A 57,671-nucleotide genomic window follows, 5' to 3' on the forward strand; every position below is an offset into this window, starting at 1 on the left:
CATCCAGCGCCACCCGGAACTCATCGACGGCTGCCTCACCGAAACCGGCCTGACCCTCAACCCCGGCACCCGAAGCTAATCCGACAAGGTCAGTAACCGGCACCGACCCGACCGCACAAGCAAGAAGAGCACCCCGCGCCGTGGCGTGCTCTTCTTGCTGTTCGGCGGCGACGCCGCCCTGCGATGGACGCGCCGCGCAGCGGCCCCTTCTTCACGACCTGAGCCGCACCACACCACCACAGACACCCCACTCTCTTTTCCTAAGTAGGGGAACGCTGCGTCACAGCGTCACAGGGCGCCCGGTAAACAGCGGGTGACCTGCACATACAGCCCGTGACGCAGACGGCTTCGGCTGCGTCACGCCGCGTCATCTGCGTCACCGGTGACGCACGGCCTGCGTCACGGATGACGCACCCCCAACCTTCTGCGTCACCACAAACCCACAGGTCAGAGGCCCTGAATGACGCAGGTGACGCCGTGACGCAGAAATTCGAACCTCGGACACACGCGCCCCCGGCGCATGACCCTTCGCACGCGCACGGAGGACACGCCATGAGCACCGCACGTGAACAGCCGGACCCGCGCGCCACGCTCCGCGCCGGGTTGCCGGACCGCTACCTCACCACCGACGACATCGCCGTGATCTTCAAGGTGCCCAAAGAGACCGTCTATCAGTGGCGAAAGAAGCGCACCGGCCCGCCCAGCTTCCGTATCGGCAAGTACGTCCGCTACGACCCCGCCGACGTGCACGCCTACGTCACCGGCCGCAAACACTCCGACCGCAACGCCGCCTGACACAGCCACACAGCACCCCATGACCCCCAGGGAGGGGCGCGCCGCGCCCCTCCCTTCCCCTGTGCCCAGAAGGGACCTCGCCTACATGGCAGGCCACATCCAAGACCGCTGGTTCAAGACCGAGACGAACACCAGCGGCAAGACCGTCCGCGTCAAGACCGACCGCCACGGCACCGGCATGCGCTACCGGGCCCGGTACATCGGCCCCGACGGCACCGAGAAGTCAAGGAGCTTCCCCGACCGACAGAAGCGACTCGCTGAGCAGTGGCTCGCTCAGACTGAGGCGGACATGGCACGCGGGGAGTACATCGACCCGCGCACGGCACGGACCACGTTCCGGCAGTACGCGGAACGTTGGGTCAACTCCCACACGGGCGAGATCAATAGCCGTGAGGCTGCCGAGCGTCGGCTTCGACTGCACGCCTATCCCCACATCGGGACGCGCCCGCTCGGCTCGTTCAAGCCTGAACACATCCGGGCCTGGATCGCGGCCCTCGAAGACACCGTGCCGGCCGAATCGCACCGCCGCATCATCGTCGGCACCGTCTCGGCTGCGCTCAGTGCGGCGGTCGACGATGGGCTGCTCAGCAAGAACCCCTGTCGGGCCCGCACGGTGCAGCTCCCGAAGCCGGGCAAGCCCCGTGTGGTCCCGTGGACAACCGCACATGTCTTCGGCGTACGGGCCGCCCTCCCGCCGCGCTTCCGGGCCACCGTGGACCCCGGCGCGGGATGTGGTCTGCGTCAGGGCGAGATCTTCGGCCTGTCGGTCGATGAACTCAACTACGAGGGAGGGTGGTTGACCGTCGATCACCAGCTCAAGCGCATTCGCGGGAAGTACGTCTTCGCCCTTCCGAAAGGCGGCAAGGTCCGTGATGTGCCTCTTCCGAAGGCCGTGGCCACCGCTCTGCGGGACCACTCCAAGGAGTTCGCCCCGGTGGACGTGACGCTTCCCTGGCGTACGCCAGACGGCCCGCTCGTCACGAAGCGGCTCCTGTTCAGTGGGATCGGGGGCAATCATCTCCGCGTGAGCAGCTTCAACGCTCACCACTGGAAACCCGCTCTGGCGACCGCAGGACTCATCCCAGAGCCCGAGCGCGGTGAAGGCTACGCGTCGGCCCCCGAGGACGGCATGCACGCCCTCAGGCACTTCTACGCGTCGGTCCTGCTGGACGCGGGCGAGAACATCCGCGCCCTGAGTCAGTACCTGGGGCACAGCGATCCGGGGTTCACGCTGCGCACGTACACGCACCTCATGCCGAGCAGCGAGGGGCGCACCCGGAAAGCCGTTGATTCTCTTTACCTGGCGCCCATCTGAACTGACTCGCGCATCCAGCGGACGAACTGCGGCAACTCGCAGACAATGGCGGGATGGATCAAGGAGTTGCCGCAGCGTTCGCGGGCGTAGCCGGGCTGGTCGGAGCTGCCATCGGCGGAATGGCTAGCGCGTACGGGGCTCGTACGGGCGCAGACAAGTCGATCGAGGCTGTACAGCTCCAAGTGCAACAGCAATCCCAAGCTGAACATCGGCACTGGTTGAGGGAGCAACGCAGACAAGCGTGCGTCAGCTTCATCGACGCCTTCACGGCGTTTACTCAATCGGTATCTATGTGCGGCGCGCATATAGATGCATCCCAGGGCATCGCTTCCGATCTGTGGGACAGCCTCAGGAGCGATGGCCAGGACTTGGTCATACGCAGGGAACACCTGGCCCTTTGGGGACCGCCTGAACTCATCAACTCGGCACATGTCGTGACACGGGCGGCAAAAGCCCTGCGCGAGGCAGTACGTGAGTGGCCCGAGATGCGCGCAAGCGCAGACACGGGCACTCTGAGCGCGTATCACGACCGCCTTGGTAACTTGCGGCGAGACTTGGGCGAGGCCCGGTTGGGGTTCATGAACGCGGCTCACCGAACCCTGGGAAAGCTTGATCACGGCCCAGAGACGGCCCACGGGGCCTAGGGCAGGCTCTGGCAACAGCAAGCGTGCTGGTCAGCGCCCCTTTTCTGCCTACACGCATGGACTTCATCTACTTCTGGCCCCTCTACACCGGCCAGCCCATCCCGATCGACAGCTGGCGATCGCGGATGTGGCTGGATACCTGGGTGTGATGGCCGAACCCCGTTCGCCGGGCTCTGGCGGGCTAACAATCAAGGCACGCACAGGAGTCATTTTCCCCACGCGTTACCGCGGCGTGCTTACAGTGAACCCCGGCAAGCGGTTTCTGAACGCGTTCAAGGGGGGAGTCGCGTCATGCGCAAGGGGGTCAAGGGCGCCATAGTCGGCGGGGTGCTCGCTGCGATGGTGGGCGGTGCCGGGTACGGCGGGTACAACTTCGTGACGGCGCTCGACGGGGACGGCGGGGGCCCGCAGAAGCGGACCGGGCCGCCGAACGCGGACGAGGTCCGGGAGACGACGGAGAAGTTCTTCGCGGCGTGGGAGAAGGGTGACCCGTCGGCGGCCGCGTCGTACACGAACGACGCGCTGGACGCGGGGAAGGTCTTCGACAGCTTCACCGGCGTCGCACGGATCGACGACGTGAAGATCGAGCCGGGCGAGCCCACCGGCAGCGGCGACCGGACCGTTCCGTTCTCCGTCCGGGCGACCGTCTCGTACAAGGGCAAGAGCAAGGAACTCGCCTACAAGAGCCGGCTGACCGTCGTGCGCGGCAAGACGACCGGGCGGGCCCTGGTCGACTGGCGGCCCTCCGTCGTGCACCCCGAGCTGAAGAAGGGGGACACGCTGTTCACCGGGGAGGCGGCGGCGCCGCCCATCGAGGCCGTGGACCGCGACGGCAAGGTGCTCACGAAGGAGAAGTACCCCTCCCTCGGGCCGATCCTCGACACCCTGCGCGACCGGTACGGCGCCGAGGCGGGCGGCACCCCCGGCATCGAGCTGGGCATCCACCACGCGGCCGCGGAGGCCGCCGACACCACTCTGCTGACCCTGACCAAGGGCAGGGTGGGCAAGCTGCGGACCACGATCGGCGCGGGGACCCAGGCGGCGGCCGAGCGGGCGGTCACGAAGCATCCCGAGTCGTCCGTGGTCGCCGTGCAGCCCAGCACCGGACAAGTGCTGGCCGTCGCCAACCACCGCGACGACGACTTCAACGCGGCCTTCCAGGGTGAACTCCCGCCCGGCTCCACGATGAAGATCATCACCGCCGCGATGCTCATCGACAACGGCGTGACCTCGATGAACGGCCCCGCGCCCTGCCCCGACACGGCGACCTGGATGAGCCAGACCTTCAAGAACCTGCCCGGTCTGAAGGCGAACGAGACGTCGAGCGCGACGCTCGCCGACAGCTTCGAGCGGTCCTGCAACACGGCCTTCATCAAGCTGATCGACGAGAAGCCGCTGTCCGACGAGTCGTTGACCCTGGAGGCTCAGGAACGGTTCGGGATCGGCCGGGACGACTGGAAGACGGGCATCGTCTCCATGGACGGCAAGGTGCCGCCCTCCGGCGGGCCGAACCGGGCCGCCAACGCCATCGGTCAGGGCGACGTCCTGATGAACCCGCTGAACATGGCGTCGGTGACGTCCACGGCGATCACGGGCACCTTCCGGCAGCCGTATCTGGTGTCCCCGAAGCTGGACGACCGGCAGCTGGCCACCGCCAAGGGGCTGTCGGCCGGCACGTCCGCGCAGTTGAAGCAGATGATGAAGCAGACCGCGGCCCGGGGGACGGCGGCGACCGTCATGTCCGGGCTCGGCGGTGACATCGGGGCGAAGACCGGCTCCGCGGAGATCGACGGGCAGGCCGTGGCGGACAGTTGGTTCACCGGGTTCCGCGGGGACGTGGCGGCGGCGGCGATGTCGGAGGGCGGTGGCCGCGGCGGCGAGGCGGCCGGTCCGATCGTGGTGGAGGTGCTGAAGGCCGGGGGGTGAGGTTCGCCGCGGTCGCGCCGTAGGGGGTGCCGGTCCGTCGCGGGGTGCGCGCTCCTGAAAGGCGCACTCCTGAAAGGCCCGCTCCTGAAAGGAAGGGGCGCAGGCCCCGCATTGCGGGGGCGCGGGGAACTGCGCGACCAGCCCCCACCCACCCGCGGAGAACAGTGGCCGAACCCACGGAGTGACCCGCGGGACTCTAGTGTGGTGGTTCTCGTTGAGGGACGAGAGGGCAGTCGGGGGCAGCGGAAGGTCGGAGCGTGGGTAAGAGAAGGCGTGTCGACGAGCGGAAGGCCGCGACATCGGGGAGGTCGCGGCGGCATCTCGTGCTGGGCGGAGCGGCGGTCGTGGCCCTCGGCGGCGGTGCGTTCGCCGTGTACACGGTGTTCGGCGCCGGCGCGTCGGCCGACGACGGCTCGGCCGACGCCAAGGCCGTGAAGAGCGGGCCCCTGTCCGCCGGTGAGGTCCGTACGGCCGCGACCGCGTTCCTGACGGCCTGGCAGAAGGGCACCGTCACCAAGGCCGCCGCCGCCACGGACGACGCGGTGGCCGCGAAGGCCGCGCTGACCGGCTTCACCAAGGACGCCCACGTCAAGGACGTCACCCTCACCCGGGGCAAACGGGCGGGCGACAGGGTGCCGTTCACGGTGAAGGGCACGGTCTCCTACAAGGGCGCGAAGAAGCCGCTCACCTACGAGACCGCCCTCACCGTCGTACGGGCGAAGAAGGACGGCGAACCCGTCGTCGACTGGCGGCCGTCCGTCGTCCACCCCGAACTGGCCGAGGGCGACCGCCTGGTGACCGGAGAGGCGGGCACGCCCCCGGTGAAGGCCCTCGACCGGGACGGCGGTGAGCTGACGACGAAGAAGTACCCGTCGCTGGGCTCGGTGCTGGACGGTCTGCGGGAGAAGTACGGCAAGAAGGCCGGCGGCAAGGCGGGCGTCGAACTGCGGATCGTCCGCGCGGATCCGGAGAAGGCCGGGTCGCACGGCGGGTCCTCCGCCGAGCCCACCGGCTCCGCCAAGTCGGCCGACTCCACCAAGTCCGCGAAGGAGAAGGCCGCCGACAAGACGCTGCTGGAGCTGAGCGAGGGCACCCCGGGGGAGCTGCGGACGACACTCAGCCCGACGCTGCAGGCCCTCGCCGAGGCGAAGGTGGCGGCCACGAAGCGGGCGTCGGTGGTCGTGATGCGCCCCTCGACCGGCGAGATCCTGGCCGCGGCCAACTCCAGCAGCTTCAACGTGGCGTTCCAGGGATCCCTGGCTCCCGGCTCCACGATGAAGATCGTGTCGTCGGCGCTGCTCATCGACAAGGGTCTCGCGTCGGCGGAGAAGGTCCACCCCTGCCCCAAGTTCTCGTCGTACGGCGGCTGGAAGTTCCAGAACGACGACAAGTTCCAGATCAAGAACGGCACGTTCAAGGCCAGCTTCGCGCGCTCCTGCAACACCGCCTTCATCTCCCAGGCGAAGAAGCTGGACGACAACTCCCTGACCCTGGAGGCCCAGCAGGTCTTCGGGCTCGGCCTGAACAACTGGGCCATCGGCGTGTCCAGCTTCGACGGCGCGGTGCCGGTGCAGCGCGACGCCCCGATGGCGGCCTCGCTGATCGGCCAGGGCGGTGTGCGGATGAATCCGCTGAACATGGCGTCGGTGGTGTCGACGGCCAAGACGGGGGTCTTCATACAGCCCTACCTGGTGGCCCCGTCCGTGGACGGCCGCACCCTCGCCACCGCCGCGCGGCCCCTGTCCGCCTCGGCCCGCACACAGCTGCGCGAACTCCTCCGGTACACCGCCGCGGCCGGTACGGCGGCCGAGGCGATGTCGGGTCTCGGCCCGGACTTCGGGGCCAAGACCGGCTCCGCCGAGGTCGACGGCCAGAAGGAGCCCAACGGCTGGTTCACCGCCTGGAAGGGCGACCTGGCCTCCGCCGGGGTCGTCCAGGAGGGCGGCCACGGCAGCGAGTCGGCGGGCCCGATCGTGGCGGCGCTGCTGAAGGCGGGCAGCGGGGGCTGAGCCTCGGTGACCGGCGGCAGGCGGTCGCGTCCGGTGTCGGTATCGGCGTCGGTGTCGGCGTCGGTCACGTACGGGCGTGCACGGGTGCCTTCTCGTACGACCCGGGCGACGCGTCCAGGCACCAGTCGAAGACCGACGGCCAGGGGCCGTAACCCGCGTCCAGGTCCAGGTGGGCCTGGCCCGGGAGCACGTCGGCGTCCAGGCCCAGCGGTCCGGCGTAGACCGTGGCCGCGCCGCCGGGGCAGTACGGGTCGTCGTCGCCGCCCACGACCCGGGTGTACGAGGCTGCCGCGGCCATCCGGGCGGGGTCGGGCCGCGGCGGGGCGAACTCGGCTATCTCCGGGTGGTCCAGGGCGACTTCGGGGGCGGGCGGGGCGACGAGCAGGACGCGGTCGACGGGGCCGGACAGGACGTCGTCCCGCGCCACCGCGTGCAGCCACAGCAGACAGGCCAGGCTGTGGCAGACCACCGTGATCCGCCGGCCCGCCAACTCACCCAGCAGCGCGTCCAGTTCGGCCAGCCACCGCTCCAGGTCCGGGTCGTCCGCCTCGGGCAGCTGCGGGTACGCCACCTCGTGGCCCAGGTCGGTGAGGCGGTCGGCCAGCCAGTGCTGCCAGTGCGCGGCCGGGCGGTGGTTCTGCCACCCGTGCAGGATCAGGAAGGCGCGGGTGCCGTCGGCGGTCGGGGTCTGTGTCATCCCCAGATCGTCAGCGAAACGGCCCTGCCGGTCCAGTGCCGTCTCTGTGACTGGATGAGCGGTTCGCCGCGGGCCGGTGGGGCTGCCGGCGAGGACCGCGCGACCGGCCCCGCCGGACCCGCGCCCGCCGGCCCGCCTCGACAACCCGCTCGCATGGCCCGTACACGCACCGCTAGCGTGCCCGCATGACCAACCCGACGCAGGACACCGAGGGCTCCGCGGCCCACCCCCGTTTCGCCGAGGCGCTCACCGCCCTGGGGCTGGGCGAACTGCGCACCCGGATCCGCCGGTTCCCGGAGGCGACGAGGACCGCGGCGGAGGCGGCCGCCGCCCTCGGCTGCGAGCTGAGCGAGATCTGCAAGTCGCTGATCTTCGCGGCGGACGGCGTCCCGGTGCTGGTGCTCATGGACGGCGCGTCGAGGGTCGATCTGGAGCTGGTCCGGCGGGAACTCGGCGCCACGAAGGTCACCCGGGCCCGCGCGGACGTCGTACGGGAGACGACCGGCTACGCGATCGGCGGGGTCCCGCCCTTCGGGCACCGGACGAGGACCCGTGTCCTCGCGGACCGCTCGCTCCTGGACCACCCGACGGTGTGGGCGGCGGCCGGCACCCCGTACACCGTCTTCCCCATGGACCCCGGAGCGCTGATCGCCCACGCGGGCGCCACCCTGGTGGACGTCCGCGAGCCGAACGCGTGACGCCGGCCGTCACCGCGGCGGTGCTGCTCGCCGCGGTCACCCACGCCAGCTGGAACGCCATCGCGCACAGGATCACGGACAAGCTGGTCGGGTTCACGCTGATAGCCGGCGGCGGGGCGCTGATCGGGTTCGCGATGGTGCCGTTCGTGCCGCTCCCGGCGCCCGGCGCGTGGCCGTACCTGATCGCCTCCGCGATCGTGCACCTGATCTACTACGTGCTGCTGATGACGTCCTTCCGGCTGGGCGACTTCGGTCAGGCGTACCCCATCGCCCGCGGCTCCGCGCCCCTCGTCGTCACCGTCCTCGCCGCCGTCTTCGCGCACGAGGTCCCGGACGGCTGGGCGGCGGCCGGCATCCTGCTGAGCTGCGCCGGGCTGACCGGGGTCGCGCTGTGGGGCCTGCGCGGCGACCGTCCGCACTGGGCGGCGATCGGGGCCGCGCTGGCCACGGGCCTGTCGATCGCCTCGTACACGGTCGTGGACGGCCTGGGCGTACGGGCCTCCGGGTCCGCCCTGAGCTACATCGCCTGGCTGATGGCCCTGGAGGGACTGGCGATCCCCGCGTACGCGCTCTGGCGCTGGCGCGGCACGACAGCCGCCCGGCTCCGCCCGTTCGCCGCCGTGGGCCTGCTCGGCGCCGCGCTGTCGGTGCTGGCGTACGGCCTGGTCCTGTGGGCCCAGACGAAGGCGGAACTGGCCCCCATCGCGGCCCTGCGGGAGTCGTCGATCATAGTCGGCGCGGCCATCGGGGCGGTCTTCTTCAAGGAACGGTTCGGGGCACCGAGACTCGTGGCGGCGGGGCTGCTGGTGGTGGGCATCGGGCTGATGCTGCGGGCGGGGTAGGCGGGCTGCGGGGTGGACGGGCTGCGGGCGGTGGGCTTGGGGTGTGTGGGCCGGTCGTGCGGGCGCGGGTGGGGAGGCGCACTCTGGAGGGAGTGGTTCCGGAGGTGATCGTCATGATGAAGTCCACGGTCGGATGGCACGTCGAGCTGGAGTTCCAGGAGGACGACCAACGCACACGGGCGGCGGCGCTCGTGCGGCTCCCCGACGGGCAGGAAGTACGTGCGAACGGCTACGCCAGCCGGCACCGCACCGACGCCTCGCAGCCCCGGGTCGGTGAGGAGATAGCCGGGGCGCGGGCCTTGAACGAGCTGGCCATGAAGCTCCTCACCAAGGCCCACGACGAGATAGACGCGGCATCGGGGCGGACGTCCCACCCGATAGCTCTCTGACCGCCGAACAGGGGTCTGGTACGACCGGGTACGGCCGCACGGCAGCACGCCACCCCGGCCGGTGGCGAAGAGTGGACGCGTTGCCAAGTGACAGTGGACCGTCAGCCAACGACACGGGTGGATTTTCGGCGCATCCTGGTGATCGCCGCCGCGGAGTGCGGCCGTCCGGATCACCGGGACCGGGCCAGGACACCAGCGGGGGAGCCCTGGGCCGGTCCGGCCGCTCACCCGTGACGGTCCCTCCGCGGCGGATCGTGCTGGGCGGACCGCGCGCGGCCGACCCCGCTCAGCCCCGCGGCAGGGCTTCCCGCACCGCCCGTACCAGCGACTGCGCCCGGGGGTCCGCCGTCACCGTCTTGCGGTAGCCGTTCGTGACGTAGCCGAAGGCGATGCCGCTCTCCGGGTCGGCGAAGCCCAGGGGGCCGCCTCGGCCGGGGTGACCGAAGGAGCCGGGGCCGAGCAGCGGGGAAGCGGTGCCGTGGAGCATGTAGCCGAGGCCGAAGCGGGTGTTGATGACGAGGACGCGGTCGGGGCCGGCGGATTCCTCGGCGCGGGCCGCCTCCATCGTCGCCGGGCCGAACATCCGTACGCCGTCGACCTCTCCGACGAGCGCCGCGTAGAAGCGGGCCAGGCCCTCGGCCGTGGCGATGCCGTTGGTCGCGGGGAGGGCGGACGCGCGGTACGCCGGGTCGTTCTGGTCCGGGAACGGGGTGATCGCGGCGAAGGCCCGGCGGGTGAGGGAGTCCGGGTCGTCGTACGCCTCGGTGACCGTCCGCTTGGCGCGCACCCGCAGGCCGCCCGTGGGCTCGGGCGCCGACTCCAGACGGCCCGCGCGGCCGACGCGGCCGGCCGCCGCGACCGCGTCCGGCAGTCCCAGCCACAGGTCGCCGTCCAGGCCCAGCGGGGCGGCGATGTCGGACGCGATCCACTCGCCCGTACCCCGCCCGGTCGCGCGCCGGACCAGTTCGTCGAGCATCCAGCCGTACGTCAGCGGGTGGTAGCCGTGGTCGGTGCCGGGCTCCCAGGCGGGTGCCTGCGCGGCCACGGCCGCCGGTCCCCGGCGCGGGTCGAGGGCCTCGGCGGGGGTGAGGGGCCGGTCCAGGACGGGGAGCCCGACCCGGTGGCCGAGCACGTGCCGCACCAGTGTGCGGTCCTTGCCGTGCGCCTTGAACTCCGGCCAGTAGCGGCCCACCGGCGCGTCGAGGTCCAGTTCCCCGCGCTCGGCCAGCATCAGCGCCACCGCGGCGGCGACACCCTTCGTCGCCGAGCGCATGATCTGGGCGGTGCCGTGCTGCCAGGGTTCGTCGCCGTCGACGTCACGGGTGCCGGCCCACAGATCGACGACCTTGCGCCCGTGGAGGTACACGACGACCGCCGCGCCCCGCTCGCCGAGTGCCTCGAAGTTGCGTACGAAGGCCGTCCTGACCGGTTCGAAGCCCTCGGCGACCGTACCGTTCACGTCCACGCCGGTGCTCCTGTCCGTTCGCCCACCGCGGCCACGCTCCACGGCCGCGTGTCCCCTCCGCCCGCCACGACCGCTCGTCGCGACGACGGATGCAACGTACAGGCACGGCTCTCGTTCCCTGCCGCCCGGGGCCTCCCCCACCGCCCCGCCGCACTCAGCCCAGCAGGATCGTGACCTCGATGTTGTCGCGGGTGGCGTTCGAGTACGGGCAGACCTGGTGGGCCGCGTCGACGAGCCTGGCCGCGATCTCCTGGTCGATGACCGGGAGGGAGACGCTGAGGGCGACGGCGAGGCCGTAGCCGCGCTGCCTGTTGGGGCCGATGCCGACCTTCGCGGCGACGGTGGAGCCGGTCAGGTCGTAGCCCTCGCGGCGGCCGACGAGGACCAGCGCGTTGTGGAAGCAGGAGCTGTATCCGGCCGCGAACAGCTGCTCGGGGTTGGTGCCGTCGCCGTCGCCGCCCATCGCCGGCGGCATCGCGACCTTGAGGTCGATCTGGCCGTCCTGGCTGGTGATGTAGCCGTTGCGGCCGCCGTGCGCGGTGGCCTCGGCGACGTACATGATCTTCGTCGGACGGGCGTCCGAACGGCTGCCGGGACGGGTGTCCGCACCGGTCTCCACCGCGGCGTGGTCAGTCACTTCCTTGGCCTCCCCCAGGACGAGCGCGTGGCCTCCCCAGGACAGGCGCGCACGAATACATCGTGCACAAGGTACCGGTCGGTAGGGGAGAGCGGTTACCAGGGGGTAGTAACCATCGGTAACACAAGGTCACCGACGGTCGGCGCTCAGCGGCCCGCCGCCTTCGTCGCGCGGGCCGTCACCTGCCACAGTTCCTCGCGCAGCCGGGCCACCTCGGGTCCCTGCAGTCCGGTGGCGGCGGCGAGGGTGGCGGGGACGGCGGCCGCGCGGTCGCGCAGCTGTTCGCCGCGGCCGGTGAGCGCGATCCGCACCGAACGCTCGTCCCGCAGCGACCGCTCCCGGCGCAGCAGTCCGGCCGACTCCAGCCGCTTGAGCAGCGGTGAGACCGTGCCGTAGTCGAGCCGCAGGGCGCCCGTCAGTTCCTTGACGGTGGTCTCGCCGTGCTCCCAGAGGGAGAGCATGACCAGGTACTGCGGGTAGGTGAGGCCGAGTTCGTCGAGCAGCGGGCGGTAGGCGGCGGTCACGGCCCGCTGGGCCGCGTACAGCGCGAAACAGAGTTGCTCGTCGAGGAGCAGCGATCCGTGCCGTTGCGCATCCGCTTCGTTCGTCACGGGTTCCATTGTCGCGGATGCGGGGGGTGGGGCGGCGGGGGGTTGTGGGGGGCGGCCGATTGTTCGGGTGCGGGCCCGGTGGGGCTTCTCGCGCAGTTCCCCGCGCCCCTAGAAGCACCAGGCCCTGCGGGCCCTGAAAAGCTCGGGGCGCAGCCGCTGCTTTTCAGGGGCGCGGGGAACTGCGCGAGAAGCCCCCACTCATCCGCACCCGACAACGCACCCCTCCCGCCCCTACCCGCCCCCTACCCCGCCCGTACCGACCGTGGATCGAAGCCGAACGGCAGTTCAAGGCGGTGGGCCCGCATCAGGGCGTCGTCGACGAGGAGTTCGCTCGTCGCCCCGTCCGCCGCGATCACCCCCTCGCTGAGGATCAGCGAACGCGGGCAGAGTTCGAGCGCGTACGGCAGATCGTGCGTCACCATGAGGACGGTGACGTCCAACGTCCGCAGGATGTCCGCGAGTTCACGGCGCGATGCCGGATCGAGGTTGGAGGACGGCTCGTCGAGGACGAGGATCTCCGGCTCCATGGCGAGGACGGTGGCGACGGCCACCCGTCGCCGCTGCCCGAACGAGAGGTGGTGCGGCGGCCGTTCCTTGAACTCCGCCATGCCGACCTGCGCCAGGGCCCGGTCCACCCGGGCCTCCAGCTCGGGGCCCGCCATCCCCGCCGCCGCGGGCCCGAATGCCACGTCCTCCCGCACGGTCGGCATGAACAACTGGTCGTCCGGGTCCTGGAAGACGATGCCGACCTTCCGCCGGATCTCCGCCATGTGCCGCTTGCCGACGGGCATCCCGGCGACCGTCACCGTGCCCGCGCCCCCGGTGAGGATGCCGTTGAGGTGCAGGACGAGCGTGGTCTTGCCGGCCCCGTTCGGCCCGAGCAGCGCGACCCGCTCGCCCCGCCGGACGGTGAAGTCGACGCCGAAGAGGGCCTGATGGCCGTCGGGGTAGGCGAAGGCGAGCCCGGCGACTTCGAGGGACGGGGGCACGGGGTTCTCGGACACGGTCACAGGCTCCATCCCAGCAGACACACGACGAGGGCGGCGACGGGGAGGGTGAACGCGTAGGACCACTGCGCCCGGGAGGCGGTCACCTCGTCGATCACGGGCATGGTCCCCGCGTACCCCCGGCTGATCATGGCCAGATGAACCCGCTCCCCCCGTTCGTACGAGCGGATGAACAGCGCCCCGGCCGTCTTGGCCAGGACCCCCCAGTGCCGTACGCCGCTCGCCTCGAACCCGCGTGACTCGCGCGCGATCCGCATGCGTCGCATCTCGTCGGTGATCACGTCCCCGTAGCGGATCATGAAGGACGCGATCTGGACGAGGAGCGGCGGGAGTCGGAGCCGCTGGAGTCCGAGGAGGAGGGCGCGGAGTTCGGTGGTGGACGCGAGGAGGACGGAGGCGGCGACGCCCAGGGTCCCCTTGGCGAGGACGTTCCAGGCACCCCACAGCCCGTTGACGCTCAGCGACATCCCGAGGACCTCGACGCGCTCGCCCTGCGCCACGAACGGCATGAGCACGGCGAACGCGACGAACGGGATCTCGATCAGCAGCCTCCGGAGCAGGAACCCCGCGGGCACCCGGGCCGTGTGCGCGACCACGCCCAGCAGCACGGCGTACAGTCCGAACGCCCACATGGCCTCCCGCGGCGTCGACACCACGACGACGACGAAGGCGAAGACGGCCGCGAGCTTGGTGTGCGGCGGCAGCGCGTGCACGGGCGAGTGCGCGTGCCGGTACAGCTTGTGGGCGTGGCCGGCTCCCATGTCAGCCGACGTTTCCGGGTACGGCGGAGGGGGACACGTCCTCGCCGGCGCGCCGCCTGCGTACGGCCCAGAAGACGCCCGTGCCGGCGACGACGGTGACACCGACTCCGATCACGCCCGCGAGACCGCCCGCGATCCGGGTGTTGTCGAGGCCCTCGACGCCGTAGTCGGCGAGCGGGGAGCCGGCGGCGGCGTGGTCCTCGACCTTGGCGTCGATGCCCTTGTCGGCGGCGACCTTCTCCAGTCCGTCGGGGCTGGCCGACGCGTAGAAGCTGACGACCCCGGCGAGGAGGAGGGAGGCGCCGAGGCCGGCGAGGAGGACCTTGCGCGTGGAGCGGGCGGCGACGGGGGCGGGCGAGGCCGCCGGCCCGGCGACGGGGGCGTCGACCAGTTCGCCGTCGATCCGCAGCTTGAGCGGTGCGGTCAGGCCGCGGGCGCCGTACACGAGGTCCGGGCGTACGGCGATGACGGCGCCGACCGTGGCGGCGGTGATCGCGGCCTCGCCGATGCCGATGAGGACGTGGACGCCGACCATGGCGGTGAGGACCGAGCCGATCGGCACGTCCGTGGTGCCGCCGACCGCGTAGACGAGCGTGAAGGCGGCGGCCGCGGCGGGCACGGAGATCAGAGCGGCGACGAAGGCGGAGACGGTGACCGAGCGGCGCTTCCCGGGGAGGATCCTGACCAGCCCGCGGAAGACGGCGTAGGCGACGACGGACGTGACGACCGCCATGACGCTGATGTTCACGCCGAGCGCGGTGAGGCCGCCGTCGGCGAAGAGGATGCCCTGCATCAGGAGCACCACGGACACGCACAGGACCCCGGTGTAGGGGCCCACGAGTATCGCGGCCAGGGCGCCACCGAGCAGATGTCCGCTGGTACCGGCCGCGACCGGGAAGTTCAGCATCTGCACCGCGAAGATGAACGCGGCGACGAGTCCGGCGAGCGGCGCCGTCCTCTCGTCCAGTTCACGGCGGGCCCCGCGCAGGCTCACGGCGACCGCACCGGCGGCGACGACTCCGGCTGCCGCCGAGACGGGGGCGTTGATGAATCCGTCGGGCACGTGCATACGAGGGCTCGCTCTCCTGGTAGCCGCAGTGGCTTGAACCTGACGATGATAGAGCCCTCTTGCGACTCTCTTGCAAGAGCGCGTCATTACCGAACTGCGAACAGCTCGCCAGAGCCTTCCGGCGGTCTTCGGACGCCCCGACAGGACCTCCGGGGGCGCCGGGCGGAAAATATGCGACATTGGAGAGGCAGTGGACAGCGGATTCACAGCTTCTGCTTGGGTCACTCAGCGTGAGGAGCAGCCCGATGTCTGTCACCGTCGAGCAGTACGCCCGGGCCCATGTCGTCACGGACGCCCCCGACGACCGGGACACCGTCCCGGTCGTCCTGCGCTACGACCCCGACGCCGATGCCTCCGCCGTCCGTGTGCGCCTGCCCGGTCCCGACGAGTGGACCTTCCCCCGCGAGCTGCTCGAACGCGGCCTCCGCACCCCCACCACCTCCGGCCCCGTGAGCATCTGGCCCTGCGGTCGCGTCCAGGCGGTCATGGAGTTCCACTCCGCGCAGGGTGTGGCGGTGATGCAGTTCGACACGAAGGCGCTGATCCGCTTCCTGCGGCGGACCTACACGACCGTGCCGGTGGCGCACTGACCGGGGTGGCCGGGGATGGGTGGGCGCCCGCCCCCGAGGAGGGGCTCGCGCCGCCGTACGCCCTCGCGTCGCTGTGGGTGGTCCGGCACGGGCAGAGCACCGCGAACGTGGCGTACGCCGAGGCCGAGCGGACGGGGTCGACCGTGCCGTTGCCGGGCCGGGACGCGGATGTCCCACTGTCCGGGCCGGGCCGTGCGCAGGCCGGGGCGCTGGGCGGGTGGCTGGCGGGGATCGCCGGGACCGGCGGCGAGGAGGCCGCCGCCGGCGGACCGGGGCCGGATCTGGTGGTCTGCTCGCCGTACCTGCGGGCCCGGCAGACCTGGGAGTCGATGGCCGGGCACCCGCGCGTGGTCCCGCCCCCGCTTCTCGTCGACGAGCGGCTGCGGGACCGGGAGACGGGGATCTTCGAGTTGCACCCGCCGGGCGCGCAGCGGGCCCGTTCGCCCGAGGAGGCGGCCCGGCGGGCCCTGGTCGGCGACTGGTTCTACCGTCCGCCGGGCGGGGAGGCACTGACCGATGTGGTGCTGCGCGTGCGGGACTTCGTCGACGAGCTGGACCGGGTCGCCGGGGGCCGGCGGGTGCTGCTGGTCGCCCATGACGCGATCGCCGTCGCCGTCCGTCTGGTCTGCGCGGGCCTCGGCGCGGCGTCCCCCGGCGCGCTGCCACCCGTCCCCAACGCCTCGGTCTCGCAGTGGGAGGGTGACGGGGGGCGGCTGCGGCTGACTCGGTGGGGGGAGACGGCGCACCTCGACCCGGGCCGAGCGAGCCCCGAGGGGGTCACACCGGCACGGTGAGGGCCGCCGTGTACCCCTTGTCGGTGCCGCCCTTCATGGTGGCGAGCTGCTGGTCGTGGCCGTCGCTGAAGATGTTGTCGGTCTCCAGGGAGAGCTGGGCGAGGTTCTGCACGCTCTCGCTGTACCCGTCGGTCGCGTACACGGCGTCGCAGACGTCCTTGGGGAAGGCGAGCTGCGAGGTGGCGGCGATGTTCTGGGCGGCGGTGGCGTCCTCCAGGCTGTCGTAGACCTCGAAGTGGATGTGCGGCCAGCGGCCCGGGTAGCAGCCGGGGAAGACCGATGTGAAGGTGACCCGGCCCTTGTCGTCGGCCTCCTGGACGCCGCGCAGGTAGTTCTCGTCGGTGACGCCGTCGGTGTAGAGGGAGTACCTGCCCTCCCGGTCGCAGTGCCAGAGGTAGACGGCGGCGCCCTTCTTCGGGGTGTCGCAGCCGGATGCCTGGTCGACGACGGTCAGGGTGATCGTCAGGGGGATGCCTTCGGCGACGCCGTCCGCCGAACCGAAGCTCTTGGTGATGTCCTGCCGGACGACACCGCTCTCCTTGAGGACGTTCGGGCCGTTCGAGCCGTCACCGGGGTACGGGCCTGCCGACTCCGTGGGGATGATCTCGCAGTCCGAGCCGGAGCTGCCGGACGAGGACGAACCGGAGGAGGACGAACCGGAGGAGGAGGCGTCCGACGCGGAGCCGCTGCCGGAGTCGTCCGTGGAACAGGCCGCCATCAGCGGGGCCATGGTCGCGCCGGCCAGCAGTCCGATCATGCGGCGGCGGGCCAGCACGGGGAGGTCGTGGGAGAGCCCTCTGTCGAACTCGTCGTCGTGGTGGTGCCCTTGGCCGTGGCCGCCGCCGTTGCCGGGTGCTTTGCTCATGATGCCGAACCACGCCTTCCGAGTGTTCCCGTCATGGAATGCGCGTGATGCTATGGGGGTTTGCTGTGCGCTTCCCAGGAGTCCGCCATGGGCACCTTGTCAGCCGGCCGCCGCTGCGGTCACCGTACGGCCGCCGGCACCATGAGGGTGACGAGCGCGAAGGGGGTCGCGACGTCAACGGCCACGTCGGCGGTGGCGCTCCTTGACCAGGCGTACGGCCCAGCCGCCGATGAGGAGGAACCCGGCGCAGACCGCGCTCTGGACCCAGCTGAGGGGCGGGTCCCGCAGTTGACCGACGAGCCGGAGGATCACCAGGTGGATGGTCCAGTAGCTGAGCCAGAGCAGACCCTCGAACCAGAGGGGCGGGATGTCGTCCTGGCCGGGCGTCTGCGGAGGGTTCCAGCGGAAGCCGCCGTGTCGGGCGTAGTGCGCCTGGCGGCGGCGTTCGAAACGGCAGACGAGCCAGAGAAGGAGACCGCCGCAGAGGCCGATCGCAGCCGCCTGGAGCAGCCGCACCGGATCGTGGAACGCGGCGAGGGCCCACACGCACAGGCCTCCCAGCAGCGCGCCGAAGACCACTCCGGTCCCCACCGGATGCCGGGCCACGAAGACCTGCGCCTTCGGGGGCGGCTCCGCACCCCCGAAACGCCGGTCGAACCGCAGAAAAGCCCTACGCAGCCCCTCCAGCGCCCTTGCCACCGGCCACCCCCCCCCACACACCCTGTGTCCACCGCCGTCACCGCGTGGTCAGCTTGGCCCGTGGAAACCATCATCGCCAGTGGCATAGCCGTACTCGGCACGCTCCTCGGTTCAGGGCTGACCCTCGCCCTGCAGCAGCGCGCCGCCGAGCGGAGTCACGACTTGGCGCGCCGGGAGAAGCTGCGGCAGGAGCGGCTCGACGCCTACTCCGTGTACGCCGGCGCACTGATCAACTACCGCCGTTGCCTCGTCCACCTGTGGTTCTGCGAGCACGAGCAGCCGCCGCCCGAGGCGCCGGACGCGGTACGGATACGCGCGTACGACATGCGGTCGAACGCCCAGGAAGCTCTGTTCCGGGCACAGATGCTCACGGACGACGCGGCGCTGAGCCAGAACGCGGCGGCGGTCCTCTCGGACGTCACGACACTGTCGAAGATCGAGGACCGGACGCGGTTCGACGCGCACAGGCTGGCGAGCCTGGAGGGCATCACCCGCCTCATCATGACGGCCAAGCAGCACCTCTGAAGGGCCCCGGCCCGGGTCACGCCCCGACCGTCCCGTCCACCCCCTCCCGCAGGAAGTCCGCGTGGCCGTTGTGGCGGGCGTACTCCTGCAGGACGTGGATCATGACCATCCGGAGCGAGACCTCCTCGTTCCAGCGCGGCTGGTGACCGGCGAGGTCCAGTGACTCCGCCTCCCGTTCGATACGGCGCGAGGTCTCCACCTCCGCCTCCCACGCCCCGAACGCCTCCGCCCGCGTCGAGGCGCTCGCGTCGTACGCCGCCTGGAAGTCGATCTCCTTGGACCACACCATGGGAGCGTCATGGTCCTCGAACACCCGGCGGAACCAGGCTCGTTCGACCTCCGCCATGTGCCGTACGAGGCCCAGCAGCGACAGCGTCGACGGGGGCATCGACCGGCGGCGCAGTTCCTCGTCCGTGAGGCCCGCGCACTTCATGGCGAGGGTCGCGCGGTGGTAGTCGAGGAAGGCACGGAGGGTGTCGCGTTCGGTGCCGAGGAGGGGCGGGCCGACACGGTCGTCACGGGCCCCGCCGGTGCGGCGAGACCCGCCGGTGTGGCCGGCCTCGTCCGCATGACCTGCCTGCTCGGTCTCGCCGGGCCCGTCGGACTCGGTGGGCTCGCCCGCCTCATCGGCCTGGTCGGCCACGCCGACCTGCACTGCCCGGCCGGTCCCGTCGATCCCGTCGATCCCGTGAGTCCCGTCAGCCCCGTCGATCCCGTGAGTCCCGTCAGTCCCGTGAGTCCCGTCAGTCCCGTCAGTCTGGATGGCCTGCTCGGCCTCACCGGCCCGCGCGGCCCGGCCGATCTCACCGGTCCCGTCGGCCCGGTCGGCCTCGCCCGCCCGGTCGTCGGCCTCGCCCGCCCGGTCGTCGGCCTCGCTCGCCCGTACGGCCTCGTCGCGCTCGCCGGTCGCCCCGGCCTCGTCTCGCTCGCCAGACACCTCGACCCCGTCACGCACGCCGGCAACCCTCGCCTCGTCACACACGCCGGCAACCCCCGCCCCGTCACACACGCCAGTCACCCCAGTCCCGTCACACGTGTCGGGTCTCTTGCGGCTCTCGCCTCTCTTCTCCTGTCACCCGTCATCTTCACCCCTCACACGGAAGCCGGTGAGGGCGCCCGTCCCCACGGGCCCTCACCGGCGGTCCTGTTCGGCGCGGGCGCCCCGTGTCAGGCGCGGACCAGCTCCCTGTCCTCGTCGTCCTCGGCCGAGTCACCGGCGGCGGTGTCGTGCGTCCGCAGCCCCTCGCCCTCGACGTCGACGTTCGGCAGTGCTCGGTCGAGCCACTTCGGCAGCCACCAGGCCCTGTCGCCCAGGAGGGCGAGGACGGCCGGGACGATGGCCATGCGGACGACGAACGCGTCGAAGAAGACGGCGATGGCGAGGCCGAAGCCGATCATCTTGATCATCGACTCGCCGGAGCCGATGAAGCCGGCGAAGACGGCCATCATGATCGCCGCGGCGGCCGCGACCACCCGCGCGCTGTACCGGAAGCCGGTCACCACGGCCTGGTGCGCGTTCTCGCCGTGCACGTACGCCTCACGCATGCGGGTCACGAGGAACACCTCGTAGTCCATCGCGAGACCGAAGACCACGCCCACCAGGAAGATCGGCATCATCGACATGATCGGGCCGGTCTCCTCGACCCCGATCAGCCCCGCCAGCCAGCCCCACTGGAAGACCGCGACCACGGCGCCGAGCGCGGCCAGCACGCTGAGCAGGAAGCCGAGGGCCGCCTTCAGCGGGACCAGGATCGACCGGAAGATCACGATCAGCAGGAGGAAGGCGAGGCCCACCACCAGCGCCAGATACGGCAGCAGCGCGTCGGTGAGCTTCTGCGAGAAGTCGATGTTCATCGCGGTGGCACCGGTGACCAGCACCTTCGCGTCCGTGTCCGCGCTCACGCCGACGCCCGCGTCACGGATGGAGTGCACCAGGTCCTCGGTCTGCGTCGAGGACGGCTTGGACTTCGGGATCACCGTGATCATCGCGGTGTCGCCGGCCTTGTTGAACGTCGCGGGGGTCACCGTCACGACGTCGCCGAGGCCCTTGATCTCGTCGGTCACCGCGGTGGCGGCCCGCTGCGGGGACGCGCTGTCCTTGGCGTCGACGACGACCATCAGAGGGCCGTTGAAGCCGGGTCCGAAGCCGTCGGAGAGCAGGTCGTACGCCCGGCGCTGCGTGGTGGACGTGGGCTGCGAACCGTCGTCGGGCAGGCCCAGCTCCAGCCGGGTTGCGGGGACCGCTACCGCTCCGAGGCCGACCACGGCGAGCAGCAGCACGGCCACCGGACGACGGACGACGAAGCTCGCCCAGCGGGTGCCCAGACCGGGCTTCCCACCGGACGTCGCGCCGGACTCCGCACCAGGCTTCGCCCCGGACTCCGCACCAGGCTTCACACCGGGCTTCGCCGCGACGGAACTCCCGGCGGCCTCCGCGGTGGAGATCCCGGCGGAGCCCGTGGTGGAGTTCTTCGTCCTGCCGCGTCCCAGCAGCCCGCCCTTCTCACCGGCAGGCCGGACCTTGCGGCCCGCGTAGCCGAGCAGCGCCGGGACCATGGTGAGGGCGATGAGGACCGCGACGACGACCGTGCCCGCCGCCGCGAGACCCATCTTGGTCAGCATCGGGACGTTGACGACCGCGAGACCGGCCAGCGCGATCACGACCGTGAGCCCCGCGAAGACCACCGCCGAGCCGGCGGTGCCGACCGCCCGGCCGACCGCCTCCTCGCGGCCCCTGCCCTCGGCCAGCTCGGACCGGTAGCGGGAGACGATGAACAGCGCGTAGTCGATTCCGACCGCGAGACCGATCATCAGGGCGAGCGTGGAGGTGGTGTCGCCCAGGTCGAGCGCACTGGCGAGGGCGGTGATGGTGGAGACTCCGATGCCGACGCCGATGATCGCCGTCAGCAGCGGCAGTCCGGCCGCGACCAGCGAGCCCAGGGTGATGACCAGCACGACCGCGGCGAGGGCGAGGCCGATGATCTCACCGGCGACCGCCGTCTCGGGCTCGGGCTGCAGGGCGTCACCGCCCATCTCGACCGTGAGCCCGGCGGCCTGCGCCTTGTGCGCGGTGGTCTCCAGGGCCTCCTTGGAGGAGTCCTTCAGCTCCATGGCCGGGACCTCGTAGGTCACCGAGGCATAGGCGACCGTCCCGTCCGCGCTGACCGCGCGGGTGGTGAACGGGTCGCTGACGGAGACGACTTCGGAGCCGTCGCCCAGTTCCGCGACGGTCTTCTCGACGGCCGCCTTGTTGGCGGCGTCGGTCATCTTCTCGCCCGCGGGCGCCTTGAAGACGACCCGGGCGGTGGCGCCGTCGGCGCTCATGCCGGGATAGCGCTGCTCCAGCAGGTCGAAGGCCTTCTGGGCCTCGGTGCCCGGGATGGAGAAGGAGGAGGAGCCGGCAGCGGGCGCGGAGGCGGCGCCGACGCCCGCGAGCGTCAGCAGCGCCACCCAGATCAGGACGGTGACATGCCGTCGCCGGAAGGCGAACCGGCCGAGTCTGTAGAGGAAAGTGGCCACGGGGCGGAACTCCCGTTCAGGTCGTGGATGTGCAGGAGGGCAGGACGGATCGGCCCGTGCCGCGGGGAGGGAGGAAGGCAGGGCGGGGCAAGGCAGGGGCGATCGGCCCGACGACATGAGCGGGTGCGTCAGGTGGGGCTCAGCCGCGCGTCACACGGCCTCGCGCAGGTGTGTCAGTCGGTCGGCACACCGAGGGCGGGGAGGACCACGGCGTCGATGTACGAAGCGATGAAGGTCTGGGTCGGAGGCAGCTCGTCGATCATGCCCCGCGCGACGAAGGCACCGACGAACATGTGCAGCACGTAGTCGACTGCCGGGTTGTCCTCGCGGATCTCCCCCCGGTCGACGGCACGCTGCAGCATGCGGCGGAACTCCAGCAGTTCGGGCTCGATGATCAGCTCGCGGAACGCCTTCAGGAGGTCGGGATTCCCGTGGACCGCCATGGACAGCCCCCGCATGAGCGCGGAGTTCTGTTCCAAGGCGCAGTCGTCCTGGCTCATGATCAGCGCGTGCATGTCACCCCGCAGAGACCCGGTGTCGACGGAGTCGACGTCCGGATGGGGCTTGTTGGCCCGCATAGCCTTCGCCACCAGCTCGGCCTTGCCGCCCCACTGGCGGTAGAGGGTGGCCTTGCTGGACCGGGTGCGGGCGGCCACGGCGTCCATGGTGAGAGCGTCGTAGCCGACCTCCCGGAGCAGGTCGAGGACGGCCGCGTACAGCTCGGCCTCGCGCTCGGGCGTGATCCGACTGCGGCGCACCGTCGCGGTCTCAGTCATCCCACTCCCCTTGCTCCGGCTTCACGTTCGGGACGACAAGGCTACCGGCCGTACCACCGCGGCACGGGCCGAACACCCCGCTTCCGAACGAAACGGTTTCGTACGCTTAAGACGATACCCCGACCCGCGAAGAAAACGAAACCGTTTCGTTCATGCGCTGGGTCACGACGGTGAGGCCGCCGGAGTCACGGCAGGTGAAGTCGCCCGACACGACGGTGAAGTCGCCGGGGCCACGGCGGTGAAGTCCCCGGAGTCACGGCGGGTGAAGTTGCCGGGGCCTCCCCCGCGGAAAAGCATGGGGAGGTGAGCGACACCCATGAGCAAGGGCCAGGCCGCAAGCGCACCCATGAGCAGGGGCCAGGCCGCAAGCGCACCCATGAGCAGGGGACGGGCCGGAAGCCGGAACAGCGGGCGGGCCCGGACGCCGGCTACCTCCGCCACCCCCACCTCAGCGGCGACCGCCTCTGCTTCGTGGCGGAGGACGACCTGTGGCTGGCCCCCCTCGACGGCTCGGACCGCGCCTGGCGGCTGACCGCCGACCGTACGAAGGTCGCCTGCCCCCGTTTCTCGCCCGACGGCCGCCACATCGCGTACACGAGCTGGCGGAGCATCACCCCGGAGATCCATCTGGCCCCCGTGGACGGAGGCGCCCCCGCCCGCCGGCTCACCCACTGGGGCAGTCCCGACACCGAGGTCCGCGGCTGGACGCCCCCGAACCGGCAGGGCCGCTCGGACATCCTGGCCGTCGCCTCCCACGGTGAGCCCTTCTCGTACTTCACCTGGGCCTACAAGGTCCGCACCGACGGCGACCCCGGCCGCAAACTGCCCTGGGGCCCGGTCTCCGACATCCAGTCCGCCGAGATCGACGGCGAGCGCCGCACCCTGCTGCTCACCGGAACGCCCCCGCACGAACCGGCCTCCTGGAAGCGTTACCGCGGCGGCGCCACCGGCCGCCTCTGGCTGCACGGCGAACGACTGCTGGCCGGCCTCGAAGGGCACCTGCACTCTCCCGTGTTCGTCGGCGGCCGGATCGCCTTCCTCTCCGACCACGAGGGCGTCGGCAACCTCTACTCCTGCGCGTACGACGGCTCCGACCTGCGCCGCCACACCGACCACGACGCCTTCTACGCCCGGCACGCGTCGAGCGACGGCACCCGGGTGGTGTACCAGTGCGCGGGCGACCTGTGGATCGTCGACGACCTCTCCCCCGACGCCCGCCCCCGACGCCTGGACGTGACGCTCGGCGGGGCGCTGACCGGGCGGCGGCCGTACCAGGTGCCGGCCGCGCAGCACGTGGACAGCCTCTCCGTCGACGAGACGGGCCGGGCGAGCGCGGTCGTCGTACGCGGCAGCCTCTACTGGCTGACCCACCGCGACGGCCCCGCCCGGACCATCGCCGACACCCCCGGCGTACGCGTCCGGCTGCCCGAGATGCTCGGCTCCGGCGGCCAGGTGGCGTACGTGACGGACGCGGACGGCGAGGACGCGATCGAGATCGCCTACCTCCCCCGGGCCACCGGCGACCGTGAGCCCCGCCGCCTCGCCTCCGGTGGCCTGGGCCGCGTCCTGGAGCTGGTGGCGGACCCGCGCGGTGAGCGTCTCGCCATCGCCGCGCACGACGGCCGGGTCCTCCTCCTGGACGCGACGGAGGAGTCGAACGGCGAGGTCACCGAACTCATCGCCTCCCTCAACGGCCCCGTCCGCGACCTCTCCTTCTCCCCGGACGGCGCCTGGCTGACCTGGTCCCACCCGGGCATCGGCCGCTCGCTGCGCCAGATCAAGATGGCCCGGATCAAGGACCGGCTCGTCGTCGACGTGACGAGCGGCCGCTTCGAGGACGAGAACCCGGTGTTCACGCGCGACGGCCGCTACCTCGCCTTCCTGTCCTGGCGCGGCTTCGACCCCGTGTACGACGTCCACACCGGCGACCTGTCCTTCCCGCTCGGCTGCCGCCCCTACCTGCTCCCGCTCTCCTCCGCCACACCGTCCCCCTTCGCCCTGAACCCCGACGGCCGCCCGGTCGCCGGAGGCATGGACCCGACCGAGGACGAGGACACCGACGGGACGGTCACCGTCGAGACGGAGGGCCTGGAGAACCGGGTCACCCCCTTCCCCGTCACCGCCTCCAAGTACTCGGCGCTGCACCCGGTCTCCGGTGGCGGCCTCGTCTGGCTGCGCTGGCCGATCTCGGGCGCCCTGGGCGAGACCTTCGCCAACCCGGACGACATGACGGGCCGCCCGACCCTCGAACACTTCGACATCAGCCGGGCGAAGAAGTCCGAACTCGTCGAGCACCTCGACTGGTTCGCGGTCAGCGGCAACGGCTCACGGCTGGTCGTCGTGGACGAGGGCGACCTGCGGGCCGTCCCCGCCACCGAGTCCGGCGACGGCGACTCGACCGTCTGGATCGACCTCAGGCGCGTCCTGCACGAGGTCGACCCGGCGGCCGAGTGGCGCCAGTCGTACGCGGAGGCCGGCCGCCTGATCCGCGCCTACTTCTGGGACCCCGGGATGAGCGGCATCGACTGGGACGCGATCCTCGACCAGTACCGCCCCCTGGTCGAACGGGTCGCCTCCCCCGACGAGTTCGCGGACCTGCTGCGGGAACTGCTCGGCGAACTCGGCACCTCCCACGCCTACGTCTCCGCCGCCCGCCGCAACGAGGGCCCGCCCCACTACCAGCGCCGCCAGGGCCTCCTCGGCGCCAACCTCGTGCGCCGGGACGACGACTGGACGGTCCGCCGCATCCTCCCCGGCGACTCCTCCGACTCCAAGGCCCGCTCCCCGCTGGCCGGCACCGGCATCAGGGAAGGGGCCGTGCTGACCCACGTCGACGGCCGCCCGGTGGACCCGACGACCGGCCCGTACCCTCTGCTGGCGGGTGCGGGCGGCACCACCGTCGAACTGACCTTCACCCCGGCCGCGGGCGAGGGCCGCTCCCGCCGCGTCGCCGTGGTCCCCCTGATCGACGAACGCCCCCTGCGCTACCAGGACTGGGTGGCCAAACGCCGCGAGGTGGTACGGGAGTTGAGCGGCGGCCACTGCGGCTATCTGCACATCCCGGACATGGGCGGATCGGGCTGGGCCCAGTTCAACCGCGACCTGCGCATGGAGGTCTCCCGGCCCGCCCTGATCGTCGACGTGCGCGGCAACGCGGGCGGCCACATCAGCGAGCTGGTGGTGGAGAAACTGTCCCGCACGATCCTCGGCTGGGACCTGACCCGGGACGCCCAGCCGGTGTCGTACGCGTCGAGCGCCCCGCGCGGCCCGGTGGTGGCGCTGACCGACGAGGCGACCTCGTCCGACGGCGACATGATCGCGGCGGCCTTCAAACTCCTCGCGCTCGGCCCCGTCGTCGGCCAGCGCACCTGGGGCGGCGTCGTCGGCATGACCGGCCGCCACCAGCTCGGTGACGGCTCGGTCATCACCGTCCCCATGAACGCCGCCTGGTTCGACGCGTACGGCTGGACCATCGAGAACCGGGGCGTCACCCCGGACCTGGAGACCCTGCGCACCCCCCTGGACTGGGCCGAGGGCCGCAACACCCAACTGGAGGCGGCGGTGACCCTGGCCCTGGATCTCCTCAAGACCCATCCCCCGGCGAACCCGCCGGACCACACCGCCGTCCCCGACAGGACCCGCCCCGAACTGCCGGGACGCCCCTGAGGGTTGCCGTGAGGGTTCGGGCAGTCCGGAGGGTTCTGGCTCGGGAGCGCCGGAGCGTTCTCGCTCGGGCCCTGCGGAGGGGTTCTCGCTCCGGCCGACCGAAGGGTTCTCGCTCCGGCCGCCCGAAGGGTTCTCGCTCCGGCCGACCGAAGGGTTCTCGCTCCGGCAGGCCCTCGCGGGACGCACGACGACGCAGGGCGCCCTCCCGGAAGGAGGGCGCCCCACGTTCAGCGTGACCGAGGCAGGTCCGGCATTACACGTCCTGCCGGAACCGGTCCTCGTCGTCCCGCATCAGCCGCTCGGACTCCTCGTCCCGCCGCTGCGCGCCACGCTCCGGCTGCCCGTGCTCACGCTGCGGGCGGCGCTCGCGCTGCGGCTGCCCGTGCTCACGACCGGGCTCGCGCCCGTGCTGCTCACGCTCACGCTCACCAGGCCGCTGAGCCCGCTGCCGCTCCTCCGGCGACTGCCCGGCCTTCCGCTTCAGCTGCTCAGCCTTGTCCTGGAACTGGTCCTTCATGCCCATGTGGATTCACTCCCGTTGTGGGTGAGGGGATCGGGCCTCGACCAGACAAACACGGGCGGACATACAACGCATTTCGATCAGTGACGTACGGTGACGCACCGCTATCGGGGGTCCTGTGCCCCGACCCCCCGCGTCCGCTCGTCCGCGGCCCCACCGGCCCCCACCAGCCCCTTGGCCACCCCGCGCAGCCGCGGCTCCATCCGCCGCACCTCGCGCGGCGCGAACGTCCCGATGAGACCCGGGAGATACCCGCGCACGCCCTGCATCCCCCGCAGCCACCACTGCCCGTACACATGGCTGGACCGCCGCTCGATCCCGGCGACCAGCCGGTCCACCGCCGGCCCCAGCGGATACGTCTTCCCGGCCGGCCACGGCAGCCGCTCCCGCAACTCCCGCAGCGCCTCGTCCTTGTCGGCGCCCCGCACCATGTCCGTGTCGGTCCAGGACAGATACCCCACCCCGACGCCCACGCCCTGATGCGCGACCTCGGCCCGCAGACAGTGCGCGTACGCCTCCACGCCCGACTTGGACGCGCAGTACGCCGTCATCATCGGCGCCGGGGTGATCGCGGCGAGCGAGGCGATCTGCAGCAGATAACCCCGGCTCTCGATCAGCGCCGGCAGGAACGCCCGCCCGGTGACGGCCGAGCCGACGAGGTTGACCTCGATGACCCGCCGCCAGGACTCCGGGTCGGAGTCGACGAAGGGCCCGCTGTTGGCGACGCCCGCGTTGGCGACGACGATGTCGACCCGCCCGAACCGCTCCTTGACCTCCTCGGCGACCCGCGCCATGGCCTCGTGGTCGGTGACGTCGGCGTGCCAGTACCCGGTCTCGCCGTACAGCCGCTCCGACACCCGCTTCAGCTCGTCCGGTTCGAGGCCGACGAGGGCCACCTTCACCCCCCGCACCGAGAGCTTGCGCGCGAGGAGTTCCCCGACGCCCCGCGCGGCCCCGGTGACGACCGCGACCCGACCCTCCAGGGTGCTGCCGTTGCTCATGCGCCCGCCTCCTCCAACTCGTCCCGCCCCGCACGTACATACAGCGCGGCCAGCCCGCGTATCCGGGCGGTGACCGCTTCCGGCGCCTCCACCGGCGCCATGTGTCCGACCCCGGTCAGCTCGCTCACGCCCACGCAGTCGGGCAGCGCGGCGGCCAGCGCCCGCGCGTGCACGGGCGGGGTCATCCGGTCCGCCGTGCCCACGACGACGGCCGTCGGCACCGTCAACTCCCGTACCCCGTGGTCGAGGTCGAGCGTGGCGAGGACGTGGGACCAGGCGTGCCGCACCCTGGCCGGGCACGCGTGCACGATCCGCGCGCACGCCTCGACCATCACCGGCGACGCGCCGGGGCCCATGGTCGCGTACTTGAGGATCCGCCGGGCGACCGGCGTGACCGGCCCGAGCGGGGCCCGCGTACCGAGGACCTTCCGTGTGAGCCAGGTGCGTACGCGGCCCGGCCGCATCGGCACGACCAGCGACTCGTCGACCAGCCGCGAACTGCCCGTGCTGCACAGCAGGACCGCCGCCGCGTGCTCCCGCAGGCCCGGCCGACCGGCGGCCGCCATCAGCGTCATCCCGCCCATGGAGTGACCCGCCAGCACCGCCTTCTCGCCCGGCGCGAGCGTCGCCGCGAGCACCGCCTCCAGATCGTCGGCGAGGGCGTCCGCGCCGCACGCGGCGGAGGCGGTGCTGCGGCCGTGGCCCCGCTGGTCGTAGACGACGACCCGGTGGTCGGCGGCGAGTTCCCGCACCTGCGCCGCCCAGTAGGCCGTCGAGCAGGTCCAGCCGTGCACGAGCACCACCGCGGGCGCGTCCTGCGGACCGTGCGTCTCGACGTGCAGCCGCGTTCCGTCGGCGGACACGGCCGTCAACTCCCGGACGGCGACGGGCGGCGCGTAGGGCCCGTGCTTCACATGGGTCAGTCGGGTCACGCTCCGGCCTCCACCTTCGACGTGCCGCCCGTCGCGGGCGTCTCCTCGTTCTCCGTACCCGGCCGGGCGGCCCGCAGCACCGTGTACTCGCTCAGGTCGACGCGCCGGGTCGCGCTCCGGAACTCGCTGGTCGTGCCCGGCCAGACGGTCGTGTTGCGGCCGTCGGCGTCGAGGTACCAGCTGGTGCAGCCGCCCGTGTTCCAGACCGTGCGCTCCATGCGCTTCTGGAGCCGTCGGTTCCAGGCCGCCACGGCGGCGGGCCGGGCGTCCAGGGCGACCCGGCCGCCCAGCACGTCCAACTGCCGTACGAAGTCGGCCATGTAGTTCAGCTGGGACTCGATCATCAGGATCATGCTGGAGTTCCCGAGGCCCGTGTTGGGCCCGATGATCGTCATCCAGTTGGGGAACCCGGCGGCCGACGCCCCGCGCAGGGCCTGCATCCCGCCGTCCGCCCACGCCCCGGCGAGGGTCCGGCCGTCCGCGCCCACGACCCGGTCGGCGATCGGCATGTCGGTGACGTGGAACCCGGTGCCGAAGACGATCGCGTCGACCTCGGCGGCGGACCCGTCGGCGGCGACGAGCGTGGAGCCGTCGACCTTGGCCAGCCCGGACGCGATGACGTCGACGTTGGGCCGGGTGAGCGCCGGGTAGTAGGTGTTGGACAGCAGGATGCGCTTGCAGCCGATGCGGTAGTCGGGGGTGAGCCGGGCGCGCAGCTCCGGGTCGCGCACCGCGCGGGCCAGGTTCCGCTTCGCCACCCGCTCCACCAGGCCCAGCGCCTTGGGGCGCTTGGTGAATGCCTGCACCTGGAGCTCCCGGACGCCCCACAGCACTCCGCGCCGCGCCTGTGCGGTGAAGGGCAGCTGCCGGTGCAGCCACTGCTCGACGCCGCCGATGCTCCGGTCGACCCGCGGCATCACCCACGGCGGGGTCCGCTGGAAGAGGGTCAGCCGGCCGACCTCGGGTGCGATCGCCGGCACGATCTGGGCCGCGGAGGCGCCCGTGCCGATCATCGCGACCCGCTTGCCGCGCAGGTCGTAGCCGTGGTCCCAGCGGGCGGAGTGGAAGACCTTGCCGGGGAAGGAGCCGAGGCCCGGCAGCTCGGCCTCGGTGGGGATCCTCGGATCGGAGAGCGGTCCGGTGGCGGAGACGACGAGGTCGGCGGAGAGCCGCCCGCCGCTGGTCTCGATGTCCCAGCACAGCCGCTCCGCGTCCCAGGCCGTCCTCAGCACCTCGGAGTCGAAGCGGATGTGGGGGCGCAGCCCGAAGACGTCCGTCACGTGCTCCAGATAGGCCCGGATGTGCTCCTGCCCGGAGAAGGCGCGCGGCCAGGCGTGGTTCGGCGCGAAGGAGAACGAGTACAGGTGGGACGGCACGTCACAGGCGCACCCCGGGTAGTCGTTGTCCCGCCAGGTGCCGCCCACGGAGCCGGCCCGTTCCAGGACGACGAAGTCGGTGATCCCCTCGCGCCGCAGCCGCACGGCCGCGCCGAGCCCGCCGAACCCGGACCCGACCACCGCCACCCGCACATGCGGCACCCGCTCCCGCCCGCCCTGTCCCTGCCCGGCCATCCGGTACCTCCACGCCTCATCGCGTGCGCACGCCGCGTTCGCACCCCATGTCCGCGCCAGTAATCACTGGCGCAGTGGGAGCGTAGGGCAGGACCGTACCGATGGGTAGGGGTTCGGCACTCTGGAGTTACCGGGGGTACGACATAGGCTGCGCGGGTGGCAGAAGACGGCGAGCGACACGAGTACCGCATGGAGGAGCTGGCCAGGAAGGCCGGCATCACCGTACGCACCCTGCGCTTCTACCGGGAGCGCAGACTGATCCCGCCGCCCCGCCGCGAGGGCCGTATCGCCTGGTACGACGACACGCACCTGGCCCGGCTGCGCACCATCTCGGCACTGCTGGAGCGCGGCCACACGCTCAGCGGCATAGCCGAGCTGGCCGAGGCGTTCGACCAGGGCCGCGACGTGGGCGAACTACTGGGCCTCGGGGACCCCACCGAGGAGGTCCCGGTCCGCCTCACCCCCGAGGAACTCGCCGACCACTTCGGCGACCAGGCGACCCCGGAGAACCTCGCCACCGCCCTGGACCTCGGCTATCTCGCCACCGACGGCGGCGAGATCGTGCACATCAGCCGCCGCCTCCTGGACGTCACGGCCGCCCTGGTCCGCGAGGGCGTTCCGCTGGCCGACGTCCTCACCGTCGGCCGCCGTGTACGCGAACACGCCGAGGCCCTCGCCGGCCTCTTCACCGACCTCATCCGCACCCAGCCCGACCACACCCCCGAAGACCTCCACCGCCTCCGCCCATTGGCGAAGAGCGCGTTGGAGGCGGAACTGTCACTGGCGCTGGACAGACGACTGAGAGAGTCGACAAATAAATAAATTCGGAATACTCTCCACGCGCGCCACATTCACCCGAACGAGTGAGCAGAATCGATTCGACGCATCATCGAATCGGCTAACCTAGGCCAAACATCGTTCGGACGTTCCGATTTCGGATACTTTTTCGATCAGGAGAGAAGTGCGCACGCTCGCCGTCTGTTTCGCCACCGCCGCCATTTTCGTCATGAACATGACCTCGGCGCACGCCGAGTGCATTTGGTAGGCCCACCGGCTCTCACGAGCCGGTAGCACCCCAGTCGTCGAACAGGCGGTGCAGCTCAGCCGCCTCCCCGTCCGCCCCGAGCCTTCGATACATCGCCAGCGCGCGTTCCGCGTGGGCTCGGGCGGACCGAATGTCGCGCATACGGAGACCCACCCGGGAAATACCGGCCAGCGCCCGCGCCGAACACAGGGAATACCCGTGCTCGTGCGCAATAGAAAGCGCGTTCCGGTATGTCTCCAGCGAGATACTCCACCGCCTCTCCCGGTAATGCGTGTCGGCAATTCCGAGCAGGGCCCGCTGCCGCTCGTACGCATTGTCGATACGCCGGGCGACCTCCTCCGCCGCGCCGAAGTGCGTCAGGGCTTCCGCCGTACGGCCGGTACTCGCACATGTCTCGCCCAGGGAGATCAGGGTGTTGACCTCACCGATGGCGTCCCCACCCGCCCGGTGACTGGCCAGAGCCCGCTGGAAACAGGAGAGCGCCCACTGCGACTGGCCGGTGGCGGCGTACACGGCCCCGAGGTTGGTGTCGAGAATCGCGAGTTCCTTCTTTCCGCCGATCTCGCGCATCAGCGCCAGAGCGTGCTCGTAGTGGTGGCGGGCCTCCTCGTGGAGCCCCAGAGCGAGCCGGATGTCTCCCAGGTTGTTCCATGCGACGGCCTCACCATGACGATCCCGCAGCTCCCGGTTGATGCCCAGCATCGTCCGGAAGCACTGCGTCGCCTCGGTGTACTCGGCCCGGTGCACCCTGGCCGTGCCCTGCACATTGAGGGTCGCGGCGATTCCGTGCCGGTCGTCGACAGCGCGGTAGAGCACCAGGCACCGGTCCAGTTCCCGCAGACACGCCTCACCGCGGCCCGCCCCGAGATGGGCCCGGCCGATCTCCAGCGACGCGTCGGCCCGGCCGCGGGTGTCGCCGAGTCTCCTGTACAGGGTCAGCGCCTCGGTCGCGGCGGCGAGAGCCTCGCCGTGGTTCTCCCGGGCGAGGACGCTCGCCCGCTCCACCAGTGTCCGGGCCAGGGCCGACCGGTCTCCGCCCGCGCGCAGCGCGGTCAGTGCGGCGGACTGCAGTTCGGCGGTGATGTCGTGCGTGCCCCAGCGCTGGAGGGAGTGGGCGAGGACGTGCGGGAACAGAGCGGCGAACTCCGGGAACTCCGCCGCGGCCGTGCGGGCCACCGCCAGCAGGTTGCCTCGTTCCACCGTCAGCCACACCGATGCCTCGTCGGCGGCGGATTCGGCGTGCGGAGCCGTCGTGAAGCCGGGGCTGATCGGCGCGACCAGCTCCGCCGGGACGTGGCGTCTGCGTCGACGCGGGTGGGCCAGCCGGTCCGCCCGGTCGGCAGCCGTGAGGTAGTAGGACGACAACCGCCGCAGGGCCGCCCGGCGCTCGGTCGGCGGATCCTCCCGGCGGCCGAGCCGGCCGCCGAAGGCACGTGCAAGATCGTGCAGTTGATAGCGGTCCCGGACCGGCTCGTCGAGCAGGTGACGGTCCAGCAGGGACTCGGCCGCACGGCGAACCGCTCCGGGGTCGACATCGCCGGAGAGCGCCATCGCCGCCTCCAGGGTGATGTCGGGGCCCGGATGCAGGGCCAGCCCTCGGAAGAGTCTGCGCGCCGAGGGGTCCAGGTCGGCGCAGGACATCTCCAGGGCGGCGGCGACCCGCTCGTCGAACTCCTCCAGCCGGTCGGTGGCGCCGTCCAGGCGGTCCGCGACGTACTCCAGATCCCAGGTGTCCCGGTGCCGGAACCGGCTCGCGTGCAGCTGCAGGGTGAGCGGGTGGCGGCCGCACAGCTCCACGACGCGACGCAGGGCCGCCGTGTCCGAGACCCGGGCCGCCCCCGCGATCCGGGCGAAGAGCGCCGCGGCCTCGGACACCGGGAGCACGTCCAGCAACAGCGAGGTGGCGCCGTCCAGTTCGGTGAGCCGGTTACGGCTGGCCACGATCGCGCGGCAGTCCGGGGAACCGGGCAGCAGCGGGCGGATCTGCTCGGCGTCGCGGACGTTGTCGAGCACCACCAGCACCCGGTGCCGGGCCGTCCACTCGCGCCAGCGCGCGGACCGCTCGTCCAGGGTGACGGGCAGCGGATCGGGGACCCCGACGGTGTGCAGCAGGAACGCCAGGGCGTCCGCCGGATCGTGGGGCGGCTGGTCGCTGTAGGCGCGCAGGTCCACGTAGAACTGGCCGTCCGGGTAGCGTCCGCGCATCCGGTGCGCGGCATGCACGATCAGCGCGGACTTGCCGACACCGGGCATGCCGTGCACCACGGTGACCGGGAGCGCCGTCCCGGTGTCGCCGGGTCCCCGGTCGGCGAGCAGGATGCCGATCTCACTCGCGCGGCCGGTGAAGTCCCTGGTGTCGCGCGGCAGACTGCTCCCCGGTTGTCTGCCCCCCGGCTCCGTCGCCCACGGGCCACCGCCCTGGCCGGCTCCCGGTGCGACGGCCGCCGGGTGCAGCTCCCGCAGGGTGGGGTCCTGTCCGAGGATGCGGAGCTGCAGTTCCTGCAGTTCCGTGCCGGGGTCGATGCCGAGTTCCTCGTTCAGCCGGGCGCGCGTCGTGCGGTACAGGGCCAGCGCCTCCCCGTCCCGGCCGGACCGGTACAGGGCCAGCATCAGGGCAGTGACGGCCTGTTGGGCCAGCGGGTCGAGGGAGACCAGCTCGCGGAGTTCACCCAGCAGATCCGCGTGGCGGCCCAGCTCCAGCTCCAGTCGGATGCGCTCCTCCCGGACCCGCCGGTGATCCTCCGTCAGCCGCGCCCGGGCCGATGCGGCCCAGTCGCCCGTGAACTCCGCGAACGGCTCCCCCCGCCACAACGACGCGGCGGTGTGCAGCAGCCCGACCGCGTACTCCCGGTCCCCGCGTCCGGCGGCCGCGCGGGCCTCGCCGCGAAGCCGCTGCAGCCGTACGAAGTCCACGTCGTCCGCGTGCCGGACGCGCAGCCGGTAGCGGCGCGGGGACGAGCGCTCCAGCAGTGCCAGGTCACCGACGGCTCGCCGGAGCCGGTTGCGCAGCCGGGAGAGGTAGGTGTGCAGCGTCTCCACGGCGGTCACGGGTACCTCGTCGTCGTCCCAGACCCGTTCGACGAGCGTATCGACAGCGACGGGATCGCCCTGGGCGTAGAGCAGGACCGCGAGCACCCGTCGTTCCTTGAGCGAGCCGAGCGGGTACTGCCGTCCCTCGTGCCACAGTTCGAGCGGCCCGAGCGCAAGAAGGTGCACCACTTCCCCCAGGTGGTTCGCTTCGTCCAGGCGTCTTCCGCGGTCGTGCTTTCCTCGCACCGGCGGTCTCCGCACGGGCGGCTGGTGGATCGCACATCTGTCCACCTCGCGTCTCACTGTCGCCACCCCGCCGAAAGGAACAGAGGTGCAAGACAGGGCGCACAGGCGCGCGCAGGGGCGCACAGGGCCGGGTGCGGATTCGCAGGCGAAAGGTGCAAGTTTTCTGCAAGCCCGCCGTCCAGCCTCCCGGGCAGACCTCCCTGTGTGGCCGTGCACCAACCGGATACGGCCACGACTCAACTCGCTTTATCCACGGGGGAGTTCAGATGAGTCTGCTGATGCCGGACGCCGACCGGCGCCCTGCCGTGCCCTTGCGTCTGGATGTCGAGCGCTGGGCGACCTTCCGCATCCGCAAGCGCGTGCTCGCGGTGGTGCACACCGTCACCTCCGCCCGTCGGCTGCTCGACGCGGTACGGCTGCTGGAGGGGGACCCACGGGTACAGGTCATGTTCACGGTGGCCGGTGACGTCTTCAACCACGGCGTGGACGAGTTCCTGGAAACCACCAGGGCTCTCGTCGTGCCCTGGGGCCAGGCGGTGCACACCCGCTTCGACCTCGCGCTGGCCGCGAGCTACGGGAGTCTGCACGAACTGAACGTCCCGGTGATCGTGCTCCCGCACGGCGCCTCGTACAACAGGAGGGTTTCCCTCCCCCAGGACCGCCGCGTCCGGCTGCCCGCCGTGCGCGAGGTGTACGGACTCGGCCGGCAGTGGCTGATCCGTGACGGGGTGGTGGTGCCGGCGGCGATCGTCCTGGCTCATGAGGACGACCGGACCCGTCTCGGCCGGGAGTGCCCCGAGGCGCTGCCGGTGGTCGAGGTGGTGGGAGACCCCTGCTACGACCGCGTCGCCGCGAGCCTGCCCGCGCGGGACCTGTACCGCCGCGCACTCGGCGCGGCACCCTGGCAGGAACTCGTCCTCGTCTGCTCGACCTGGGGCCCCGACTCTCTGCTCGGACGCCACTGGAGCCTGCTGGAACAGCTTGCCGCCCAGCTGCCCCGGGAGGAGTTCCGCATCGTCGTGATGCTGCACTCCAACGTCTGGAACGCCCACAGCGAGTGGCACATCCGCAGCGCCTTCGCCGGGCTGAGCCGCTGCGGCATCGGGCTGGTCAGCCAGGACGCGGAATGGAGCGGTGCCGTCGTCGCGGCCGACTACATCGTGGGAGACCACGGCTCCGTGTCGCTCTACGGGACGATGACGGGCGCCCGGCTGCTGAGTTCCGGCTCGCCGGACACGGACCTCGATCCCTCGTCGCCGATGGCCGAGCTGCGCGCGCTGGCGCCGTGGCTGGACACGGACCGGCCGCTGCTGCGCCAGCTGCGGCAGAGTTCCGTCGCCTACCGCCCGGGCCGGTACGCGCGTGTCGCGGCCCGGATCACCTCCGAACCGGGCCGTTTCGCCCGGAGGATGCGCGCCCTCCTCTATCGGAAGCTGCGTCTGCGCGCCCCGGTCGCCCGCCTCGCCCCGGAGGCGGCGGCGCCTCCGATCCTGGTGCGATACGGCGCGTCCGACGGTGCCGGGTCGTGAACACGGCCGGGAAACGGGCGCCGAGCCCGTGCGCGCCATGGGGCCGCCACGTTCGTGTCACTCGTACCGGTCCGCACCGGGCACTCCGGGTCATCCGCCGCCGTCGGCGCCGGCCTGAGCGCCTGTCCCTGTCCCTGTCCCTGTTCCTGCCCCTGCTTCTGCTTCCGTCCCTGCCTCCGTCCCTGTCCCTGCCTCCGTCCCGAACCCTTTCCCTGTCCCTGTCCCTGTCCCTGTCCCGGTCCCGGCGCCGCCCTGAGTCCCGGTGCCGGCCAGCAGGCGCAGTCGCTCGTGCAGTTCGTCCGCCTGTCCCGGCTGGTTCGCCGCGACGGCCAGCGCGAGCGCCCGCTCGTAGCGGTCCCGGGCGAGAGAACGCTGCCCCCGGCCCTCGGCCACCACACCCAGCGCGTGCAGCGCCCGGGCCGTCTCGGAATCGGCCCCCACGGCGCCGAGATCGGCGATCGCTCCGGAGAGCAACCGTTCCGCCTCGTCGTGCTCGCCCAGCGAGAGGGCGGACCGGCCGAGCAAGGTGGCGGCGCGAGCGGCGTTGTAGGGGTCGTCCGCGGCCAGCAGCACGGCCCGTGCCGCGGCGGCCCCTTCGGCTGCCCGCCGCGGACGGCCGAGGGCGAGGTCGATGTCGGCCGCGTTGAGCCGGGCGAGTCCGCCCGCGCGCGCGTCCCCGCAGCGGGGGAGTTCGAGGGCCGCGCGGGCGAACAGCTCGGCGGCCTCGCCCAGTTGCCCCAGGCGCTGGTGGGCCAGACCCCGGTAGTTCAGGGTGCGGGCGTGGCCGAGCGGGTCCCCCAGGGAGGCGAAGAGCCCGGACGCCTCCTCGAACATCGCCAGCGCCCGCCCGTACCCGCCACGCCCGAGTTCGCCCTGCCCCCCGGAGGTGAGCATCCGGCACACGGCCTGGCTGTCGCCCACCTCGTGGGCCGCCGCCAGCCCCTCCTCGTACGCGGTGAGCCACTCGTCGTAGTGCTTGCGCCGGACGAACAGCGGGCCCAGGGCATCGGCGAGCTGCCAGCAGGTTTCCGGCGTGCCCGCCTCCCTGGCGCGCCGGAGCACCGCCATCACCTGGGGCAGTTCACGCTCCAGCCAGTCCAGTGCGGCCCTTGGTCCGGGCCTCAGGCCGGCCTCGACCACCGGCCCGGGGCCGTAGGAGCGCTCCCGCAGAGGGTGATACGGCTCGACCGTCCTCTCCGCCCGGGTCGCGGTCGCCAGATAGTGGTCCGCGACCCGGCGGAACGCGGCCGCCCGCTCCGTCTCGGACTCGTCCCGCGCGGCCTTCTCCATCGCGTGCAGCCGGACGAGGTCGTGGAAGCGGTAGCGGTCCTCGCCGGCGTCGATCAGCAGGTTGGCGTCGTACAGGTGCTCCAACGCGTGCTCCGCGCCGCGGTCCTGGGGAGCGATGCCGCCGTCGGGCGGCCCGGAGGTGTCGCGGTCCTCCGGTCCACCGGCGGCGGGCCCGCACGCCAGCAGCGCCGCCGCGACCGTGCTCTCGAACTCCCTCCCGGGGTGCACACCGAGCAGGCGGTAGAGCCGGGCCGCCGCCTCGGGCAGCCCTCGGTACGACAGGTCCAGTGCGGCTCGCACGCCGTGGTCGCCCTCGATCGCGAGGGCGTCCAGTCTCCCCTGCTCGGCGGCGAGAGCCCGCACCATCGTGTCGATCCGCCTGCCCGGCCGGGCGGCGAGCCGCGCGCCCGCGACGCGCACGGCGAGCGGCAGCCCGGCGCACAGACCCACCAGGGCTCGGGCGTCGTCGGCCTGGGTGGCCACGCGGTCGTCGGCGAGGGTCGCCGCGAGAAGTTCCACCGCGGCTTGCGGGGCGAGGGGTTCCAGGTGCAGCTGGTAGCAGCCTTCGAGCGTCAGGCCCGACATCCGCCGCCGGCTGGTCACGAGGGTGACGTTGCGTCCGCCCGGCAGCAGCGGCCGTACCTGGGCAGCCGTGGCCGCGTCGTCGAGCAGGACCACGAGCGCGCGCTCGGCGGTCAAGGAGCGGTACAGCGCGGCCCGTTCCTCCGGGCCGTGGGGTACCTGTCGCGGCGGCACCCCCAGTGCGCGCAGGAATCCGCTCAGCACCTCGGCGGGGTCGGCGGGCCCCGACGGCGACTGGGCGGCCAGGTCCGCATAGAGCTGACCGTCCGGGAAGTCCGGACGCAGCCCGTGCAGCCAGGACAGGGTGAGGGTGGTCTTTCCCACCCCTCCGAGGCCGCTGACGGCGGCGAGGACGGGGTGCCCTCGGCGGGAGGCCGAGGCGCGATGCCGGTCCAGACGCTCGACCTCGGCCGCACGGGCCGTGAGCGGGACGACGGGCGGAAGCTGCCACGGCACCGCGGCGCGCGGCCGCGACGCGGCCCTGTCGCCGGTGCGGATCCGTACGTCGCCGTACACGACGGCGGCCTGAACGCTGGGACCGCACACGATGCCGCCGAGTTCGTTGTGACTCTCTGGCCCCTGCCCCCGCACGACCACCCCTCCGACCGGTGCGCACCGTCTTCTGCGAAGGAGTATGTCCACGCCACCATCGAACAACCGGCGCGAAGCGGTACACAGGGCCGAAGAAGCGTGGCGCGGGTCACCGGCCGGCGGTGCCTCAGAGGTCGTAGACCGCCGTCACCGGCGCGTGGTCCGACCACCGCTCGGCGTGGGTCGCGGCCCGCTCCACGAACCCCTTGACCGCCTTGGCGGCGAGCCCGGCCGTGGCCACCTGATAATCGATCCTCCATCCCGAATCGTTGTCGAAAGCCCGCCCCCGGTACGACCACCAGGTGTACGGCCCCTCCACGTCGGGGTGCAGGGCGCGCAGGACGTCGACGTACGCTCCGTCGCCCTCGTCGAAGACCTGTCCGAGCCAGGCCCGCTCCTCCGGCAGGAACCCGGAGTTCTTCTGGTTCGCCCGCCAGTTCTTGAGGTCGGCCTGCTGGTGGGCGATGTTCCAGTCGCCGCAGACCACGACCTCGCGCCCGTCGGCGGCGGCCCGCTCCCGCAGGTCCTTGAGATAGGGCAGGAACTCGCCCATGAACCGGACCTTCTCGTCCTGCCGTTCGGTCCCGACCTCGCCGGAGGGAAGGTAGAGGCTGGCCACGGTGACGCCGGGCAGGTCGGCCTCGACGTACCGACCGCTCCCGTCGAACTCGGCCGACCCGAAGCCGATCCGGACCCGGTCGGGCTCGCGCCGGCTGTAGAGCGAGACACCCGCGCGCCCCTTGGCGGCGGCCGGGGCGTGCACGACGTGCCACCCCTCGGGCTGCCGTACCCCCTCGGGGAGTTGCTCCGGCTCGGCCCGCACCTCCTGGAGGCACACCACGTCCGCCGAGGTCCCGGCGAGCCACTCCACGAAGCCCTTCTTCGCGGCGGCCCGCAGCCCGTTCACGTTCACAGAGGTCACAGTCAGCACGCGGGCACGATACCCGTACCGTGGACGGAGTCCGGATTCGATGAAGATCGCACCGACCGACCGCGAACCGGGGCGTCACCGGGGCGCGTCCGCGCCCCACACCACCGAAGGAGAGTCATGCATAGATGTACGATGCAAGGCATGATTATCCGCCCGGTGCCTTACGACCACCCCGACGCCGTCAAGCTGAACGACGAGGTCCAGGCCGAATACAGCGTCCGCTACGGCGACGACGGCGACGCCACCCACATGGACCCGGCGCACTTCCTGCCGCCGCGGGGCCTGTACCTGATCGCCTACGACGCGCACGGCAGACCCCTGGCCACGGGCGGCTGGCGCAGCCAGGACGCCAACGACGAGGGCAACCGGGACGGCGACGCCGAGATCAAGCGGATGTACGTCACCCCCGAGGCACGGGGGCTGGGCCTCGCCCGCCGCATACTCACCGCGCTGGAGTCCGACGCCCGCGCCGCCGGCCGCGCCCGCATGGTCCTCGAAACCGGCACCAAGCAGCCCGAGGCCGTCTCGCTCTACACCTCCAGCGGCTACGAGCCCTGCGCGAAGTTCGGCTACTACCGCTTCCACGAACTGAGCCTGTGCTTCGCGAAGGACCTGCACAGCTGACCCCGGGGCCGTAAATCCCGGTGACCGTCGCGGTGTCGGCCCCTACCGTGAGCCCGTGAAGAAGAACACCCGTCTGCGCCGTCTCGTCGTGGGCGACACCACGTGGCACTGGACCGTCCGGCAGCGCTCCCGCGTGGCCCACGACCACTGCCACCTCAAGCTGTCCCTCTACCCGCAGGGCGCGCGGCGCCGCCGCCTGGTCCTGATCTTCAGCCCGTCAGAGCACCGCGTCGTCTCGAACTGCTACTTCGACTCCGGCGCCCTGGTCCGTCTCCCGGACCACGCCTACCTCAACCTCCACGAGCCCGGCACGGTCCGCCGCCTCCTGGACGCCGCCGCCGTGAACCTGGACCTCGCCCCGTCCGCCCTGGAGGTCGCGGTGGACGGCTGGCCGTACTTCGACGCGATCGCGGAACCGGCACCGAGCGCCGCCGCCGACCGTCGTGACACGGACGCCGATGTCGACACCGACACTGCGGCCGAGGCTGACGGAACATCGTCCTGACAACACGTCAGAGCCTCCAGTGGTGATCACCACTGGAGGCTCTGAACTGCGTGGACCTGTGGGGATTTGAACCCCAGACCCCCTCGATGCGAACTACGGGCGGGACGGTCGTTGAGGTCATCCGGCCAGGCCACGCGGCCATCAGCGGTTCGAGACGGCTTCCTGTGGTCTGCACGGTTGCTGTACTTCCGTGCTGTACAGCACCAGCTCGAAGGTTTGGCCTCATCCTTATCAGGTCGATCATGCCCGGCCTACGACGTCGACCAACCGGCTATGTGCTTTGGTCAATCGTCCCCTGAGGTCCGGCGCCGACCGTCGCTGTTCGCCCTTGTTGGTGTCAGCCACTGATGTCAGCCGACGTATGCCGTCTTGGCAACGCGCGACGGCCGGGACGGAGCTACTCGGGTGCGCTCACAGCCACCGGGTCCCTGAAGTTCTTGAACGTCACGACGTTGCGCGCCGAGTTGCCGGATATCTCTAGCCACTGCTCGAAGCGCACGACTCGGCCGGATTCGTTGACCCACACGTCGCAGGCGAACTCCTTGGTACCCGTGGCACGCATCCTGTCGTACAGCCGACGGTCCACCGTCCGGAGCTGGTCCTGGGTGAGGCTCCCGGAAAGCCGGTACGCCGGGACTCCGCCTGTCTCCTCTTGACCCTTTCGGGCCTTCGGCCCAAGGTCCAAGAGAAGCTGTGCGTAAGCACCGTAGTCAGCTATGCCCGCGCTTGAGGAGTCCAGTCCCGTACGCTGCCACTCCCCAACTGCTCCGTCGTCATCAAGTGTCCGCGTGTAGGTGGCGTCCTCTAGCAGGATCGTCTCCGTATTGAACGCTTGGTCCTCCGGGACACTGTCGGAGGTCGTCAAGGTCAGTTTGCCCGTAGGACCTGATCCGTTGAAGTTCATCCGACCGGCCATGACGACCGTCAGCGTGGAGCCTGAATAGGTCTCCGTCCTGATCTCAGCCGAGTAAGGCGCTGGATCGGCGTTCTTGAGCGCCATCTCGACTTCGAACGAACTATCGGGCCCCGGCGTGGCCGATGCTCCGCTCTTCGACGTCGGTGCGGATGCTTTCTCGGCCTCCCCGGCGCCACACCCGGTGATCAAAACGACGGCCGCGATACCGGCCGCCACGGTGGCCAAGTGGCGCATGACAGGGGACCTCCTGAGTGTGGCTGACAGACCGCTGAGTCTGTCATGGGCACAACCTGAAGCACTCCACCTTTCCTCAGCCCACCACCCTCCCCAGCTCCCATCCCGTCTGCCGTCGACCCACACACCGTGGAGCGGGCGTGGGCCGCATCCTCCCGGCCTGGGTGGACGAGTACGTCCAGCGCATCGCGGCGGACGCAGAGGAGTGGGCGGCAGAGCGGCAAGCGCGGCAACGGTGAGGGCTCGATCTACCCGTACAAGAACGGCTTCGCCGCCTACGCCTGGGTGACCACCCCGGAGGGCAACCGCAAGCGCAAGTACGTGTACGGCAAGACCCGCGAAGAGGTCCACGACAAGTGGATCAAGCTGCACGCAGAAGCGAAGCAAGGGCCGGTGGTCACGTCGTCGCCGACCTTGGCCCAGTACCTCACGCGGTGGCTCAAGGAGGTCGTGGGCCCCGACCTGAAGCCCAAGACGGCCGAGACGTACGCGATGCACGTTCGCCTCTACATCGTGCCGGGGCTGGGCTCGAGCGGCTCGACAAGCTCACCGTCCGGGACGTGCGGAGCTGGGTGAACACCCTGTTGGAACAGTGCCAGTGCTGCGCTCAGGGCCTGGACGCGAAGCGGGACACTCCTCGCTGCTGCGCTGCGGGAGACTGCTGCGAGCGGATACCCTCTCGCCGCACGGTTCAGGATGCCCGCGCGGTCCTGCGCTCGGCGCTGACCAACGCCATGACAGAGGAGCTGATCACGAAGAACGTGGTGGCCCTCGTCAAGGTGCGGTCGGCGCGGAAGACGAAGCGGCACCCGTGGTCCGTGGAAGAGGCTCGGAAGTTCCTCGAAGCGGCAAGCGCGGCCCATGACCCGCTGTACGCGGCCTACGTGCTCATCCTGGTCCTGGGCTTCCGACGCGGCGAGGTGCTCGGCCTCACCTGGGAGAACGTCAACCTGGATGCCGGTGAGATCACCGTGCAGATGCAGCTACAGCGCATCAACCGGCGCTTGGTGCACGACGAAACCAAGACCGAGGCGTCCACGGCCATGCTCCCGCTTCCGGGGATCTGCATCGCGGCTCTCCAGCGCAGGCAGAAGGAACGGGAGTTGGCCAAACAGGCGGCTGGCGAGCTGTGGTCTGACTCCGACTTCGTGTTCACGACCCGCTACGGGACGCCGATCGAACCCCGCAACCTCAACCGCCGGTTCGTCGACCGCTCGACCCGCGCCGACATCCGCCAGATCCGTCTGCACGACACCCGGCACACGTGCGGCTCGCTCCTCGCCGCCCTCGACGTACACCCCCGCGTCGCGATGCAGATCCTTCGGCACAGCAAGATCGCGGTCACGATGGAGGTCTACACGCACGTTCCGTCGGAAGCCACCCGCCGGGCACTCCGCAAGCTGGGCAAGCACCTTGGGAAACAAGATCCGGAGTAGTTGCTGTACTTCGCTGCTGTACGGCATGTCAAAGCCCCGGTCAGGAGAACCCGACCGGGGCTTTGAGCTGCGTGGACCTGTGGGGATTTGAACCCCAGACCCCCTCGATGCGAACGAGGTGCGCTACCAGACTGCGCCACAGGCCCTTGCAACGAGTGAAACTCTAGCATCCCGATCGCGGTGCTCGGAAATCCGTATCCGAGGCGCCGCCGGGCGGCCTGCGGCCGGCTCCTGGCTGGTCAGCGGAGTGGGAGATCCGGGACCGTGAGATCACTCGTTGGCCGCCCGGGGGCGGTCGCCGTCCTCGTACTGGTCGAAGAGCGGCGTACGCCCCCGCTCGCGGGAGCGGCGCGCGGACGCGGCCCGGCGGGCGTCGGAACGGCCGCCGTCGGGGGCGTCACCCGCGTCGCCCGCCCCGGCGTCCTCCGCCCCCTCATCGCCGCCACGCTCCCCCTCCGGCTCGTGCCCGGGGGCCTGCGCGGAGTGGGACGGGGCGCCCGGGGAGCCGTGCGGGTCGGCCGCGCTGGAGCGCGCGGAGCTCCAGGCGTCCGGGGCGCCGAGGTCCACGCCGGAGGTGGCCCGGGGGGCGACCGGCGCGGTGACGTAGGTGGGGAGCGGCACGGGGACCGGGTCCCAGCTGTCGCCCTGGCCGGGCCGCCGCTGGCGCTCCCGCTGCTGGTCGACCCACTCGGCGTGGTCGGTCTGTTCGACGAGCGCGCGGCGGTCGGCCGCGAGCGCGGTCAGCTCGGCCCGGTTCTCCTCGCTCTCGGGTCCGTCCTCCGGCTCGTCGGTGTCCACCGGGTCCGGCGCGGGGCGCCGCCGCTGGGGCTGCCGCTCCCGCAGTCGCTGTGCCGCGACCTCCGCCTGCCGCCGGTCCATCGTGTACGCGAACCGCTTCAGCTCCTGGCGGCGCAGATGCGCGATGTACACGCTCAGCAGCACCGCGGGGACGGCCGGCGCCCACAGGAAGGCGAGTCCGCCGACCGCCGCGACGACCGCGCCGAGGGTGAAGGCGAGGAAGAGCAACACCGTCGTACGCCGTCGGCGCGCGAGTACCTTCGAGCGCTGGGCACGCGCTTGTGCCTCCGCCGAGGTGCCCCGGCGTGCGCTCGCCGTCCGCTGGGCCGGACGCTGCTTGTCCGGACGCTGCTTGTCCGGACGCTTCGCGCGCTCGGGAGCGTGCGCGTGAGCCGCCCCCTGCTTCGCGGAGGGCGCGCCCGCCTGCTGGGCCTGCGGTGCCCCGCCCTGCGGGGGCGCCTGCCTCGACTGTGCGGGTGCGGGTGCGGGCGCCTGCGCGGCCGGGTTCCCCGGCTGCGGGGGCTGCTGTCCCTGCTGGGCCGACTCACCCCGCTCCACCGGCAGTTGGGCCTTCGTGTGCTCCCGGTGCGGGGGCATGGCGAAGGCCCGGACGTCCACCGAGTCGGTGACGCCGTCCGGTTCGGCGCTGGGCTCCCCCTCTTCGGTGGAGCGCGCCCGCAGGTCCTTGGCGTATCGGCGCTCCATCCCCGCCCGGCCGGAAAGCAGCCGGATGGCGGTGCTGAAGCGTTCCGTCGGACGGGCTTCGTTCAGCTCGTCCTGCCTACGGAGCCACATCGGCACCAAGTAGGCGGCCCAGGCCCCGACGATGACTGCGTAGATGAGGCCGCTGCTGCTCACGACTCACACGGTAGAGGGGTTTGCGTGAGGCCATCCGCCAATTGAGCCGGTGTGTCGCACGATCCGGCTGATATTTCGAGCTTTTTTTGTGACCGATCCGATCAGCGGGCCGCCGAGAGCGCGAAATTAACGTGCCGAGAACGTGCCGAGAACGTGCCGACTCGTTCAAGTCGATCGTCGACCGATCACCGTCCGGGGCATTTTTTCGAACACATATTTCATTTATGGGGGCGGCCCCGGCGTGCCCGCGTCGGAACCGGCGTTCCGCGCGTTCCGCGCCCGTTCACGCTGCCAGCGCCCGAGCAGTCCCTCGGGGACCTCCTCCGCGGTGAGCGCGAAGACGAGATGGTCACGCCAGGCCCCGTCGATGTGAAGATATCGTGGACGAAGACCTTCCTCACGGAATCCGAGTTTCTCCACCACCCGTCGGCTGGGCCGATTCTCGGGGCGAATGCAGACCTCGATGCGGTGCAGTCCAACGGTCCGGAAGCAGTGGTCGACGACGAGTGCCACCGCCGTCGGCATCACCCCGCGCCCGGCCACCGACTCGTCCACCCAGTAGCCGACGTGGCCGGAACACATGGAGCCCCAGGTGATCCCGGCGACCGTCAACTGGCCCACCAGCCGCCCCTGGTACTCGATCACGAACGGCAGCATCCGGCCGGCGTTGGCCTCCGCCCGCAGATGGCGGACCATCTGACGGTAGGTCGGCCGGTGGGCGATGGGTCCGCTGGGTGTGGGCGGCGGGATGGTCGCCTCCCAGGGCCGCAGCCAGTCCCGGTTGCGCCGGTTGACCTCGCGCCAGGCCCGCTGGTCACGCATCTTTATGGGCCGGAGGACGACCTCGCCGTCGACCAGCGCCACGGGCCAGGATGGAGTGTTCAGCTCGCACCCCCGTGGCCGGATCCCGGGTGGTCCCCGCCGCGGAGCTGGTCGACGGCGTGGGTGAGCAGGGGTTCCAGTACGGCCAGGCCGTCCCGGACGCCGCCGGTCGAGCCCGGCAGGTTGACGATCAGGGTCCGGCCCGCGACGCCGGCGAGGCCCCGGGAGAGCGCCGCCGTCGGCACCTTGTCCCGGCCGTACGCCCTGATGGCCTCGGGGATGCCGGGCACCTCGTGGTCGAGGACCGCGCGGGTGGCCTCGGGGGTGCGGTCGGTGGGGGAGATCCCGGTGCCGCCGGTCGTCACGATCACGTCGTAGCCGGCGTCGACGCCCGCTCGCAGCGCGGCCTCCACGGGGTCGCCGTCCGGCACGACCTGGGGGCCGTCGACGGTGAAGCCGAACGCCCGGAGTCCCTCGGCGATCAGGGGCCCGCCCCGGTCCTCGTAGACGCCGGCCGCGGCCCGGTTGGAGGCGGTCACGACCAGCGCGCGGTGCGGCGCGGTCCCGGTCTCCTCGGCGGGCGGCGTCATGTCCGGTTCCAGTCGCCCGACTTGCCGCCCGTCTTCTCCTCGACGCGGACGTCCGTGATGACCGCGCCCTTGTCGACCGCCTTGACCATGTCGATCACGGTGAGGGCGGCGACGGAGACCGCGGTGAGGGCCTCCATCTCGACGCCCGTACGGTCGGTGGTCTTCACGGTGGCGAGGATCTCCACGGCGTCGTCCGCGACCGACAGGTCCACCTTGACGCCCGACACCGCGAGCGGGTGGCAGAGCGGGATGAGGTCGGGGGTGCGTTTGGCGCCCATGATGCCGGCGATGCGCGCGGTGGCGAGGGCGTCCCCCTTGGGCACCCCCTCGCCGCGCAGCAGTTCGACCACTGCCGGCGAGACCAGGACCCGGCCGCTGGCGCGGGCGGTCCGCGCGGTCACGTCCTTCCCGGAGACGTCGACCATGCGGGCGGCACCCGCCTCGTCGATGTGGGTCAGTCGGTCCTGCGGCGTACTCATGGTGGTGTGACGCTCCCGGTCGGGGCCCGTCGCGGTGCGGCGCGCGGTCGGTTGTGCGCGACACGGTACGCCACCCCCGACGGTTCAGCCGAGCAGGACGACCTCGACCTCCGCGGCGGGCTCGACCGACTCGGTGTCCTCGGGGATCACGATCAGCGCGTCGGCGTGCGCGAGGGCCGCCACGAGGTGCGAGCCGGCACCGCCGACGGGCGTGACCTCGCCGTCGGCGTACGTCCCGCGCAGATACTGCCGGCGTCCCGCGGGCGAGGTCAGCGCCTTGGGGGCCCGGAGGGTGGCCGTGGTCGCCGGACGGTGGACGTCGGGCAGGCCCATCAGGGTGCGGATGGCGGGCCGGACGAAGATCTCGAAGGAGACGTACGACGACACCGGGTTGCCGGGCAGTGCGAGCAGCGGGGTGTGGTCGGGGCCGATGGTGCCGAAGCCCTGGGGTTTGCCGGGCTGCATGGCGAGCTTGCGGAAGTCGATGCCGGAGCCCTCCTCGTCCTCGTCGCCGACGGACTCCAGGGCCTCCTTGACGACGTCGTACGCGCCCACGCTGACCCCACCGGTGGTGACGACCAGGTCGGCGCGGACGAGCTGGTCCTCGATGGTGGAGCGGAGGGTCTCGGCGTCGTCGGCGACGGCGCCGACGCGGTAGGCGATCGCGCCCGCGTCCCGGGCGGCGGCGGTGAGGGCGAAGCTGTTGGAGTCGTGGATCTGGCCGGTGGCCGGGGTCTCGCCCGGCGGGACCAGTTCGCTGCCGGTGGAGAGCACGACCACGCGCGGGCGCGGGTGGACGCGGACCGAGGCGCACCCGATGGCGGCCAGCAGCCCGAGCTGCGGCGGGCCGAGGATCGTCCCCGCGGCCAGGGCGCGTTCGCCGGCCTTCACGTCACTGCCCTTCGCGCGTACGTGCGCGCGCGCCTCGGCGGGGCGGTGCACGGCGACCTGGCCGGTGGCGCCCTCGGGGTTCGCGCTGCGGGCACGCATCCCGGAGACGGGTCCCTCGCCGAGGCCGCCGTCGGTCCACTCCACCGGGACGACGGCCTCCGCGCCGGGCGGCAGCGGGGCGCCGGTCATGATGCGGGCGGCCTCGCCGGGCCCCACGTGGGGCGGTTCGGCCTGGCCCGCCGCGACGTCCCCGATCACCGTGAGCACGGCAGGGAACTCCTCGCTCGCGCCCGCGATGTCCGCGACCCGTACCGCGTACCCGTCCATCGAGCTGTTGTCGAACGGCGGCAGGGAGATCGGCACCGTGACGTCGTCGACCAGGACACAGCCCTGGGCGTCGAGGAGTTGCAGCTCGATGGGTTCCAGGGGGCGGACCGTGGCGAGGATGTCCTCCAGGTGCTCGGTCACCGACCAGAGGTGGTCCGGGTCGGTGGTGCGGGTCGCGGCGGTGCTCAATGTGGCTACATCTCCTCGGCTACGTAACTGCGAAGCCAGGTCCGGAAGTCCGGGCCCAGGTCCTCACGTTCGCATGCGAGTCTGACAATGGCACGCAGGTAGTCGCCACGGTCGCCGGTGTCATAGCGGCGGCCCTTGAAGACGACGCCGTGCACGGGGCCGCCGACCTTCTCGTCCGCGGCGAGCTGCTGGAGGGCGTCGGTGAGCTGGATCTCGCCGCCGCGGCCCGGCTCGGTGCGGCTCAGCACCTCGAAGATCTGCGGGGCGAGGACGTACCTGCCGATGATCGCGTAGTTGGACGGGGCGTCGGCTGCCTCCGGCTTCTCGACCATGCCCGTGACCTTGACGACGTCGCCGTCGTCGGTGGCCTCGACGGCCGCGCATCCGTAGAGGTGGATCTGTTCCGGTGCGACCTCCATGAGCGCGATGACGCTGCCGCCGCTGCGCTCCTGGACCTCGACCATGCGCTTCAGGAGCGGGTCGCGGGGGTCGATCAGGTCGTCGCCGAGGAGGACCGCGAAGGGTTCGTCGCCCACGTGCGGCGCGGCGCACAGGACGGCGTGACCGAGGCCCCTGGGGTCGCCCTGGCGGACGTAGTGCATGGTCGCGAGATCGCTGGACTCCTGGACCTTGGCGAGCCGGTGGGCGTCGCCCTTCTTCTGGAGGGCCGACTCCAGTTCGTAGTTGCGGTCGAAGTGGTCCTCAAGGGGGCGCTTGTTCCGGCCGGTGATCATCAGGACGTCGTCGAGACCCGCCGATGCGGCCTCCTCCACCACGTACTGGATCGCCGGCTTGTCGACCACCGGCAGCATCTCCTTGGGAGTCGCCTTGGTGGCCGGCAGGAACCGGGTTCCCAGACCCGCGGCGGGGATGACAGCCTTGCTGATCCTGGGGTTCGCCTCACTCATGGGCGGAACCATATCCGGTGCCTTTGTGTGGAATCTGTGGCTCCGATGAATTCGTTCTCATATGATCCGATTACGAAGAATACTGGAGCTACCTGTGAGCCGGATGGGACCTGAACCGGAGCTTTCCAAGCGAATGTTGCGACGAGAGCTCCTCCTGGTGAGGAACGGGTTGACGCCGGATGACGTCCGGGTCACGACGGGCGCCCTTGCGGAACGGGCCCTCGGCCTGCCCGAGCTGGCGCACGCGCGCACGGTCGCGGCGTACGTCGCCGTGGGGAGTGAACCGGGCACGCTCGCGCTCCTCGACGTGCTCCGCGCCCGGGGCGTGCGCGTCCTGCTGCCGGTCCTGCTCCCCGACAACGACCTCGACTGGGGCGTCTACGAGGGAGAGCCCTCCCTCGCGCGCGTGCGGCACGGGGGCGGGCGCATGGAACTCCTCGAACCCGCCGGCGAGCGCCTCGGGCCGGAGGCCGTGACCACCGCCGACGCCGTCCTGCTGCCGGGCCTGGCGGTCGACGCGCGCGGGATGCGGCTGGGGCGGGGCGGCGGCTCGTACGACCGCGTCCTGGCCCGGCTGGAACGCGCGGGAGCCGACCCGGCGCTGGTGGTGCTCCTGTACGACACCGAGGTCGTGGAGCGAGTGCCCGAGGAGCCGCACGACCGCCCGGTGCACGCGGTGGTGACCCCGGCAGGGGTACGACGGTTCCGGTGACCCGGACGCGAAAGCGGCCCCCCACGCGCGTGTGGGGGGCCGCTTTGCGGTGTTCAGGACGGCGTCAGGGTTTCAGCAGCAGCGTGTCGCTCGTGCCGCGCTCGACGGCCTTGTCCGAGAACGACCAGGTCAGCAGCTGACCCTTGACCCACTTGTCGGTCTGGTCGGTGTAGTGCGCGTTGTACGCGTGCCCGGAGGCGCCGGTGAGGTTGATCCACTTGGACTTGTCGAGGTCCCCGAGGTTCACCACCATGCGCATCGAGGGCACCCAGACCACCTCGTAGCCGCCCGCCGCGTTCCAGCCGGTGGCGTTGACCGTGGCCTCGCCGCCGCCGAGCTTCCAGGGGCCGCGGTTGAGCATGTACTTGAGGAAACCGGGGCCCGCGGTGCCGAGGGTCTGGTTCTTCAGGAACAGCCGGTGCAGCCGGCCCCAGCTCCAGGTGTCGATGTCCTTGCCGAGCTTGGCGGTCAGCTCCCAACGGGCGTCCCGCATGGCCCGGTTGAACAGCTCGTCACGGGTGTCGACGGCGTCCAGGGTGCGGGTCTTCGGCGTGGACCACCAGGCGTTGTCCTGGTCGTCGATGATCCGGCGGACCACCTCGAACCAGCGGTCGCCGCCGTCCGGCTGCGCCTGGTCGGCGTCCCGCCTGCCGCACTCGCGCACCCTGCGGTCCTCGTCGGCCGGCCCGGTGGCGTCGACCGGCTCCACCGACAGGCACTGGCCCTCCACGCGCAGTTCCTTGGGGAGCTTGTTGCCGAAGGCGAGCTTGAGGATGTTGCGCCAGACCGAGTTGAAGTACGCGGCGGCCGCCGAGTCGGCGTCCTGCGTGTAGTCCCAGCCCTCCAGGAGCTTCTGCGCCTCGCGGACGTGCGGGTCGTTCACGTCGATCTTGAGCAGCAGCGGCACCAGCAGCTTGGCGATCTCGCTGCTGTTGTCCATCTGCATCTGCCGCATGTCGTCTGTGGAGATCTTGCCGCCACCCTTGATCTTCGACTCGATGAGACTGGTGATCCGCTGCGCGCGCGTGCCGTAGCCCCAGTCGGCGGTGAGCGTGTACGGGTACTTCTTGTCGACGACGGCCTGGTTCGCGGTGACGATGTAGCCGCGCTTCGGGTCGAACTCCCAGGGCAGTTCGTCCTGGTCGATGTAGCCGGTCCAGCGGTACCTGGCGTCCCAGCCGGGCGCGGGGATCGAGCCGTCGCCCCTGCCCCGGGTGGGGATCTTGCCGGGCAGCTGGTAGCCGATGTGGCCCTCGGTGTCGGCGTAGATCAGGTTCTGCGAGGGGACGTCGAACAGGGTGGCGGCCTTGCGGAAGTCCTCCCAGCCCTTGGCCCTGTTCATGGCGAAGACGGCGTCCATGGAGGTGCCGGGGTCGAGCGCGGTCCAGCGCAGGGCGATGCCGTAGCCGTCGCCGCGGTCGGGGGCGTCCTGGTCCACCGTGGCCTTCTTGCCGACCTGGACCAGTTCGTTGCTGCGGTCCGAGAGCAGCGGGCTGCCGTCCTTGGTGAGCCGGACGACGATCTTCTTCGACTCGCCGCCGGCGACCTCGATGGTCTCCTCACGGGTGTCGAAGGGCAGGACCTTGCTGCCGTACTGGTAGCCGTCGCCGGTGAGCTTCTCCAGGTAGAGGTCGGTGACGTCGACGCCGGAGTTGGTCATGCCCCAGGCGATGTCCGCGTTGTGGCCGATGACCACGCCGGGCATGCCCGCGAAGGTGTAGCCGGAGACGTCGTACTGGCACTTGGCGGAGACCGCCTTGCAGTGCAGGCCCATCTGGTACCAGACCGAGGGCAGCGACGCCGACAGGTGCGGGTCGTTGGCGAGGAGCGGCTTGCCGGTGATGGTGTGGTCGCCGGAGACGACCCAGGAGTTGGATCCGATGCCGTTGCCGTTCACGCCGACGGCCTCGGGAAGGTCCTCCAGGACGTCGTAGAGGCCGCCCAGCTGGGTCTGGAGGGCTCCGGAGTCCGTGGACGTGCCGGCGGTGCCGGTGCCCGTTCCGGTGCCGCCGGTGCCCTGCGTGGAGTCTTGGGTGCCCTGGCCGGTGCCCGCACCCGTTCCGGTGCCGCCGGTGCCCTGCGTGGAGCCGTCGGCGTTCTGCGTGGAGCCCGACCCGTCCGACCAGGTCTTGGTCAGTTCGTCGTACTGACCCTCCCGCACGATCGTCCCGTTGCGGTCGTAGGGGTACTGCGGGTACAGGTCGGCGATCTGCTTCGGGCCGAGGCGGCTGGTCATCAGGGCGCGGTCGATCTCGTCCTGCATGTTGCCGCGCAGGTCCCAGGCCATCGCCTTCAGCCAGGCGACCGAGTCGACCGGGGTCCACTCCTCGGGCTTGTAGTCGTTCTCGAAGCCGAGGGCCGCGTACTCCACGGAGATGTCGGCGCCGTCCTTGCCCGCGAGATAGGCGTTGACCCCCTTGGCGTACGCGTCGAGGTACTTCCTCGTCTCGGCCGAGAGCGTCTTCTCGTACTCCTCCTCGGCGATGCGGTGCCAGCCGAGGGTGCGCAGGAACTCGTCGGTGTCGACCTGGCTCTCGCCGAACATCTCCGAGAGGCGGCCGGCCGTCATGTGGCGGCGCACGTCCATCTCGTAGAACCGGTCCTGCGCCTGGACGTAGCCCTGCGCCATGAACAGGTCCTCGTCGGAGGAGGCGTAGATCTGCGGGATTCCGTAGCCGTCACGCTTGACGTCGACCGGTCCCGACAGACCGTCCAGGGCTATCGAACCCTTGGTCTGGGGGAAGGAGGCGCGCACGGTGGAGACGGACCAGAACGCCCCGTAGCCGACGCCACCGATGATGGCCAGAACCAGGACGATCAGGAGAAGACGGACTTTGCGTCCCTTCTTCCTGCCGGACTTGCCGGACTGCTGGCCGGAGGAGGCGGGATTGTCGGTGGGCATCGCTGTCCTTGCTGTCCTAACACGAGCGGCAGGTCGGGCTGTGCTTTGTACTGAACGCTGGAGCAACCATAGGCGCAGGGCCCGGCACGACTTGACGCGGAGTCGGGAACTGGCGCGGACGGCTGTTCGATCTTGCCTTCGCGAGCGTCAAGAAATCGTCAAGAGTTAGGTAAGGTAACGAAGTACTTGCACTGACGTAACCGCAATCGCACGGTTTCCGTGATCGGCTCGGCACGCCCACACGCGCGCGTGCCCCGCATCCAGTGCTCGGCATCCCCATCCGGAACCACGTGCGGTTCGGCGAGAAAGGTACGGCCCTCTGACTGTCCACGACCTCAACCAGCTCCTGCTCGTCTGCTCGCTCGTCCTGTTGGTCGCGGTCGCCGCGGTCCGGATCTCGTCGCGCAGCGGGCTCCCCAGCCTGCTCGTCTACCTGGGCATCGGCATCGCCATGGGCCAGGACGGCATCGGCGACATCCACTTCGACAACGCCGAACTGACCCAGGTCATCGGCTACGCGGCCCTCGTCGTGATCCTCGCGGAGGGCGGCCTCGGCACGAAGTGGAAGGAGATCAAGCCCGCCCTGCCCGCAGCCGCCTCACTGGCGCTGGCCGGGGTCGCGGTGAGCGTCGGAGTCACGGCCGCGGGTGCGCACTATCTGATCGGACTGGAGTGGCGGCAGTCACTCATCATCGGCGCGGTCGTGTCCTCCACGGACGCGGCGGCCGTCTTCTCCGTGCTGCGCAAGATCCCCCTCCCCGCGCGCGTGACGGGCACCCTGGAGGCCGAGTCCGGCTTCAACGACGCCCCCGTCGTCATCCTCGTCGCCGCGCTCTCCATGGCCGGACCGGTCGAGCACTGGTACGTGCTCATCGGCGAGATAGCGCTGGAACTGGCGATCGGCGCCGCGATCGGCCTCGCCGTGGGCTGGCTGGGCTCCTGGGCCCTGCGGCACGTGGCGCTCCCCGCCTCCGGCCTCTACCCGATCGCCGTCATGGCGATCGCCGTCACCGCCTACGCGGCCGGCGCCATGGCCCACGGCAGCGGCTTCCTCGCCGTCTACCTGGCCTCCGTCGTCCTCGGCAACGCCAAGCTGCCGCACTGGCCGGCCACCCGCGGCTTCGCCGAGGGCGTCGGCTGGATCGCCCAGATCGGCATGTTCGTCCTGCTCGGCCTGCTCGTCACCCCGCACGAGATGGGCGACGACATCTGGCCCGCGCTCGTGATCGGCCTGGTGCTGACCATGGTGGCGCGACCGCTGAGCGTCGTCGTCGCGCTGACCCCGTTCCGGGTCCCGTGGCGCGAGCAGACCCTGCTGTCGTGGGCCGGCCTGCGCGGCGCGGTGCCCATCATCCTGGCGACGATCCCCATGGTGAGCGGGATCGAGGGCAGCCGCCGGATCTTCAACATCGTCTTCGTGCTGGTCGTGGTCTACACCCTCGTCCAGGGCCCGACACTGCCCTGGCTGGCCCGCAAGCTGCGGCTCGGCGGCTCCGGCGAGGAGGCCGCCGACCTCGGCATCGAGTCGGCGCCGCTGGAGCGGCTGCGCGGCCACCTGCTGTCCGTCGCCATCCCCGAGAAGTCCCGGATGCACGGCGTCGAGGTCAACGAGCTGCGGCTCCCCCCGGGCGCCGCCGTCACCCTCGTCGTACGCGACGGCACCTCCTTCGTGCCCCTGCCGACCACCGTCCTGCGCCGTGGCGACGAACTGCTCGTCGTCGCCACGGACCCGGTCCGCGACCAGGCCGAACACCGCCTCAGGGCCGTCGGCCAGGGCGGCAAGCTGGCCTACTGGCTGGGAACGGGGAACGGGGACGGCGACGCGAACGAGGGCGGAAGCGGGAGCGGGAAGGGTGGGGCGAGGCGCTGAGGGGAGGTTTCGCGCTGTTCACACCCTCTGGATTCGGGGGTGCGGCTACCCATGGTGCTCGTTTTCACAGGCGCCCCGGTCGATCGTCCCTGTACGATGAAGGCGCACTTGATCGGACCAACTCTGCCTGACGCAGAGCTGGCGCGACCGTATGGCGGCCGGGACACCCCTCGCAGTGGGCTCCGGCATCTACCGCAGTAGCGCAAGAGGACAGCTCTCGGCGCCCCCCGCACGGGCGCGCTACCAGGCGGCGGAAAGGCACGGCCGTGGCATCCACGGTCACCTCGAACACCTCTCGCACCTCGAAGGCGTCCCGCCCGGGATACGGGCAGCTGCTGCGCACCCCGCGCGCGTGGACGTTCCTCCTCCCCGGCTTCGCGGCCCGCCAGCCGTTCGCCATGCTGACCATCTCCATCGTGCTGCTGGTCCAGCACACCACCGGCTCGTACGGGGCGGCGGGCGCCGTGGCCGCCGCGACCGGTGTCTCCATGGCGCTGTTCGCCCCCTACAGCGGCCGCCTCGCCGACCGGCACGGGCAGCGGGCCGTCCTGATCCCCGGCGTCCTCGTCCACGGCGCCGCCGGCCTCACCCTGACGGCTCTGGCCCTGACGGGCGCCCCCCTGTGGGCGCTGTTCGCGGCCGCCGTGCCGACCGGCGCCTCGGTGCCGCAGGTCGGCCCCATGGTGCGGGCCCGCTGGGGCGTCAAGCTCCAGGACTCGCCCCTGACGAGCACCGCCGCCGCCTTCGAGTCCGTCACCGACGAGCTGACCTTCGTGCTCGGCCCGCTGCTCGCGACCGCGCTCTGCACCGCCGTGCACCCGGCCGCCGGTCTGCTCACCGAGGCCGGGCTCACCCTGGTCGGCGGTCTGCTGTTCGCCGCGCAGCGCGGCACCCAGCCCAAGGTCGTCCCCGTGGCGCACGCGCGCGTGGAGCGGGTCTCCGCCCTGTCCGTCCCCGGCGTGCGCGTCCTGATCGTCACCTTCCTGGGCATCGGTTCCGTCTTCGGCGGCATGCAGGTCTCGCTCGCCGCCTTCTCCGAGTCGATCGGCGAGCCCGGCCTGAACGGCGTCCTGTACGGCGTCTTCGCCGCCGGCAACATGCTCTCCGGCATCGTCTGCGGCGCGATCGCGTGGAAGGCGGCCCCGCAGCGGCGCCTGATCGTCGGCTACACGGCCCTCGCGCTGACCGCCTCCGCCCTGTGGACCGCCGACTCCGTGCTCGTCCTCGCCGCGCTCGGCCTGCTGGTCGGCATGTGCATCGCCCCTGCCCTGATCACCGGCTACACGCTGGTCGACTCCCTGGTCCCGTCCGGCGCCCGCACGGAAGCCTTCACCTGGCTCACCGGCGCGGTCGCGCTCGGCCAGGCGGCCGCCGTCACCGCCGCCGGACAGCTGGAGGACCGGCTGTGGACCGGCGCCGGATTCCTGGTGCCCGCGGCCGGTACGGCACTGGCCCTGACGACACTGTTCGCCCTGCGTACGAGGCTGGTGGGCACCCCCCGGAGCCGTACCGTCGCGCGTGTCGTCGGTCACCGAGTGCCGGTGACAGTGGACTGATCCCGGGGGAATAGGTCACTATGGACCGTCGTTAGCACTCATCGAGTGAGAGTGCCAGGAGGAAGAGCCAGTGCCGACGTACCAGTACCAGTGCACCGAATGCGGTGAGGGCCTCGAAGCGGTGCAGAAGTTCACCGACGACGCCCTGACCGAGTGCCCCGCCTGCAACGGCCGCCTCAAGAAGGTGTTCTCCGCGGTCGGCATCGTCTTCAAGGGCTCCGGTTTCTACCGGAACGACAGCCGCGGCTCCTCGTCGAGCAGCAGCCCCGCGACGTCGAAGTCGTCGGACACGAAGTCGTCCTCGGACGCCAAGTCCGCGTCGTCCTCGTCCTCGTCGGGTTCGTCGTCCTCGGACTCGAAGTCGTCGTCCGCGGGCTCTTCCTCCACCAGCAGCACCTCGGCGGCCTAGCAGCTCCGTCCGGGACCCCGCCGTCGCACGACGGCGGGGTCTTCGGCGTGTCCCGCCCCGGTTAGGGTGCGGGCATGGCGAACACGGAGCACGTGGCGAACGGAGCGGAGCCGGTGGGCGGGACGGGCACGGCGGACGACACTGTGGGGATGGGCTCGGCGGGGACCGCTCCGGCGGAGATCGGCGTCATCGGGGGGTCGGGTTTCTACTCCTTCCTCGACGACGTGACCGAGATACAGGTGGACACCCCCTACGGACCACCCAGCGACTCCCTCTTCCTCGGTGAGATCGCCGGGCGCCGGGTCGCCTTCCTGCCGCGCCACGGCCGTGGGCACCATCTGCCGCCGCACCGCATCAATTACCGGGCCAACCTGTGGGCGCTGCGTTCCGTGGGGGCGCGCCAGGTGCTCGGCCCGTGCGCGGTGGGCGGCTTGCGGCCGGAGTACGGACCGGGCACGCTCCTCGTCCCGGACCAGCTGGTGGACCGCACCAAGTCCCGCACCCAGACCTACTTCGACGGTCTTCCGCTGCCGGGCGGGTCTGTCCCGAACGTCGTCCATGTCTCGCTCGCCGACCCCTACTGCCCCGTGGGCCGCAAGGCCGCCCTCGAAGCGGCGCGCGGCCGGGACTGGGAGCCGGTGGACGGCGGCACCCTGGTGGTGGTCGAGGGCCCTCGTTTCTCCACCCGCGCCGAGTCCCTGTGGCACCAGGCCCAGGGCTGGTCCGTCGTCGGTATGACCGGCCATCCCGAGGCCGTGCTCGCCCGCGAACTGGAGCTCTGCTACTCCACCCTGACCCTGGTCACCGACCTCGACGCCGGCGCCGAGACCGGCGAGGGCGTCTCCCACGAGGAGGTCCTGCGGGTCTTCGCCGCGAACGTCGACCGGTTGCGGGGCGTCCTCTTCGACGCGGTCGCCGCCCTGCCGCCGAACGACAGCCGCGACTGCATGTGCGCGACGGCGCTGGGCGGGATGGATCCGGGGTTCGACCTGCCTTGACGCTGCCGTGACGGGGTTCGGGCTGGCCTGACGGGGTTCGGGCTGCCGTGACGGGGTTCGGACTGCCCTGACGGGGTTCG

The 57,671-nt window shown here is 71.4% G+C and carries 46 protein-coding genes, 1 tRNA gene and 2 pseudogenes; 21 read left to right on the top strand and 28 right to left on the bottom strand.

The genetic code is table 11. From position 1 onward, the window contains the following. Positions 1 to 552 precede the first annotated feature (552 nt). From ACZ6BB_RS24770 to ACZ6BB_RS24785, 4 genes are all read left to right on the top strand, one after another. On the top strand, positions 553 to 795 hold the full coding sequence (locus ACZ6BB_RS24770) for a helix-turn-helix transcriptional regulator (protein ID WP_471617361.1): 243 nt from the start codon (positions 553 to 555) through the stop codon (positions 793 to 795). Between the two features lie 85 nt (positions 796 to 880). After that, the gene (locus tag ACZ6BB_RS24775) at positions 881 to 2,110 is read left to right on the top strand and encodes a tyrosine-type recombinase/integrase (RefSeq protein ID WP_471617362.1); all 1,230 of its coding nucleotides are present in this window, start codon (positions 881 to 883) and stop codon (positions 2,108 to 2,110) included. 935 nt (positions 2,111 to 3,045) lie between these two features. Next, positions 3,046 to 4,680 (top strand): penicillin-binding transpeptidase domain-containing protein, encoded by a 1,635-nt coding sequence (locus ACZ6BB_RS24780; protein ID WP_471617363.1) that lies wholly within the window; start codon positions 3,046 to 3,048, stop codon positions 4,678 to 4,680. A gap of 257 nt (positions 4,681 to 4,937) precedes the next feature. After that, complete coding sequence (locus tag ACZ6BB_RS24785; protein ID WP_471617364.1) at positions 4,938 to 6,689, top strand: penicillin-binding transpeptidase domain-containing protein; 1,752 nt, start codon at positions 4,938 to 4,940, stop codon at positions 6,687 to 6,689. A 64-nt stretch (positions 6,690 to 6,753) separates the two neighbouring features. Here the strand turns inward: ACZ6BB_RS24785 and ACZ6BB_RS24790 are convergent, their stop codons facing one another. Then, positions 6,754 to 7,386, bottom strand: coding sequence for an RBBP9/YdeN family alpha/beta hydrolase (locus tag ACZ6BB_RS24790; protein WP_471617365.1), 633 nt, complete (start codon positions 7,384 to 7,386; stop codon positions 6,754 to 6,756). A 185-nt stretch (positions 7,387 to 7,571) separates the two neighbouring features. On the opposite strand from ACZ6BB_RS24790, the gene ACZ6BB_RS24795 reads away from it, so the two are divergent. The 3 genes from ACZ6BB_RS24795 to ACZ6BB_RS24805 all read left to right on the top strand — a co-directional run bounded on the left by ACZ6BB_RS24795 (position 7,572) and on the right by ACZ6BB_RS24805 (position 9,315). After that, positions 7,572 to 8,084, top strand: a complete 513-nt coding sequence (locus ACZ6BB_RS24795) for a YbaK/EbsC family protein (protein WP_471617366.1) — start codon at positions 7,572 to 7,574, stop codon at positions 8,082 to 8,084. Beyond that, positions 8,081 to 8,926, top strand: a complete 846-nt coding sequence (locus tag ACZ6BB_RS24800) for a DMT family transporter (RefSeq protein WP_471617367.1) — start codon at positions 8,081 to 8,083, stop codon at positions 8,924 to 8,926. The genes ACZ6BB_RS24795 and ACZ6BB_RS24800 overlap by 4 nt, the downstream gene beginning before the upstream one ends. Before the next feature lie 113 nt (positions 8,927 to 9,039). Continuing rightward, a complete protein-coding gene (locus tag ACZ6BB_RS24805; protein ID WP_319367329.1) occupies positions 9,040 to 9,315 on the top strand; it encodes a DUF1876 domain-containing protein in 276 nt (91 codons plus the stop codon). Between the two features lie 286 nt (positions 9,316 to 9,601). Here the strand turns inward: ACZ6BB_RS24805 and ACZ6BB_RS24810 are convergent, their stop codons facing one another. The 6 genes from ACZ6BB_RS24810 to ACZ6BB_RS24835 all read right to left on the bottom strand — a co-directional run bounded on the left by ACZ6BB_RS24810 (position 9,602) and on the right by ACZ6BB_RS24835 (position 14,865). Further along, positions 9,602 to 10,780, bottom strand: a complete 1,179-nt coding sequence (locus tag ACZ6BB_RS24810; protein ID WP_471617368.1) for a serine hydrolase domain-containing protein — start codon at positions 10,778 to 10,780, stop codon at positions 9,602 to 9,604. A gap of 154 nt (positions 10,781 to 10,934) precedes the next feature. Continuing rightward, positions 10,935 to 11,417 (bottom strand): organic hydroperoxide resistance protein, encoded by a 483-nt coding sequence (locus tag ACZ6BB_RS24815; RefSeq protein WP_471617369.1) that lies wholly within the window; start codon positions 11,415 to 11,417, stop codon positions 10,935 to 10,937. A 146-nt stretch (positions 11,418 to 11,563) separates the two neighbouring features. After that, positions 11,564 to 12,037, bottom strand: coding sequence for a MarR family winged helix-turn-helix transcriptional regulator (locus tag ACZ6BB_RS24820; RefSeq protein WP_471617370.1), 474 nt, complete (start codon positions 12,035 to 12,037; stop codon positions 11,564 to 11,566). 233 nt (positions 12,038 to 12,270) lie between these two features. Next, positions 12,271 to 13,047, bottom strand: a complete 777-nt coding sequence (locus ACZ6BB_RS24825) for an energy-coupling factor ABC transporter ATP-binding protein (protein WP_471617371.1) — start codon at positions 13,045 to 13,047, stop codon at positions 12,271 to 12,273. Continuing rightward, a complete protein-coding gene (gene cbiQ, locus ACZ6BB_RS24830; RefSeq protein ID WP_471617372.1) occupies positions 13,035 to 13,796 on the bottom strand; it encodes a cobalt ECF transporter T component CbiQ in 762 nt (253 codons plus the stop codon). Before cbiQ ends, ACZ6BB_RS24825 begins: the two co-directional genes overlap by 13 nt. A gap of 1 nt (position 13,797) precedes the next feature. After that, entirely contained in the window at positions 13,798 to 14,865 is a 1,068-nt protein-coding gene (locus ACZ6BB_RS24835) for an energy-coupling factor ABC transporter permease (RefSeq protein WP_471617373.1), read from the bottom strand. A gap of 245 nt (positions 14,866 to 15,110) precedes the next feature. Between ACZ6BB_RS24835 and ACZ6BB_RS24840 the strand changes: the two genes are divergently transcribed. Next, on the top strand, positions 15,111 to 15,455 hold the full coding sequence (locus ACZ6BB_RS24840) for an SsgA family sporulation/cell division regulator (protein ID WP_471617374.1): 345 nt from the start codon (positions 15,111 to 15,113) through the stop codon (positions 15,453 to 15,455). Positions 15,456 to 15,532: 77 nt separating this feature from the next. Next, positions 15,533 to 16,249, top strand: coding sequence for a histidine phosphatase family protein (locus tag ACZ6BB_RS24845; protein WP_471617620.1), 717 nt, complete (start codon positions 15,533 to 15,535; stop codon positions 16,247 to 16,249). Here the strand turns inward: ACZ6BB_RS24845 and ACZ6BB_RS24850 are convergent. Beyond that, positions 16,233 to 17,114, bottom strand: a complete 882-nt coding sequence (locus ACZ6BB_RS24850; RefSeq protein ID WP_471617375.1) for an intradiol ring-cleavage dioxygenase — start codon at positions 17,112 to 17,114, stop codon at positions 16,233 to 16,235. The two genes, ACZ6BB_RS24845 and ACZ6BB_RS24850, sit on opposite strands and share 17 nt — an antisense overlap. Positions 17,115 to 17,288: 174 nt before the next feature. After that, positions 17,289 to 17,813, bottom strand: a complete 525-nt coding sequence (locus tag ACZ6BB_RS24855) for a hypothetical protein (RefSeq protein ID WP_471617376.1) — start codon at positions 17,811 to 17,813, stop codon at positions 17,289 to 17,291. A gap of 60 nt (positions 17,814 to 17,873) precedes the next feature. Here ACZ6BB_RS24855 and ACZ6BB_RS24860 point away from each other — a divergent pair, with 60 nt between their 5' ends. Beyond that, the gene (locus ACZ6BB_RS24860) at positions 17,874 to 18,338 is read left to right on the top strand and encodes a hypothetical protein (protein WP_471617377.1); all 465 of its coding nucleotides are present in this window, start codon (positions 17,874 to 17,876) and stop codon (positions 18,336 to 18,338) included. 16 nt (positions 18,339 to 18,354) lie between these two features. Here the strand turns inward: ACZ6BB_RS24860 and ACZ6BB_RS24865 are convergent. The 3 genes and pseudogenes from ACZ6BB_RS24865 to ACZ6BB_RS24875 all read right to left on the bottom strand — a co-directional run. Then, positions 18,355 to 18,855 (bottom strand): annotated as a pseudogene (locus ACZ6BB_RS24865) (DinB family protein); the annotation flags it as partial. 650 nt (positions 18,856 to 19,505) lie between these two features. Continuing rightward, on the bottom strand, positions 19,506 to 21,857 hold the full coding sequence (locus ACZ6BB_RS24870) for an MMPL family transporter (RefSeq protein ID WP_471617378.1): 2,352 nt from the start codon (positions 21,855 to 21,857) through the stop codon (positions 19,506 to 19,508). A gap of 173 nt (positions 21,858 to 22,030) precedes the next feature. Further along, positions 22,031 to 22,633, bottom strand: a complete 603-nt coding sequence (locus tag ACZ6BB_RS24875; protein WP_471617379.1) for a TetR/AcrR family transcriptional regulator — start codon at positions 22,631 to 22,633, stop codon at positions 22,031 to 22,033. Between the two features lie 303 nt (positions 22,634 to 22,936). Here ACZ6BB_RS24875 and ACZ6BB_RS24880 point away from each other — a divergent pair, with 303 nt between their 5' ends. Then, positions 22,937 to 26,299, top strand: a complete 3,363-nt coding sequence (locus tag ACZ6BB_RS24880; RefSeq protein ID WP_471617380.1) for a S41 family peptidase — start codon at positions 22,937 to 22,939, stop codon at positions 26,297 to 26,299. A gap of 253 nt (positions 26,300 to 26,552) precedes the next feature. On the opposite strand, the gene ACZ6BB_RS24885 is transcribed toward ACZ6BB_RS24880, so the two are convergent. The 4 genes from ACZ6BB_RS24885 to ACZ6BB_RS24900 form a co-directional block, all read right to left on the bottom strand. Beyond that, positions 26,553 to 26,816: a hypothetical protein gene (locus ACZ6BB_RS24885; RefSeq protein ID WP_471617381.1), complete on the bottom strand. Its 264-nt coding sequence runs from the start codon at positions 26,814 to 26,816 to the stop codon at positions 26,553 to 26,555. Positions 26,817 to 26,923: 107 nt separating this feature from the next. Next, positions 26,924 to 27,820, bottom strand: a complete 897-nt coding sequence (locus ACZ6BB_RS24890) for an SDR family oxidoreductase (protein WP_471617382.1) — start codon at positions 27,818 to 27,820, stop codon at positions 26,924 to 26,926. Next, positions 27,817 to 28,752 carry an alpha/beta fold hydrolase gene (locus tag ACZ6BB_RS24895; RefSeq protein ID WP_471617383.1) on the bottom strand — a complete coding sequence of 312 codons (936 nt, stop codon included), beginning with the start codon at positions 28,750 to 28,752 and terminating at the stop codon, positions 27,817 to 27,819. Before ACZ6BB_RS24895 ends, ACZ6BB_RS24890 begins: the two co-directional genes overlap by 4 nt. After that, positions 28,749 to 30,323, bottom strand: a complete 1,575-nt coding sequence (locus ACZ6BB_RS24900) for a flavin-containing monooxygenase (RefSeq protein ID WP_471617384.1) — start codon at positions 30,321 to 30,323, stop codon at positions 28,749 to 28,751. The genes ACZ6BB_RS24895 and ACZ6BB_RS24900 overlap by 4 nt, the downstream gene beginning before the upstream one ends. A 189-nt stretch (positions 30,324 to 30,512) precedes the next feature. Here ACZ6BB_RS24900 and ACZ6BB_RS24905 point away from each other — a divergent pair, with 189 nt between their 5' ends. Further along, positions 30,513 to 31,145: a MerR family transcriptional regulator gene (locus ACZ6BB_RS24905; protein ID WP_471617621.1), complete on the top strand. Its 633-nt coding sequence runs from the start codon at positions 30,513 to 30,515 to the stop codon at positions 31,143 to 31,145. A 235-nt stretch (positions 31,146 to 31,380) separates the two neighbouring features. Here ACZ6BB_RS24905 and ACZ6BB_RS24910 read toward each other — a convergent pair whose 3' ends face one another. Further along, entirely contained in the window at positions 31,381 to 34,587 is a 3,207-nt protein-coding gene (locus ACZ6BB_RS24910) for an AfsR/SARP family transcriptional regulator (RefSeq protein WP_471617385.1), read from the bottom strand. 323 nt (positions 34,588 to 34,910) lie between these two features. On the opposite strand from ACZ6BB_RS24910, the gene ACZ6BB_RS24915 reads away from it, so the two are divergent. Beyond that, complete coding sequence (locus ACZ6BB_RS24915; RefSeq protein ID WP_471617386.1) at positions 34,911 to 36,173, top strand: hypothetical protein; 1,263 nt, start codon at positions 34,911 to 34,913, stop codon at positions 36,171 to 36,173. Positions 36,174 to 36,263: 90 nt separating this feature from the next. On the opposite strand, the gene ACZ6BB_RS24920 is transcribed toward ACZ6BB_RS24915, so the two are convergent. Together ACZ6BB_RS24920 and ACZ6BB_RS24925 are read right to left on the bottom strand one after the other, a co-directional pair. Continuing rightward, a complete protein-coding gene (locus ACZ6BB_RS24920) occupies positions 36,264 to 38,636 on the bottom strand; it encodes an ATP-binding protein (RefSeq protein WP_471617387.1) in 2,373 nt (790 codons plus the stop codon). 127 nt (positions 38,637 to 38,763) lie between these two features. Beyond that, entirely contained in the window at positions 38,764 to 39,567 is an 804-nt protein-coding gene (locus ACZ6BB_RS24925; protein ID WP_471617388.1) for an exodeoxyribonuclease III, read from the bottom strand. 141 nt (positions 39,568 to 39,708) lie between these two features. On the opposite strand from ACZ6BB_RS24925, the gene ACZ6BB_RS24930 reads away from it, so the two are divergent. Both ACZ6BB_RS24930 and ACZ6BB_RS24935 read left to right on the top strand, forming a co-directional pair. Then, the gene (locus tag ACZ6BB_RS24930) at positions 39,709 to 40,191 is read left to right on the top strand and encodes a GNAT family N-acetyltransferase (RefSeq protein WP_471617389.1); all 483 of its coding nucleotides are present in this window, start codon (positions 39,709 to 39,711) and stop codon (positions 40,189 to 40,191) included. A gap of 55 nt (positions 40,192 to 40,246) precedes the next feature. Beyond that, entirely contained in the window at positions 40,247 to 40,696 is a 450-nt protein-coding gene (locus ACZ6BB_RS24935) for a hypothetical protein (RefSeq protein ID WP_471617390.1), read from the top strand. A gap of 397 nt (positions 40,697 to 41,093) precedes the next feature. Here ACZ6BB_RS24935 and ACZ6BB_RS24940 read toward each other — a convergent pair whose 3' ends face one another. Further along, positions 41,094 to 41,846 (bottom strand): SCO4651 family lipoprotein, encoded by a 753-nt coding sequence (locus ACZ6BB_RS24940; protein ID WP_471617391.1) that lies wholly within the window; start codon positions 41,844 to 41,846, stop codon positions 41,094 to 41,096. A gap of 246 nt (positions 41,847 to 42,092) precedes the next feature. On the opposite strand from ACZ6BB_RS24940, the pseudogene ACZ6BB_RS24945 reads away from it, so the two are divergent. After that, positions 42,093 to 43,282 (top strand): annotated as a pseudogene (locus tag ACZ6BB_RS24945) (site-specific integrase). A 72-nt stretch (positions 43,283 to 43,354) separates the two neighbouring features. Here the strand turns inward: ACZ6BB_RS24945 and ACZ6BB_RS24950 are convergent. From ACZ6BB_RS24950 to galU, 7 genes are all read right to left on the bottom strand, one after another. Continuing rightward, positions 43,355 to 43,428 (bottom strand) — tRNA-Ala (locus tag ACZ6BB_RS24950). Between the two features lie 124 nt (positions 43,429 to 43,552). Next, on the bottom strand, positions 43,553 to 44,938 hold the full coding sequence (gene sepX / locus ACZ6BB_RS24955) for a divisome protein SepX/GlpR (RefSeq protein ID WP_471617392.1): 1,386 nt from the start codon (positions 44,936 to 44,938) through the stop codon (positions 43,553 to 43,555). 222 nt (positions 44,939 to 45,160) lie between these two features. Then, positions 45,161 to 45,802, bottom strand: a complete 642-nt coding sequence (locus tag ACZ6BB_RS24960) for a GNAT family N-acetyltransferase (RefSeq protein WP_471617393.1) — start codon at positions 45,800 to 45,802, stop codon at positions 45,161 to 45,163. Positions 45,803 to 45,819: 17 nt separating this feature from the next. Then, complete coding sequence (locus ACZ6BB_RS24965; protein WP_471617394.1) at positions 45,820 to 46,350, bottom strand: MogA/MoaB family molybdenum cofactor biosynthesis protein; 531 nt, start codon at positions 46,348 to 46,350, stop codon at positions 45,820 to 45,822. Beyond that, positions 46,347 to 46,829: a cyclic pyranopterin monophosphate synthase MoaC gene (gene moaC, locus ACZ6BB_RS24970; RefSeq protein ID WP_471617395.1), complete on the bottom strand. Its 483-nt coding sequence runs from the start codon at positions 46,827 to 46,829 to the stop codon at positions 46,347 to 46,349. Before moaC ends, ACZ6BB_RS24965 begins: the two co-directional genes overlap by 4 nt. A gap of 84 nt (positions 46,830 to 46,913) precedes the next feature. After that, positions 46,914 to 48,236, bottom strand: coding sequence for a molybdotransferase-like divisome protein Glp (gene glp, locus ACZ6BB_RS24975; RefSeq protein WP_471617396.1), 1,323 nt, complete (start codon positions 48,234 to 48,236; stop codon positions 46,914 to 46,916). 5 nt (positions 48,237 to 48,241) lie between these two features. Then, on the bottom strand, positions 48,242 to 49,144 hold the full coding sequence (galU, locus tag ACZ6BB_RS24980; protein WP_471617397.1) for a UTP--glucose-1-phosphate uridylyltransferase GalU: 903 nt from the start codon (positions 49,142 to 49,144) through the stop codon (positions 48,242 to 48,244). A gap of 103 nt (positions 49,145 to 49,247) precedes the next feature. On the opposite strand from galU, the gene ACZ6BB_RS24985 reads away from it, so the two are divergent. Further along, positions 49,248 to 49,856 carry a 5-formyltetrahydrofolate cyclo-ligase gene (locus ACZ6BB_RS24985; protein ID WP_471617398.1) on the top strand — a complete coding sequence of 203 codons (609 nt, stop codon included), beginning with the start codon at positions 49,248 to 49,250 and terminating at the stop codon, positions 49,854 to 49,856. Between the two features lie 64 nt (positions 49,857 to 49,920). Here ACZ6BB_RS24985 and ACZ6BB_RS24990 read toward each other — a convergent pair whose 3' ends face one another. Next, on the bottom strand, positions 49,921 to 52,758 hold the full coding sequence (locus tag ACZ6BB_RS24990) for a penicillin acylase family protein (RefSeq protein WP_471617399.1): 2,838 nt from the start codon (positions 52,756 to 52,758) through the stop codon (positions 49,921 to 49,923). Positions 52,759 to 53,077: 319 nt separating this feature from the next. On the opposite strand from ACZ6BB_RS24990, the gene ACZ6BB_RS24995 reads away from it, so the two are divergent. The 4 genes from ACZ6BB_RS24995 to ACZ6BB_RS25010 all read left to right on the top strand — a co-directional run bounded on the left by ACZ6BB_RS24995 (position 53,078) and on the right by ACZ6BB_RS25010 (position 57,591). Further along, positions 53,078 to 54,628, top strand: a complete 1,551-nt coding sequence (locus tag ACZ6BB_RS24995) for a potassium/proton antiporter (RefSeq protein ID WP_471617622.1) — start codon at positions 53,078 to 53,080, stop codon at positions 54,626 to 54,628. A gap of 266 nt (positions 54,629 to 54,894) precedes the next feature. After that, positions 54,895 to 56,184 (top strand): MFS transporter, encoded by a 1,290-nt coding sequence (locus ACZ6BB_RS25000; protein ID WP_471617400.1) that lies wholly within the window; start codon positions 54,895 to 54,897, stop codon positions 56,182 to 56,184. Positions 56,185 to 56,254: 70 nt separating this feature from the next. After that, complete coding sequence (locus tag ACZ6BB_RS25005; protein WP_471617401.1) at positions 56,255 to 56,593, top strand: FmdB family zinc ribbon protein; 339 nt, start codon at positions 56,255 to 56,257, stop codon at positions 56,591 to 56,593. Between the two features lie 149 nt (positions 56,594 to 56,742). Next, on the top strand, positions 56,743 to 57,591 hold the full coding sequence (locus ACZ6BB_RS25010; RefSeq protein WP_471617623.1) for an S-methyl-5'-thioadenosine phosphorylase: 849 nt from the start codon (positions 56,743 to 56,745) through the stop codon (positions 57,589 to 57,591). Positions 57,592 to 57,671: the final 80 nt, after the last annotated feature.

The organism is Streptomyces sp. NPDC041108, from assembly GCF_055592645.1.

Excerpts from the sequence above, each read along its gene's own strand:
- ACZ6BB_RS24770 (WP_471617361.1), top strand. The coding sequence starts at position 553 with ATGAGCACCGCACGTGAACAGCCGGACCCGCGCGCCACGCTCCGCGCC.
- ACZ6BB_RS24775 (WP_471617362.1), top strand. The coding sequence starts at position 881 with ATGGCAGGCCACATCCAAGACCGCTGGTTCAAGACCGAGACGAACACC.
- ACZ6BB_RS24780 (WP_471617363.1), top strand. The coding sequence starts at position 3,046 with ATGCGCAAGGGGGTCAAGGGCGCCATAGTCGGCGGGGTGCTCGCTGCG.
- ACZ6BB_RS24790 (WP_471617365.1), bottom strand. The coding sequence starts at position 7,386 with ATGACACAGACCCCGACCGCCGACGGCACCCGCGCCTTCCTGATCCTG.
- ACZ6BB_RS24795 (WP_471617366.1), top strand. The coding sequence starts at position 7,572 with ATGACCAACCCGACGCAGGACACCGAGGGCTCCGCGGCCCACCCCCGT.
- ACZ6BB_RS24805 (WP_319367329.1), top strand. The coding sequence starts at position 9,040 with ATGATGAAGTCCACGGTCGGATGGCACGTCGAGCTGGAGTTCCAGGAG.
- ACZ6BB_RS24820 (WP_471617370.1), bottom strand. The coding sequence starts at position 12,037 with ATGGAACCCGTGACGAACGAAGCGGATGCGCAACGGCACGGATCGCTG.
- ACZ6BB_RS24825 (WP_471617371.1), bottom strand. The coding sequence starts at position 13,047 with ATGGAGCCTGTGACCGTGTCCGAGAACCCCGTGCCCCCGTCCCTCGAA.
- cbiQ (WP_471617372.1), bottom strand. The coding sequence starts at position 13,796 with ATGGGAGCCGGCCACGCCCACAAGCTGTACCGGCACGCGCACTCGCCC.
- ACZ6BB_RS24835 (WP_471617373.1), bottom strand. The coding sequence starts at position 14,865 with ATGCACGTGCCCGACGGATTCATCAACGCCCCCGTCTCGGCGGCAGCC.
- ACZ6BB_RS24840 (WP_471617374.1), top strand. The coding sequence starts at position 15,111 with ATGTCTGTCACCGTCGAGCAGTACGCCCGGGCCCATGTCGTCACGGAC.
- ACZ6BB_RS24850 (WP_471617375.1), bottom strand. The coding sequence starts at position 17,114 with ATGAGCAAAGCACCCGGCAACGGCGGCGGCCACGGCCAAGGGCACCAC.
- ACZ6BB_RS24875 (WP_471617379.1), bottom strand. The coding sequence starts at position 22,633 with ATGACTGAGACCGCGACGGTGCGCCGCAGTCGGATCACGCCCGAGCGC.
- ACZ6BB_RS24885 (WP_471617381.1), bottom strand. The coding sequence starts at position 26,816 with ATGAAGGACCAGTTCCAGGACAAGGCTGAGCAGCTGAAGCGGAAGGCC.
- ACZ6BB_RS24890 (WP_471617382.1), bottom strand. The coding sequence starts at position 27,820 with ATGAGCAACGGCAGCACCCTGGAGGGTCGGGTCGCGGTCGTCACCGGG.
- ACZ6BB_RS24900 (WP_471617384.1), bottom strand. The coding sequence starts at position 30,323 with ATGGCCGGGCAGGGACAGGGCGGGCGGGAGCGGGTGCCGCATGTGCGG.
- ACZ6BB_RS24905 (WP_471617621.1), top strand. The coding sequence starts at position 30,513 with ATGGAGGAGCTGGCCAGGAAGGCCGGCATCACCGTACGCACCCTGCGC.
- ACZ6BB_RS24915 (WP_471617386.1), top strand. The coding sequence starts at position 34,911 with ATGAGTCTGCTGATGCCGGACGCCGACCGGCGCCCTGCCGTGCCCTTG.
- ACZ6BB_RS24930 (WP_471617389.1), top strand. The coding sequence starts at position 39,709 with ATGATTATCCGCCCGGTGCCTTACGACCACCCCGACGCCGTCAAGCTG.
- ACZ6BB_RS24940 (WP_471617391.1), bottom strand. The coding sequence starts at position 41,846 with ATGCGCCACTTGGCCACCGTGGCGGCCGGTATCGCGGCCGTCGTTTTG.
- ACZ6BB_RS24965 (WP_471617394.1), bottom strand. The coding sequence starts at position 46,350 with ATGACGCCGCCCGCCGAGGAGACCGGGACCGCGCCGCACCGCGCGCTG.
- moaC (WP_471617395.1), bottom strand. The coding sequence starts at position 46,829 with ATGAGTACGCCGCAGGACCGACTGACCCACATCGACGAGGCGGGTGCC.
- galU (WP_471617397.1), bottom strand. The coding sequence starts at position 49,144 with ATGAGTGAGGCGAACCCCAGGATCAGCAAGGCTGTCATCCCCGCCGCG.
- ACZ6BB_RS24985 (WP_471617398.1), top strand. The coding sequence starts at position 49,248 with ATGGGACCTGAACCGGAGCTTTCCAAGCGAATGTTGCGACGAGAGCTC.
- ACZ6BB_RS24990 (WP_471617399.1), bottom strand. The coding sequence starts at position 52,758 with ATGCCCACCGACAATCCCGCCTCCTCCGGCCAGCAGTCCGGCAAGTCC.
- ACZ6BB_RS25010 (WP_471617623.1), top strand. The coding sequence starts at position 56,743 with ATGGGCTCGGCGGGGACCGCTCCGGCGGAGATCGGCGTCATCGGGGGG.